Raw genomic sequence first — 48,125 nt, 5'->3', positions numbered from 1 at the left:
GCCGCAGCCGGAGCCTCGGCCGCAGCGGGAGCCTCGGCCGCAGACGGGCTCGGCACGGCGGCAGGGGCGGCGGGCGACGCCGTGGCGGGCGTCCCGGCTGCCGGCACCTCGCCGGGAGCCATCTGCGGGGCCGGGTGCTGGGGAGGGGACGCCGGGGCGGTCGCAGGAGCCGACTCCCGAGGCGTCTCCGGGCGGGTCGGCTCCGGGCGGGTCGGCTCCGGGCGGGTCGCCGTCGGCCGGGGGGCCACGGCACGGGCCGGGGCGGCACCGGCGGCGGGAGCACTCACCGCACCGGACACGTCGAGGCGCCGCTCGAGGCGGTCGAGGCGCGCCATCACGCCGTCGCTGGTGTGGTCGGCACCGGGCAGCAGGACCCGGGCGCAGATGAGCTCGAGGAGCAGCCGCGGCGCCGTGGCGCCCCGCATCTCGGTGAGCCCGGCGGCGACGATGTCGGCGGCGCGGCTCAGCTCGAGCGCGCCGAAGTGGGCCGCCTGGGCCACCAGCCGCTCCCCCGCGTCCTCCGCGACGTCGATCAGCCCGCTCGCCGGCGCCTCGGGCACCGCGGCCACGATGACCAGGTCGCGCAGCCGGCGGAGCAGGTCCTCGGTGAAGCGGCGCGGGTCCTGGCCGGTCTCGACGACCTTGTCGACGACCCCGAACACCGCCGCCCCGTCGCCGGCCGCGAACGCGTCCACGACCTCGTCGAGCAGCGAGTCGGGGGTGAAGCCGAGCAGCGCCGTCGCCAGGGCGTGGGTGACGCCGGTCGGGCCGGCACCGCCGAGGAGCTGGTCGAGGACCGAGAGCGTGTCGCGGGCCGAGCCGCCGCCGGCGCGCACCACGAGGGGCAGCGCGGCCGGCTCGATGGCCACGCCCTCCTCGGTGCACAGCCGGGAGAGGTAGTCCGAGAGCAGCCGCGGCGGGATCAGCCGGAAGGGGTAGTGGTGGGTGCGCGACCGGATCGTCGGGAGGACCTTCTCCGGCTCGGTGGTCGCGAAGATGAAGCGCAGGTGGGGTGGCGGCTCCTCGACCAGCTTGAGGAGCGCGTTGAAGCCCTGCGGCGAGACCATGTGGGCCTCGTCGATGATGTAGATCTTGTAGCGGTCGCGGACCGGGGAGAAGAACGCCTTCTCGCGCAGGTCCCGGGCGTCGTCGACGCCACCGTGCGAGGCGGCGTCGATCTCGATGACGTCGATGGAGCCGGATCCGCCGCGAGCCAGCTCACGGCAGGAGTCGCACTCGCCGCACGGGTCGGCGATCGGCGCCCGGGCGCAGTTGAGGGAGCGGGCCAGGATGCGGGCCGACGTCGTCTTGCCGCAGCCGCGCGGGCCTGAGAAGAGATAGGCGTGGTTGACCCGGTCGTTGGCGAGCGCGACGCGCAGCGGCTCGGTGACGTGGTCCTGGCCGATGACCTCGGCGAACGTCTCGGGCCGGTAGCGGCGATAGAGGGCGAGCGGTGACTCCACGTCTGAACCCTAACCACCGGGTCCGACAGCGACCACCGAGCGCTGCGCGCTGGGGCCCCCACCGGACGAAAGGGCCCCCCACGCACCCGACAGAGCTTGCTTGCCCTTGCTGCCTTCCGGCCCTGGGGGAGTTGGGCTAGATGTCGCCACGTGGGGGGTTGTCGCAGAGTCTAGGCGAGGGTCCGCGCACCGCCCAATGCGACCCCGACGGAGGCGATTTCACGCCCGGTCGGACGACCGGTACGCTCCTGCGCGGAGGATTCGCCTAGTGGCCTATGGCGCTCGCTTGGAAAGCGGGTTGGGTGTGAAAGCCCTCAGGGGTTCGAATCCCCTATCCTCCGCCACTGACAGGTCTGTGACCTGCGAGAACGCCGACCTTGTTCCGCTGTGGCCAAGGTCGGCGTTCTTTGGGCTCTGGGCCTCGTAATCTTAGTTGCGTCTCGGGCCCGGTGCCGCTTTCCGCTCACGCCGCAGATCCGTGCCCGGTGGTCAAGCGAACGCTCCCGAGTCCGTCGCCGCGGCGGCCAGCGCCGGGGCGAGTGGGCCAGCCTTCGGGGCAGGTCCGGTCCGGTTGGTCGGTGGCGAACTGTTGTTCGGCGTCCTCATCGATGAGTCCCTGGTCGCATAGCCACTCGACGGCGCGGCGCTGGGCTCGACGATCGCGAAGGGCATCCCACGCCGGGATGAGTTCTGGGTGGCGTCATAGATCCGGGCCTTGAAGCGCCGGAACGCTCCTCGCACATGGAGAGCCGCAGGCAGGTACTCCACCCTCTTGAACTGCGCTCGGAGAACGGACCGCCGTCGCTGTCGGGGAGCGCGCATGCGAGCCGGTCACGCCGAGATCGGCCAAGCGCGGAGACGGTTCGCCGCTTGGCCGTTGGTTCGGCTGACGCTCTGAGGAGCGTTCTCCCAAATCTCGCGGAAGTGATTGCCGCGCACGGCGAGGATGAGGACACTGGAAGGCACACCCCGCTAGCTGCATGGGCGGAGGAGGTTGTGATGGCCGAGCCGGAGGCGCCGACGCCCTCAGGAGCCGTCGACGCGCAGGAGCACGCGCGCCTCCTGAGGAACTACGCCGTCCTGACCGACCAGTTCGCCGCGGCAAACGAGGTCCTGTCCGCGCTGGGCCGCGCCGCCGGTGACCCCGACGCCGTACTGACCACGGTCGTTGAGAGTGCGCGCCGGCTCTGCCGGTCGGACGCAGCTCACCTGTACGTCCTGAAAGAGGGCGTCTACCGGCTGATCAAGTCGGTCGGCATCTCCGAGGAGTCGGTCGAGGTGATCGCCGAGCACCCGATGCCAGTCGACCGCAAGACGCTGATCGGCCGGGTCGGTCTGGACCGGAGGGCCCAGCAGATCGCCGACGTGCTCGCGGACGCGGAGTACGGCCGCCACGACCTCCAGCGGGTGGCCGGGTTCCGGACCACCATGGGCGCGCCGATGATCCTCGACCAGGAGGTCGTGGGCGCACTCGCGGTCTGGCGCAACGACGTCTGCCCGTTCGACGAGCGGGAGATGGCCATCGTGTCGGCCTTCGCCGCTCAGGCGGCCATGGCCGTCAACGGCGTCACGCTCGTGCAGGAGCTCGAGGCCCGCGGGGCGGAGCTGGCGAAGAAGGTCGATGCCCTCGAGGCACTGCAACAGGTCAGCGAGGCCGTCAACTCCAGCCTCGAGATCGACAACGTGCTTTCGACGATCGCCATGCACGCCGTCGAGCTGTCGGAGACCGACGGCGGCTCGATCATGGAGTACTCCGAGCCCGACCGCTGCTTCATGGTGCGCAGCGTCTACCGCACGGCCCCCGGCGTCGTCGAGCGGCTCCGCGCGGTTCGCATCGACGTCGACCAGACCCTCGTCGGGCGTGCCGCGAAGGGGCGCCGGCCGATCGCGGTGCCCGACCTGGCGGCCGTGCCCCTGGATCCGCACCTCCAGATCCTTTACGACGACGGCTGGCGATCGCTGCTCGCCGCGCCCATGCTCCACGAAAGCAAGATCGTCGGCTCGCTCATCGTTCGGCGCAAGCGGACCGGAGACTTCTCGGAGGAGACGATCGATCTCATCGAGACCCTCGCGAGCCAGTCCGCCCTGGCCCTGCAGAACGCCCGGCTCTACCGCGAGCTCAAGGAGCAGAGCCTGGAGCTGGAGCTGGCCAGCCGGCACAAGTCGGAGTTCCTGGCCAGCATGTCCCACGAGCTGCGAACTCCGCTCAACGCAGTGCTCGGGTTCTCGGAGGTGCTGCTGGAACGGATGTTCGGTGACATCAACGAGCGGCAGGAGGAGTACCTCCGTGACATCCACGGGTCCGGGMAGCACCTGCTGGAGCTCCTCAACGAGATCCTCGACCTGTCGAAGATCGAGGCCGGGCGGATGGAGCTGGAGTACTCGTCGATCGAGCTGCGGTCGCTGCTGGAAGACGCCACCTCGATGCTGCGGCAACGTGCCGCCGACGGCGGCGTCGAGCTCAGCGTCGACATCGCGGACGACGGCGACGTCGTCCATTCAGACGTGCTGCGGCTCAAGCAGATCGTCATCAACCTGATGACGAACGCCGTCAAGTTCACGGGCGCCGGCGGCTCGGTGGTCGTCCGCACGCGCCGACGCGGGGCCGACCTCGAGATTACGGTGACGGACAGCGGCATCGGCGTACCCGAGGCGGACCAGCAACGGATCTTCGAGTCGTTCCAGCAGGGCGGTCGGGGCAGCTCGCACGAGGAGGGCACCGGGCTCGGTCTCACCCTCTCCAAGCGACTGGTCGAGCTGCTCGGCGGCAAGATGTGGCTGGACAGCGAGGTCGGTGTCGGCAGCACCTTCGGTTTCTCGCTCCCCGGCCGGGAGCCGGAGAGCCTGGATCAGGGCGACCCCCACGAGCCGCACCTGGTGGGCGAGGTCGTCGTCATCGAGGACGACCGGCCGTCGCTGGAGCTGCTCACGGTCTACCTGACCGGGTTGGCCGCGGGGGTCACTGTGGCTCGGGACGGACCGTCCGGCCTCGAGGCGGTGAGGAGGGTGCACCCCGCGGTCGTGCTCCTGGACATCCGGCTACCGGGCATTGACGGCTGGGCGGTGCTTGAGGCGCTCAAGGGCGACTCGGACACGCGCGACATACCGGTCGTCGTGGCCTCGATCGTGGACGAGCGTTCACGAGGCGTGGCGCTCGGGGCGGCGGCGTACCTCGTCAAGCCGGTCAGCCGAGACGACCTGCGCTTGGCTCTGACCACGGTGGCGGGCACATGAGCGCGCACACGATCCTCGTCATCGAGGACAACCCCAAGAACCTGAAGCTGGTCAGAGCGGTCCTCGAGTTCTCCGGCTACGAGGTCATCGAGGCGACGTCGGGCGAGGAGGGAGTACGTCTCGCGCACGAGACCTCCCCCGACCTGGTCCTGATGGACCTCCAACTGCCGGGCATCGACGGCGCCGAGGCGTTGCGCCAGATCCGCTCGGACACGGACGGGCCCGGCGTGCCGATCGTCGCGGTGACGGCGTTCGCGATGTCCGACGACCGGGACCGAGCCTTCGCGTCGGGGTTCGACGGCTATGTGGAGAAGCCGATCAGTGCCCGCGCCCTCCCGCAACAGGTCCGTGACTTCATCGAGCTCGGAGGTACGACGTGAACGACCCGACCCCAGCGAAGGCCACCGTCCTGGTCGTCGACGACCAGCCGGCAAACATCAGGCTGCTCGACGCGATCCTGACCTCCCGCGGCTACGACGTGCTCTCCGCAGGGTCCGGGGAGGATGCTATGAAGGCGGTCGCCGAGTCCGAGGTCGACCTTGTCCTCCTGGACATCGTGATGCCCGGTATGGACGGCTACGAGGTGTGCCGGCGGATCCGCGAACAGGTTGACACGGCGTACCTGCCGGTCGTGATGGTGACCGCGAGCGGCGACGAACAGAAGCTGCGGGCCCTGGAGGYAGGCGCGGACGATTTCCTGACCAAGCCGATCAACCAGAGCGAGCTGCTCGCCCGGGTCGCCTCCCTCGCGCGGATCAAGCGCTACCAGGACACCATCAAGAGCCAGGCAGACGAGCTCGCGGCCTGGAACCGAGAGCTGGAGAACCGCGTCGAGACCCAGGTCGACCAGCTCAACCGGATGGGTCGACTGCGGCGCTTCCTGTCCCCCCAGCTGGCTGAGCTGATCGTCGACTCGGGTGACGAGTCGTTCCTCGAGAGCCACCGCCGCGAGATCGTGGTCGTCTTCTGCGACATGCGCGGCTTCACGGCGTTCGCCGAGTCGGCCGAGCCCGAGGAGGTGATCGGGGTCCTCAACGAGTACCACGAGGCGCTCGGGGACCTGATCTTCCGGTTTGAGGGCACCTTGGAACGGTTCACCGGCGACGGCCTGATGGTCTTCTTCAACGACCCCGTCCGATGCGACGACGGGGCCCTGCGGGCGATCCGGATGGGACTAGCGATGCGCACCCGCGTGCGTGGACTGGCCGAGTCCTGGGCCCTGCAGGGTCACGACCTGGCGATGAGCGTCGCCATCTCGCAGGGCTACGCGACCCTCGGCAAGATCGGCTTCGACGGGCGGTTCGACTACGCCGCGATCGGGAGCGTCACCAACGTGGCCGCCCGACTGTGCGACATCGCCGACCCGTGGCAGATCCTCGTCACCGAGCGGGTGTTCTCCGCCGCCGGGCCGGTCGTGGTCGGTGAGGACATGAGCACGCGCGAGCTGAAGGGGCTCAGCCGCGGCGTCCGCACGATCAGCGTCAGAGGCGTCGACAACTCGCGGACCGCATCATGACCGACGACCTGTGGACGGCGCCGTACGCCGGCCCCGACGTGCTCTCCTCCCTGTCCGAGGACGACCGGTACCAACGGTTCGACGCCCTGCAGGCACGGATGGCCGGCGTGTGGGAGGACATGCGCCTCAACCACGATGACGAGTCGGTCGTGGTCATCCCCTCGATCAGCCTCGACCGGGACGTGGGCTCCAGCGGCAGCATGACCCAGGCGATGGAGGAGCGCTTCCTGTTCCTGCTGATGCTCCTGCGCCAGCCCCGGCTGCGGATGGTTTACGTGACGTCGATGCCCATCGCGCCGGAGATCATCGAGTACTACCTGGCCTTGCTGCCCGGCGTGATCCCGAGCCACGCCCGCAGCCGGCTGTCACTGGTGGCGGTGCACGACTCGTCGGGTCGGTCCCTGAGCGAGAAGCTCCTCGCCCGTCCTCGTCTGCTGGCCCGGATCGCCGCTATGGTGCCCAACACCGCCCGCTCACACCTGATCCCGTACAACACGACCGAGCTGGAGCGCGACGTCGCCCTCTCGCTCGGGATCCCGATGTACGGCGCCGACCCGCGGCTCGCCCCGCTCGGCTCGAAGACCGGTTGCCGCCGGATGTTCGCAGAGGTCGGCGTGCCTCACCCGCTCGGCGTGGAGGACCTGCGCACGCTCGATGACCTGGCCGACGCCGTCATGTTCATGCGCGCCCAGCGACCGACGATGGACAGCGTCATCGTGAAGCTCAACGAGGGTGTGTCCGGTGCCGGGAATGCCGTGGTGCGGCTCTCCGGTCTGCCCGCGCCGGGGGCCGCCGACGAGCGTCCCCAGGTGATGCAGCGAATCCGGGAGATGGAGCTGGAGTCGAAGGAAACACCCTTCGAGGCGTACGTCGCAAAGTTCGYCGAGGGCGCCGGCATCGTGGAGGAGCGGATCACCGGGACCTACCTCGAGAGCCCCAGCGTGCAGCTGCGGGTGCAGCCCGGTGGCAAGGTCGAGCTGCTGTCGACCCACGACCAGCTGCTCGGCGGCGCCAGCGGCCAGAGCTACCTCGGCTGCGTGTTCCCGGCCGCGCCCGAGTACGCCCGGCTGATCACCCGCGACGCTGAGCTGATCGGGCAGCAGCTGGCCCGCGACGGCGCGCTCGGGAGGTTCGCGGTCGACTTCGTCGTTGTGCGTGGCGCGGACGGCGAGTGGTCGTCGTACGCGATCGAGCTGAACCTGCGCAAGGGCGGCACGACCCACCCGTTCCTCACGCTGCAGTTCCTCACCGACGGCCGGTACGACCCAGCGACCGCATTGTTCCTCACGCCACGCGGACACGAGAAGCACCTGGTGGCCACCGACCACCTCGAGGCCGAGGAGCTGCGCGGGCTGATGCCCAGCGACCTGTTCGACATCGTGGCCCGGCACGGTCTGCACTTCGACCAGTCCCGTCAGGTCGGGATCGTCTTCCACATGATCAGCTGCCTCACCGAGCACGGCCGGATCGGCCTGACCGCCGTCGGCGACAGCGCCAAGGAGGCGGACCGGAGGTATCGGGACGCGCAGCGGATCGTGCTGGAGGAGGCCCGCAGTTCGGTGGAGGAACAACCACTGCCGGGTTGATGCACGTCGTCATCACGAGACYCCGTCGCAGGCGTTCAGTGCACCCCAACCACCAGCTTCTTGGGCCACCGGGCGAGCGCCGTCCGACACATTGGCCGGGGTGACCGTGTCGAAGGAGCCGCGTTCGGCCGGAGCGCACAACTGCACGCCGACACCGCCCTTGTCGGCGCGCAGAATGATGTCCCGTCGTGGGACTCCGCCGAACGATCGACCATTCCGCACGGTGGGCTAGAGCCAGGTTGACGACGACCGGTGCTCTGCAGCCTGGTCGCCAGCAATGAGAGATAACAGTCCGGCCCGATTCCAAGTCGGAGCGACACCGCGGGCATGCAACAGGTAGTCCACCTGCGCCTCGGGGTCGACGTCGACGCCGTCCGCGAGGCCGGCCAAGATCGTGGTGAGGTACGCCGCGGACGGCGCGACGGGTGGGCCGGTCGAGCCCGGTCGTGCGGTCATCGTCATGACCGGCACGCCGTCGTGCGGCGCGAGCTCGAGTATCGTGTCGTAGACGCTGGAAAGCGCCACGAGCCGACCGTCGTCGTCCCGTACCAGGTCGGCGCCGCCCTCCAAGCGGGCCTCCTGGGCGACCACGTCGCTGAACTGGCCGAAGCTGACGAGGTAGGCGCGAGTGAGGACCACCCCCTCTGCGGATGGGTCGTAGAACGCCATGCCTCCGCCCCAGACCGTCGAGGTTCCTGCGAACCAAAGTGCTCCGGGCCGCCGCATTGCCAGCGAGTCGCGCGGCGGCGTCGCGTCTCGGCATCCCGTGTACTCGCGGCGGGAGCCGTCGGGACGTCCGCCCTCGAGGTAAGTCCGATACCGGCGCCGCGACAGGTTCGAGGCGTAGGCGAGGTACCAGACCGGATCTCCGGTCGCCAGGTCCGCGGTGTCGCCGATGGCGGTCACGCGAGCCGGCCACATTGCATCACCCACAAGAGCATACGAAATCACTGCGTCCATATGCGGGCACCAGCGCGCGACAGGGTCGAAAGCATCGGTCAAGAACCAGCATCAGACGGATGGACGCACCCAGATTGACCGATGGGCAACACCCTTGTCCGTGCCTGAAGCCCTCAGGGGTTCGAATCCCCTATCCTCCTCCGCTGAGCAGGCGTTCTGCGTCTGGCGCGCAGCGTGTGGAGCCAGTGCTTCGACTGACCGCCCCCTCCGCAGGGTGCGACCTGGATCGAAGCGCAAACGCCACTCGGCGTCGAACCCCATCGACATACCCTCCGACCGGTTCGTCTCCCTCGACGGCGTCCGCTTGCACTACCTTGACTGGGGCGGCGACCGAGAGCCCCTGCTGCTGTTGGCGGGGCTGGGGTGTACTGCCGCCCACATCTTCGCGGAGCTGGCCCCGCACCTGAGCGACCGGTTCCGGGTGCTCGCCCTGACCAGGCGCCCTGGGCATCCAGCGAGCCCACGTGGCGGGGCACTCGATGGGAGGGGGAGAGGTCTCTGCCCTCGCCGCTCGGTCATCCCGCACGCCTCGATCGGGTCGTCTACCTGGATGGCGCCTACGACTGGGCCGAGCGCCCACACCCGCGGGGTCGGAGGAGGCCGCGAGCCCGGACCGGTTCGCCACCTACGAGGACTACGTCAACTTCATCAACTCCCTGGTCCCCGACAACATCTGGGGCCCGCTCTCGACGCGATGCTGCATACCAGCGGACGTCCAGGCGGACGGGTCGGTGGTGGACAAGCTCTCCGAGGAGGCCTTCGCGCCGTTCGTCCAGGCGTTGAAAGCGTTCCGACACCCCTACTCCGACATCACCGCACCCGCGTTGACCATCTACGCCGTGGGGGGTCCGTGGGATCCGGACGAGGCGGCATGGCGACTCGCCTGCCGTGACCGCTTCGCGGCGGAGACAGCGCACGGTCGTGTCATCGAGGTGCCCGCCGGCGACTACCTGTTCCTCGACCACCGTGACGACGTCCTCGCGGCCATGCGGGAGGGTCGGGCCACGACCACGAGGGTCAGCGGCGGGTGAGCGGCCGCAGGATGAAGGCCAGCGCCATGAGCGCGCCCGCCAGCAGTCCCGCCCACAGAAGCAGCGTCCGCGAGGAGCCGAAGAGGTCGATCCGCTGCGGCGCCGGCGGGGCCGTCGCGTCCTCGCTGACCTCCGCGACGGTGCGCTCGACCTTGCCGCCGCGACCGAGCGTCAGGGCCCGGGTGAGTGCGTCGTGCGCCTGGACGACCCCGGCACCGGTCCACGGGTTGGCGACCTCGTCGGAGCCCTCGGCAGTCGCCTCGAGCCGTCCCACGATCTGCTTGGCGTTGTCGTCCGGGAACGCCGCGCGCAGCAGGGCGACCACTCCGGTGACCTCGGCCGCCGCCCAGGACGTGGCGACCTCGGTCACCAGGCACTTCTGACCGGTGACGTTGTAGGAGAGACCGCCGTAGGTCGGCGCCGCGACGTCGGTGTCCTTGTTGGGGGCGACGTACTGGCGCAGGTCGTCGTTGTCGGGCGCGACGGCGCTGACGGCGAGCACGCCGGGATAGTCGGCCGGGTAGACGGGGGCGTCGCTCCTCGGAGTCCCCTTGAACGACTCGGGGGCGTCCGCGTCGGCATTGCCTGCCGAGGCCACGACCACGACGTCACGGGCCAGGAGCTCCTTGATCGCCGCCCTCAGGTTGGGGTCGTCCCGGCCGACGGAGAGCGAGATGTTGACGACCGTGAACCTCTGGGTGCGGTGGAGCGCGACGAGCTGGCGGATCCCGGTGGTCAGGCCCTGGGAGGTGACGCCCTTCTGGCCCTGCGAGTAGTCGGGCACCTCGGTGTCCAGCACCCGCATGTCGATGACCGTCGCCCCCGGCGCCACGCCCTCCTTGCCGGCGATCAGCCCGGCGACGATGGTGCCGTGGCCGGACAGCAGCGGTCCCGACACGTCCGGGATGCTCAGGGCGGGGCCGGTCCTGATCGGCAGCCCGGGCTGGATGCCGGAGTCCACCACGGCCACGGCGACGCCGCTGCCGTCCGTGACGCCGTGGGCCTCGGGGACGTGCATCCGGGTCATCGGCGCGCTGGTGCGCACCTTGGTGTCGGCCAGCGTCTCGGACTCGAGCACGGTGGAGACGTCGCACTCCTCGCCGTCGGCGGCGTGGGCCGGCGTGATCGGCCCGAGGCACAGCGTCCCCAGGGCGAGCGCCGCGGCGATGCCGCCACGCGCGCGGACGCCACCCGTCGTACGCCGGGTCATGACGCGTCGGTGTCCCCGGTCGCGGGGGCGTCCTCGGGCACCCGGCGCGCGCCGTTGACCGACAGCGAGGTGCCCTCCTCGAAGAACTCCAGCCACGTGTTGGGCACCACCGGCGCCGCGCTGTCGCCGTACCCGATGTAGAGCGCCACGTCGGGGCCGACGAGCGCGTACTTCTGGGCCTTGGTGTCGATGACGTACGGCGTCCCGTCGGTGGCCGCCTCGTCGGCGCCGGACCGGACGTAGGCACCCCCCGAGGGGGAGACGTCGACCTCGTGGTTGTCGGGCCGGATCCCGGTGGCTGCGACCTCGCCCCGCGGGGTGCCGGCGAGCTTGATCTCGGCGGCCTCGCCGTCGGTGCCGGGGTGCAGCACCGCACACATGTCGGGCCCCTCGTCGGAGACCGGGGTGTCGGTGGGCCACTGGTCGGGGTAGGTGGTGTCCGCCGGGGCGACCCGCAGGTCCTCGTCGAGGTCCTGGGTGTCGGAGCCCACGGAGTCGTAGACCACCGCGGCGAACTCGCTCAGCGGGATGGGCCCGTCGGGGCCCAACAGGTAGGAGCGGCTCGGCGTGCGCACCAGGTCGCCCACCCTGAAGCGGGACAGGTCGGTCTCGGCGCCCGGGTAGTCGGCCGGGGCGCCGATGTCGGCCGCGGGGATGCCGAAGGACGCCACGTCCAGCGACGGGCCCGCCGGGAACAGGTTGAGCCACTCCTGCGGCACGACCGGGGCCTGGGAGGTGGCGCCGAAGCCGAGGCGGTCGGCGATGACGCCGGCGCCGGTGGGGTCGGCCGGCAGCTGGAGACGGTAGCCGCTGCCCCCGGGGCTGGGAGCGATGAGCCACAGTCCCCCACCGCTGCTGACCAGGAACGCCGACTGGCGCAGCTCGGCGATGTCCGGGTCCTCGGTGATGGTGAGCTTGATGCCGGTGTCGGCGGCCGTGCACGCCGTCCAGCCGTCGTCGATGAGGTCTCCGGCGGCGGGGAGCGTCGGCGCGCCGTCGATGCCGAGGTCGGAGCCGAGGGCCACCTCGCGGATGTACTTGTCGGACACCCGGTTCGCGCTCAGCTCCGGCTCCCCGAGGAGGAGCTGGGCGGAGAGGTAGTTGGGGACGCGCTGCAGACGGGGGTCCTCGCCGCCGAGCAGGACGACGTACCGCTCGCCGGTCTCCTTGGAGATGACGAAGCTGCCCTCCTCGAGCCACGCCGAGTTGGGACGTCCGATGAGGAAGCCCGCGATGGCGGCGCCGGCGAGGAGCAGCACGGAGAGCGCGATGCCGCCGATGAGCACCCGGCCCGGGCGCACGGGCTCGACCTCACGACCGCCGGGGGCGCCGCTGACGAAGGCGGTGATGAGTCGGCGCTTGCTGAAGGCGTGCGCCTCGACGAGGTCCTTCTTGGTGGCCACCGGATCAGCCCTTGACCATGTCGAAGAAGCCGGCCGCCACCACCATCAGCGGGAGCAGCGAGATCAGCGTTGCGGTCTCCACCACGTCGCCGATCCGGCCGCGACGCACCGATCCGGAGGACGGCACCAGGGTCGTGACGAGCAGGACCGCGCCCACGGCCGCGAGGGCGATGGCCGCCTCGGCCCGCCAGGCGTCGTGGATGAGGACCATCGCCAGCGCGATGGACACCAGACCGGCGATGCCGGACACCAGCCCGGCCAGGACCTCCGAGCCGGCGCGGTACTGGCGGGTGCGGAACATGACGGCCAGGCAGCAGACCGCCGCCAGGATCGTGCCGAACACCCCGCGCCCCACCGCGAAGGGGGCGAAGAGGACGAGGAGGGTGCCGACGGTCGCGGAGACGGCCAGCAGGATCTCGTGCGCCACCCGCGCGTCCGCACCCACCTGGGCGGGGTCGATCTCGTCGGGGTCGGCGGTGATGTCGTGCAGCGAGTAGATCTGGTCGACCTTGGTGCCGGTGACCCCGAGCGCCAGCCACGGGAAGATGCTCCCGGCCAGCACGACCAGGGTCATGACGACCGTGAAGACGACACTCGCCTCCCACCCGGTCACCTGGAGCAGGAGGCCGCAGGCGCCGAGGACCGCGCCGACGACCACGCCGGGGATGACCAGGGCGCGACCGTCCTGGAGGCCGACGACGGCGACCACGCCGGTGACCAGCATCGCGCCGCCCGCACAGGCCAGCGGGAGCTCGAAGAACTCGGCGGGCAGCGGCCACGACCAGCGGGGCAGCTCGCCGGGGGCGAGCAGCAGGCCGGCGACGGCGGCGTACAGGACGGCGATGAGGGACACCGCGACGCCGGCCTCGGGCTCCTCCTGGCTGTGGGCGAGCACGATGCCGCCGACGACGAGGAGTCCGGCCAGCACCGCGGCGGCCAGGCCGCCGAGCAGGCTCTCCCCCTGCAGGAGCAGGGCGAAGGCGCCGAGGCCGAGCAGCAGGGCGCTGGCGCTGAGGGCCGTACGCCGACCGGCCGCGGGCTCCCACGGGCTGAGCTCGTGCTCGACCACGTCGGCCATGGCCTCGACGATGTCGTCGTAGATGCGCGGGGCCTCGTCGTCGATGCCGGCGGTGACGGTGAGCAGGCCACCGTCCTCCACGCCCTGGATCGTGAGCCCGGCGTCGCCGGCGAGCTGGCGTCCGTCCTGGGCGATGAGGCGGTATCCGCCGTAGACCGTGGACGCATCGAGGATGCCGACGCTGCGCGCCAGCTCGGGGACGAGCTCGGCCACGGGGACGGCACCGGGGAGGACGAGGTCGACCCGTCGTGATCCCGAGGCCACAGTCACCCGGACCAGTCCGGATGCGACAGACGCCGCCTGGCTCATGCTGAGGTACCCCCGTGGTCCGTGCAGGTCACCGACGGCACGCAGCCACGGTCCCATGCGTCACTTCCGAGTCGTGCGCTCCCCGGTCGGGGAGCAGCCTACATAGCCGGATGGCCGTCCGGAGCCGACTGAGGCCGGTCGCCCCGACAGGGACGACCGGCCTCGAGTGCAGGTGTGATCGCGGACGATCAGAAGCGGTTGGCGCCGCGCGAGTCGGCCGCCTTGTACTCCTGGTTGGAGGTCGACACGTTGGCGCTGGCCTGCTGGAGCAGCACGATCATGTCGGCGATCGCCTGGTCCCACTTGGCCTTGGCCTCGTCGTAGGCCTGCTTGGCCGCACCGGTCCAGTCCGAGGCGAGCGGCTTGAGGTCGCCCTCGAGCTGGTCGAGGCGGGTCTGGATGTCCTTGGCCGCCGTCATGACGTCCTGGGACCCAGCGTCGAGCTTGCCGTGCTGGACATTGATTCCATCGAAACCGGTCATTGCAGTTCTCTCCTGAAGTCTGTGGTGGGTGGCGGTCAGCCGAGGCGGTTCTGAAGGTTCATGTGAGTCTGCGACTGCGACTCGTCGGTCTTCATGTTGTCCTTCTCGGTCTCCTGCATCGACATGGAGAGCTGGTCGAGAGCCTTGAGGATCGTCTCCTGCTTCTCCTGCCACGCGAGCATGAGGTTGCTGAACGCGGAGGCACCCTGGCCACCCCAGCCGCCCATCATCTCCGAGACCCGGTCGCTCAGGATGTTGCACTTGCCCTTGACGTCGCCGCGAGCGGTGTTGACGTACTCCGCACCCTGGGAGAGCGCCTTCTCTGTCTGGCTGAGGTTGGTCATGTCAATCCTTCCCCCTCGGTGGCTTGACCCCCGAGTTCACTGGTTGATGGTGCTCCGCAGCTGGGAGTCACCGGTGTGATGAAGCAGTGTGGTGATGAAGCTGTGTGCTGATGAAGCTGTGGCTGGTTCGGGGAGACGTCCCGGCCCCCCGTGCCGACATCGATGTACCCGGGCGTTCAGGGCCTAAACATCAGGACGTGATTTCCCACAGGCTGCGGAAGAACCCGGACGCGACGACCGTCGCGGCGAGGGCGAACGACCCGCACAGGCCCTCGGCAAGCTCGGCGCGGCGCGACCACCACACCGAGCGCCAGCCGCGACCGGTCGCCACCGCGGCCGCGAGGCTGACGGCACCGAGCAGCAGGACCGCCACCAGCCCGACGAGGACGCCGGTCGGCGAGACGTCGCCGACCAGGAAGGCGACCAGCCACAACCAGCAGGCCAGCCCCCCCACCCGCAGCAGGCGTCGCGCCGTCCTGTGGCGGTAGGAGCGGGCCGCGAGCAGGAGGCTGGCCCCCGCGAAGAACGCGAGGGCGCGGGCGCCGACACGGTCCAGGTCGATGGTCGCGGTCGCGAGCAGCAGCGGCGTGGCCACGATCGCCGTGACCATGATGGCCGCGCAGGCGGCGGTGACGGTGCGGGTGGCGCCGGCAACCAGCTGGCGCATCGCGGCGGCCGAGACGACGATGCGTCCGCGGCCGGTGCGGCCGACGTCGCGGGCCGACCAGGCCGTGACGGCGAGCCGGTCGAGGTCGATGAGCGTCTCGTCGGGCACGTCGATGGCGAGAGAGGGCACGAAGCGGGCGGCGAGCATCGCGAGCAGCACCAGGACGGCCCAGGCCACCCGCCCGTCCCACTCCAGCAGCGGCGGGACGCCGCACACGACGAAGGCGACCAGCCCGGCGACGATCCAGACCTCGAGGGCCTCGTCACGCTCGGGTCCCAGGGCCCGGGCGACGGCGGCGATCACGCCGGCCGAGACCGCGCTCACCGCCACGACGGCGGGCAGCAGGTGGACCCCGGGCTCGTAGACCGCGGCGAAGGCGGCGGCGGCGCCGAAGGCCGGCGCGGCGCCCGCACGCTGGACGGCGTGGCGACCCATCGGCAGGGTCGAGGCCAGCGCGCACAGCATCAGCACGCCGACCGTCGCGGTGCGCAGCACGTCGTCGGCGGCCTGCGCGGCGTACCAGGCTGCGAGCCAGCCGGCAGCGGCCGCGAGCCCCATCACGACCGCGGCGACCGCGGGGCTGTCGGGCTGGGCGTGCAGCCCGGCCCGGTCGTCGTCGCGTGGCCGGGAGCGGTGGACACCGCTGATGGCCACGAGCACCGACCCGGACTCGACCCCGGCGCTCGCCAGGGTGCGGTCGGCCGTCAGCAGCTCGCCGAGCGGGGTCTGGAGCAGCGGGATGCCGGCCATGCCGGTCTGGGCGGCGTACTCCCTGGCCACGTCGACGGAGGTCGCACCCTCGGGCACCACCAGGTCGAGCACCCCGGCCGGGCCGTGCACGCTGACCGCGATGGTCGAGGCGAGCACAGGGTTCGGCTGCGCGTCCGTCACGACTTCCCCCATGATCTTCATCCGAGCCGGACATCGACCGGCGTCGTGCAGGCTAGTCGGTGCCGTGCGGCCCACCTATCATCAACGCGACCATTCGGGTATGGCTAGGGGGAACCAGTGAGCACGACACTGCGTGGAGGGCACCGGCTCGACGAGCCGGAGATGCCCGGGGGCCAGATCGTCCTCCAGCCGCCGCCCGAGATCCAGGAGAGCGAGGGCGCCAGCGGCGTCCTGATGAACGCGATCCCGATGCTCGGCAGCCTGGGCTCGATCGTGCTCGTGGCGACCATGGGCGGCGGTGCCAACAAGACCCGCAGCTTCCTCGCGGCCGGCATGTTCCTCTTCGCAACGCTCGGCTTCATCATCGTCCAGATCGACYGGCAGCGTAAGCAGCGGGCCCAGCAGGTCACCGGGTCCCGCACGGAGTACCTCCGCTACCTCGCCAACATCCGCAAGGTCGCGCGCAACGCCGCCGAGCAGCAGCGTCGGGCCCTCAACTGGCACCACCCCGAGCCGTCGGCCCTCCCGGCCCTGGCCGAGGAGCGGACCCGGCTGTGGGAGCACGGTCCGGGCGACGCCAACTACATGCACGTGCGCTACGGCCTGTGCTCCCAGCCGCTCTCCACCGAGCTGGTCCCGCCGGAGAGCGCCCCCGTCGACCAGGTCGACCCCGCCGCCGCGTCCGCGCTGCACCGGCTGCTCGTCGTGCACCGGGTGCAGCCCAATCTGCCGGCCTCCATCGACCTGCGCGCCTTCGACCGGGTCGAGATCTGCGGCCCCGAGGACGAGTCGCGCGCCGCGGCGCGGGCGATGATCCTGTCCGCCACGGCCTTCCACAACCCCGACCAGCTCGTCGTCGCGGTGCTCAGCTCCGAGCAGAACCTCACCCACTGGGACTGGATCAAGTGGCTGCCGCACGCCCAGAGCGCGCGTGAGGTCGACGCGGTCGGCCCGATGCGGCTGGTCACCACGTCCATCGAGGACCTCGGTCACCTGCTGCCGCCCGACCTGAGCGACCGGCCACGCTTCGGTGCCGACGAGCGGCCGCCGACCCCGCACATCCTGCTGGTCATCGACGGCGGCCACCTGCCGCCCGGCAACCACATCGTGCCGCCCGACGGGCTGCACGGCGTCACGCTCCTCGACCTGCCCGCGCGCTGGGACGAGCTCGAGGACGCCACCCGCCTCCGCCTCCAGCTCGCCGACGACCGCCCCCAGCTGGGCAAGATGCCGATCCTGGCGATCCGGGTCCGCGAGGAGCCGATCAAGGCGCTCATCGACCAGTGCGACATCGCGACCGCCGAGGCCTTCGCCCGCCGGCTCGCCCCCCTCAAGACCATCAGCGCCGACGCCTCCAGCGGCGCGGCCGTGGACATCACCTCGTCGACGCCCGACCACATGGAGCTGCTCGGGCTCGGCGACATCCACACCTACGACACCGCCACCGCGTGGCGTCCGCGCCCCGCTCGCGACCGGCTCCGGGTCCCGATCGGCATCGGCGACAGCGGCGGCCTCGTGCACCTCGACATCAAGGAGTCGGCCCAGCAGGGCATGGGCCCGCACGGCCTGGTCATCGGCGCCACCGGCTCCGGCAAGTCGGAGTTCCTGCGCACCCTGGTGCTCGGCCTGACCATGACCCACTCCTCCGAGCAGCTCAACCTCGTGCTCGTCGACTTCAAGGGTGGTGCGACCTTCGCGGGCATGGCTGACATGCCGCACGTGTCCGCCGTGATCACCAACCTGGCCAACGAGCTCACCCTCGTCGACCGCATGCAGGACGCCCTGTCCGGCGAGATGACCCGCCGTCAGGAGCTGCTGCGCGACGCCGGCAACTACGCCTCCATCCGCGACTACGAGAAGGCCCGCGCCAACGGCGAGGACCTCGCCCCGATGCCGTCGCTGTTCATCGTGGTGGACGAGTTCTCCGAGATGCTCTCGGCCAAGCCGGAGTTCATCGACCTCTTCGTCGCCATCGGGCGTCTCGGCCGGTCTCTGGGCCTGCACCTGCTGCTGGCCTCGCAGCGCCTCGAGGAGGGCCGCCTGCGCGGCCTGGAGTCGCACCTGTCCTACCGCGTCGGCCTGCGCACCTTCTCGGCCGGCGAGTCGCGGGCCGTGCTCGGCGTGCCTGACGCCTACGAGCTCCCCGCCGTGCCGGGGCTGGGCTACCTCAAGCCCGACCAGTCGACGCTGCTGCGCTTCAAGGCGGCGTACGTCTCGGGTCCGCCGTCGGGTCGTTCGCGCGTACGCCGCGACGAGGGCGGCCACGTGCGCGGCATCCTCCCCTACACGATCTCCGAGGTGCAGGCCCTCGAGCCGCTGGAGACCGACGTCGAGGAGACGCCCGCCGCGAGCCAGAACCAGGGCGAGCAGCCCTCGCTGCTCGACGTCGCCGTGCAGCGGATGATCGGGCAGGGCATGCCTGCCCACCAGGTCTGGCTGCCGCCGCTCGACGTGCCTGACACGCTCGACGAGCTCATGCCCGACCTCGTCGAGGACCCGGGCCTGGGGCTCGTGTCGCCGCGCTGGCGCAACGTCCCGGGCCTCGTGGTGCCGCTCGGCACCGTCGACCGCCCGCGCGAGCAGCGCCGCGACACGATGACCCTCAACCTCACCGGCGCCAGCGGCCACGTGGCCGTCATCGGTGGTCCACGATCGGGCAAGAGCACGCTGCTGCGCACCATCGTGACCAGCATGAGCCTCGTCTCGACGCCGCGGGAGTCGCAGTTCTTCGTGCTCGACTTCGGTGGCGGCACGTTCGCCCCGCTGTCCCGCTTCCCGCACGTCGCCGGCGTGGCCACCCGCTCCGAGCCGGACGTCGTACGCCGCGTCATCGCGGAGGTGCAGGGCGTCGTCGACCGCCGCGAGGCCTACTTCCGCCAGAACGGGATCGACTCCATCGAGACCTACCGCAGCCGCCGGGCCCAGGGCCGGGCCGACGACGGCTGGGGCGACGTGTTCCTCGTCGTCGACGGCTGGAGCACGCTGCGCGCGGAGTTCGACGACATCGAGATGGAGCTCCAGCAGCTCGCCGGTCGCGGCCTGACGTTCGGCATCCACATCATCGCCGCCTCCGGCCGGTGGGCCGACTTCCGGGCCGCGATGCGCGACGTCTTCGGCTCGAAGCTCGAGCTGCGCCTGGGCGACCCGCTCGACTCCGAGGTCGACCGCAAGGTCGCGGCCCTCGTCCCGACCGGCCGGCCCGGTCGCGGTCTCGTCCCGAGCAAGCTGCACTTCCTGGCCGCCCTGCCGCGCATCGACGGGGACTCCGACGCGGGGACCCTCGGTGACGGTGTCGACGACCTCATCGACCGGGCGTCGGTCGCCTGGAAGGGCGACCCCGGCCCCAAGCTGCGGCTGCTGCCGGAGATGGTCGCGCTGGACAAGATCCGCGAGGACGCGCTGCGGCGCCAGCTGCCGGAGAAGAAGCTGCTCATCGGCATCAACGAGCGTGAGCTCGCCCCGGTCGGCATCGACGCCTCGGCCGAGCCGCACATGCTGGTCTTCGGCGACGGGCAGTCCGGCAAGAGTGCCCTGCTGCGCAACTACCTCCAGGAGGTCATGCGCACGCGGACCCCCAAGGAGGCGCAGATCGTGGTGGTCGACTACCGCCGCTCGCTGCTGGGCGAGGTTCCTGACGAGTACCTGCTCAACTACCTCACCTCCGCCACCCAGGCGACCCCGACCCTCAAGGACATCGCCAGCTACCTCGAGAGCCGCATCCCGGGTCCGGACGTCACCCCGGACCAGCTGCGCAACCGCTCGTGGTGGACCGGTGCCGAGGTGTTCGTGGTCGTCGACGACTACGACCTGGTGGCCACCCAGCAGTCGTCGCCGGTGCAGGCGCTCCAGCCGCTCATGGCCCAGGCCCGCGACACCGGGCTGCACGTGGTGGTGGCCCGCCGCGTGGGCGGTGCGTCCCGTGCCCTCTACGACCCGGTCATCCAGTCGATGCGCGACCTGGCCATGCCCGGCGTGCTGCTCTCCGGGCCGCGCGACGAGGGCGTCCTCATCGGCAACCTGCGACCGCAGCCCGCGCCGCCCGGACGGGCGCGCGTGGTGACCCGCGACGGTGGTACGGAGGTCACCCAGCTCGCCTGGACCGAGCCGACGATGTGATCGCGCGCGTCCGTGTCCGCGCCTGCGCGGTGGCTGAGCCACATTCCTAGTCTCCGGAACGTGGCTGGCGCACCGCTCGGGCGCGCGCCGTACGCCGACACACCGGCCGGCGGTGGCTGAGCCACATTCCCCGTCGCCGGAACGTGGCTGACGCACCGCTCGGGCGCGCGCCGTACGCCGACACACCGGCCGGCGGTGACTGAGCCACATTCCCAGTCGCCGGAACGTGGCTGACGCACCGCTCGGGCGCGCGCCGTAAGCCGACACACCGGCCGGCGGTGCCTGAGCCACATTCCCAGTCGCCGGAACGTGGCTGACGCACCGCTCGGGCGCGCGCCGTAAGCCGACACACCGGCGGGCGGTGGCTGAGCCACATTCCCAGTCGCCGGAACGTGGCTGACGCACCGCTCGGGCGCGCACAGGCCGACCGGCCGCGCCCGGGCGCCGGCGCGCGGACCTGCGTCAGCGGCGCCCCGACTTGAACATCCCCCGCGCGATCTCGCGGGCCGCCGTACGCATGAAGTCCTTGAAGACCGGTGAGGTCACGACGTCCATCACGAGTCCGTCGTCGTCCTTGGCGGCCGGGGCGGGCTTCCTGGTCCGCTCGACCTCGGGCTCGCGGGAGCGCTCCTTGGCACGCGCGTCCTCCTCGGCCTTGCGCGCCCCCTCCTCGAGCCGGGTCGCGAGGATCTCGCGCGCCGACTCCCGGTCGACGACCTGGCTGTAYGTCGCCCAGCGGGGCGAGGCCTTCACGGCCGCCTCCATGGCGGCGGGATCGGCCATGCCCATCAGCGACTCCGGGGCCCGCAGCCGGGTCCACGCCACCGGGGTGGGCGCGCCGCGCTCGTTCATCACTGTGACGATCGCCTCGCCGATGCCGAGCGAGGTGATGACCTCGCCGAGGTCGTCGTAGGCGGACTTCGGGTACGTGTTGACGGTCTGCTTGAGCGCCTTGGCGTCGTTGGGCGTGTGGGCGCGCAGCTGGTGCTGGATGCGTGAGCCGAGCTGGGCGAGCACGTCGTCGGGGACGTCGGTCGGGCTCTGGGTCACGAAGAAGACCCCGACGCCCTTGGAGCGGATCAGCCGCACCGTCTGCGCGATCTGGTCGAGGAACGCCTCGCTCGCGTCGTCGAAGAGCAGGTGGGCCTCGTCGAAGAAGAAGACCAGCTTGGGGCGGTCGACGTCGCCGATCTCGGGGAGGTCGTGGAAGAGGTCTGCGAGCAGCCACATCAGGAACGTCGAGAAGACCGCGGGACGGCTCTGGAGGTTGGGCAGCTCGACGAGGCTGATGACACCCCGGCCGTCCTCGGTGGTCTGCAGGAGCTCGCGGGACTCGAACTCCGGCTCACCGAAGAAGGCGTCCGCGCCCTGGTCGGAGAAGGCGATGAGCTCGCGCAGGATAACCCCGGCCGTGGCGCTGGACAGCCCGCCGAGGCCCTTGAGGTCGACCTTGCCCTCGTCGCTGGTGAGGTGCTGCACCACCGCGCGCAGGTCGGCCAGGTCGAGCAGCGGCAGCCCGGCCCTGTCGGCGTAGTGGAAGACCAGTCCCAGGCTCGACTCCTGGGTGTCGTTGAGACCGAGGACCTTGCTGAGCAGCATCGGTCCGAACGACGACATGGTCACCCGCAGCGGCACGCCGGTGCCCTCGCCGCCGAGGGCGTAGAACTCCACCGGGAACCCGGTCGCCTTCCACTGCTGGCCGACCGAGGCCGCCCGCGACTCGATCTTGGGGCCGCCCTCGCCGGGCACGCTGAGGCCGGACAGGTCGCCCTTGATGTCGGCGGCGAAGACCGGGATCCCCTGGGCGCTGAGCTGCTCGGCCAGCAGCTGGAGGGTCTTGGTCTTGCCGGTGCCGGTCGCGCCGGCCACCAGCCCGTGGCGGTTGAGCATCCCGAGCGGGATCCGGACGCGGACGTCGGAGAGCGAGGTCGCGTCGAGCATCAGCCCTCCGAGCTCGAGCGCGGTCCCCTCGAACGCGTAGCCGGGAGCGATGGCGGCCGCGATCGGGTCCTGGGGGGTGGCTGCGGTCGACTCGTCGGGCATGTCCGTCATGGCGCGAGCCTAACCAGCACGCACGGGGGCGGGGAGTGCGTCGATATAGTCACCGCGTGATCTTCAAGCGCGTGGGCGAGGGACGCCCCTACCCGGCTCACGGGTTGAGCTCACGCGACTGGGCCGCCATCCCGCCCCGGCAGGTGCGCCTCGACCAGCTGGTGACCACCAAGGACACCCTCCAGCTCGCCACCCTGCTCGACGAGGACTCGACGTTCTACGGCGACCTCTTCGCCCACGTCGTCTCGTGGCAGGGCGACCTCTACCTCGAGGACGGGCTGCACCGCGCGCTGCGGGCGGCCCTGCACCAGCGCAACGTCCTGCACGCCCGCGTCCACGAGCTGGCCGACTGATGCGCGACGGCGTCCGGTCCGCCCTCACCCTGGGCGGGCTGTGCCTCCTCATGCTCGTCGCCGGCGCCTGGGGCTGGAAGGCGCTCACCCAGCCGCTCCCCGACAACGCACCGGCACCCCTGTGCACCGACACGACCGTGGCGGCCGGCACCGAGGTCTTCCGCGACCAGGTCGCGGTGAGCGTCTTCAACGCCAGCTCGCGCTCCGGCCTCGCCGGAGCAACCCTCGAGCTCCTCGAGGAGCGCGGCTTCGTGGGTGCCGACACCGGCAACGCCCCCGACCCCGTGGCCCGCGTGCAGATCTGGGCGGCGGACCCGAAGAACCCCGCCGTACGACTGGTCAAGCGGCAGTTCCGCCAGGCCCAGGTCGTGCCCGGCACCGAGGTCGACGGCGAGCCACTGGGACGCGGGGTCGTCGTGGTCCTGGGGCAGTCCTACTCGTCGCTGCGCGAGAAGGAGATCGAGTCGGTGAAGGCGCGGACCGACGCGACGTTCTGCAGCCCGCCCGGCTCCTGACCGGGCCGGATCAGCCGTGGTCGCGCCGGCGTCTCGACTCGACGGCCCACTGCGCCAGCCGGCCCCCGTCGGAGACCTGGCGCAACCGCTCCTCGGTGGCGATCCGCGCCCGGCGCGGGGTGACCACGAGCAGGTCGTCGCCGTGTCGCAGGACGGTACGCCGCTCCGGCACCAGCACCTCGCCCTGCCGGATGACCAGCGAGACCGACGCGCCCTGCGGCAGCCGCAGCTCCCCCACCTCGACGCCGTGCATGCGTGAGGCGGGGCTGATCGACACCTGGAGCAGGTCCGCGGCGACCCGCTCGAGGGGCGCGGCCTCGACGTCGAGGCCGCGGGGCTCGGAGCGCCGGGCCACCCGGAGCAGCCGCGCGACGAGGGGCAGCGTCGGGCCGGTGAGGAGGGTGTAGACGACCACCATCACGAAGACGATGTCGAAGAGCCGGTCGGCGTCGTCCACCCCCTCGGCCAGCGCGATGGTGGTGAGCACGATCGGGACCGCGCCCCGCAGGCCGGCCCACGAGATGAAGGCGAGCTCCCGCAGCGGCATCGGCCGCACGAGGGAGCTGACCAGCACCGACAGTGGTCGGGCCACGAAGGTCAGGATCAACCCGGTGGCCAGGGCCAGCCCCACGATCTCCAGGCTGATCCGTTGCGGCGACAGCAGCAGGCCGAGCATCACGAAGAGCCCGATCTGGGCCAGCCACGCCACGCCCTCGGCGAAGGACTTGGTGGCCGTGCGGTGCGGCAGCTCGGAGTTGCCGAGGATCAGCGCGGCCACGTAGATCGCCGCGAAGCCGGACGCGTGCAGGGCGGCCGCGCCGCCGTACGCCGCGAAGGTGAGGCAGAGGATGGCCAGCGGGTAGAGGCCGGAGGAGGGCAGGGCGGCGCGGCGCATGACCCAGGCGCCGGCGACGCCCACGGCGACCCCCACGGCCACGCCGACCGCGAGCTCGAAGACGATGGTGCCGGCGACCCCGAGGAGGCCGCTGCTGGCGGCCGCCCCCGTCGAGACGACCCCGACCAGCACCACGGTGGGCGCGTCGTTGAGGCCGGACTCGGCCTCGAGGGTCCCGGTCAGCCGTTTGGGCAGGGGGACGACGCGCAGCACGGAGAAGACGGCCGCGGCGTCGGTCGGCGAGCAGACCGCCCCCAGCAGCACCGCCAGCTCCCACGGCAGCCCGAGGAGGAAGTGGGCTCCGACGGCGACGACGGTGACCGAGACCGCCACGCCCACGGTGGCCAGCGAGACGCCGAGCGGGATGGAGGGCCGGACCTCGGCCCAGCTGGTCGTCAGACCGCCCTCGGCCAGGATCAGCGCCAGCGCCCCGAAGCCGAGCGCGTGCGCGAGCTGCGCGTCGTCGAACTGGATCCCGACGACCGCCTCGCCGAGCACGACCCCCATCAGGAGGTAGATCAGCAGGCTGGGCAGGCCCGCCCGCGCGGAGACCCGGACGGCCAGGATCGCGGCCAACGTGACGAGGGAGCCGACCAGCAGGAACGAGTCGAGCTGGTGCACATCGAAAGTCACGCCACCTCGTCCCCACCGTCGCCGAGCCCTGATCCTATCGGCGGGACGGGACGGCGCCCGACGTCGTGCCCGCGCGTGACACGATCCAGGACATGGACGATCGGTGGGCTGTGGCCGGGCGGGCGAACGTGCCGCCCTTCCACGTGATGGACCTGCTCGCCGCGTCGGCCGAGCGCCAGCGCACGCACGGGGACCTGGTCAACATGGTCGCCGGCCAGCCCTCGACGGGCGCTCCGCGCCCGGTTGCCGACGAGGCCGTCCGCCTGCTGCGCAGCGGCGACCCCCTCGGCTACACCGTCGCGTCGGGAGTGCCGGAGCTGCGCGACGCGATCGCCGGGCACCACCGCCGCGCGCACGGCATCGACGTCACCGCCGACGACGTGGTGGTGACCACCGGCTCGAGCGGCGGGTTTCTGCTCGCCTTCCTGGCGGCCTTCGAGCCGGGCGACCGGGTGGCGATGGCCCGTCCCGGCTACCCCTGCTACCGCAACGTCCTGACCGCGCTGGGCTGCGAGGTCGTCGAGGTCGCGTGCGGTCCGGACAACCGCTTCCAGCCGACCGTCGAGCAGCTCGAGGCGCTCGGCGACATCAAGGGCCTGGTGGTGGCCAGTCCCGCCAACCCGACCGGCACCATGCTCCTGCCCGAGGAGCTCGCCGCGCTCGCGAGCTGGTGCGAGACCCGCGCCGTACAGCTCATCTCCGACGAGATCTACCACGGGATCGAGTACGCGCCCCTCGACGGCCGCCCGGCCCTGTCCCGCTCCGCGTGGGAGACCTCGCGGGAGGCGATCGTCTTCAGCTCGTTCTCCAAGTACTTCTCGATGACCGGCTGGCGCATCGGCTGGATGCTGGTGCCCGAGAGGCTGCGCCGGGCCGTCGACGTGCTCACCGGCAACTTCACGATCTGCCCGCCGGTCATCGCCCAGTGGGCCRCCGTCGCCGCCTTCACCGATGCGTCGTACTCCGAGCTGGACGCGCACGTGACCCGGTACGCCTCCAACCGGCACCTGCTGCTCGACGGGCTGGCCGCGCTGGGCATCGACCGGCTCGCCCCGGCCGACGGCGCGTTCTACGCCTACGCCGACATCGGGCACCTCACCGACGACTCGATGGCCTGGACGCGACGCCTGCTCGCCGAGACCGGGGTCGCCCTGGCGCCGGGCATCGACTTCGACACCGCGGTGGGCCAGCAGCACGTGCGGCTCAGCTTCGCCGGCCCCGAGCGTGACGTGCGGACCGGGCTGGAGCGCCTGGCGGACTGGCTGCCCCGGACGTGACGTGCGCCTCCTCCACCGGGAGGATGGTGCGATGTTTGACCACCCGGCCAGCAGGGAAGGCGGCCTGAGCACCCGCGAGGCGCGTGGTGCGTCCACGCACGGGGTCGACGAGAGGACGTGATCCGATGTACGGCGACACCGCCGCATCGCGCAGACGAGTCGCCCAGCTGCGTGAGCAGGGGGGTGACATCCGGGCGATGGCCGACCGACTCGTCGCCCAGGCGGAGAGCGTGCCGTGGACCGGCCGGGCCGCCGAGTCGATGCGCAACCGCATCAAGGAGCGCGCCTCCCACCTGCGCCTCGCCGCCGGGCACCACGACACCGCCGCCGACTCCCTCGCCCGGCACGCCGGCGAGGTCGACGCCCTCAAGGACGCGATCGAGACGACCTCGCACAAGGCCGACGCGCTGGTCGGCGACGCCCGGACGCGCGCGGCCGAGTCGGACCCGGCCGGCGAGCCCAGCCGCGAGGACGCGACCCTGCTGGCCTTCACTCCCCCTCCGGCCGGTCACAAGGACTGGCTGACCGTCGAGCTCCCGGGACTCTGATCATGGTGACCATCGACCTCACGACGCCGCCGGTGGAGCCGGCCAGCTTCCTGGACGGGATTCCCCGCCGGATCGCCGTCACGCTCCCCGAGCTGCGGCTGGCCGCCAAGGCCGCCGGCAACGCCCCGCTCCCCTTCGATCTCTCCGAGGCCGCGGGCCCCGGCGCCCTCGAGGGACGCCTGGGCGAGTCACGCGGCACCGCCGACGAGACGGCGTACGCCGCCGCCCTGGGCTCGCTGCACGACGCCGAGGACACGCTGCGCCGTCGCGGGCTGCTCACCGACGCCGGCCTCGACGCCGGGCTGGCCGGCGCGATCGGCCTGCTCGCCACCCCGAGGCTCGCCCTCGACATCGACGTGGCCGCCGCCGGCAGCCAGGTCAAGGCCTGGCACCGGCAGGCCGACGGCGCGGTCGCCACCCTGGCGACGTGCGACGGCATCGTCTTCGAGCTCGCATGGTTCCGCGCCGACCAGTGGCCCGGCGAGCTCGCCCGCGTCGCCGCCATCCCCGACGACGTGGAGCTGCGCCAGTCCGACGTGCCGGACACCATGGAGGTGCCCTTCCAGCTCGTCGACGCCATCGGCGAGGCGCTGCGCTCGGGTCGCTCCGACCTCGTGCCGGTGCTGATGGAGCACCACGGCGAGGGCGTGCTCGACGCCGACGCCACTCCCATCGCCGACACCGACGCCGCCACCGCCGTGGCCGCCGTGCACACCGAGGGACGCGGCCGGCTGCGCGTGCTCGCCGCCCAGGTGACCGACGCGGCCACCACCAGCGTGGGCGTCGCCTCGTGGGTGCTGCTCGCCGACGGCTGGCACAGCCTCACCCCCCACCAGGAGGACTCCGGACCGCGGGTGACCGTGCGTCGGGTGGACCCCGACGACCTGGCGACCGAGCTCGCCCCCGTCCTTGCGCAGGTGATCGCATGAGTGAGCAGGACCTGATCCGCGCGGCGCGTGCCGCCACGTCCACCGCCGCGTCCACCGCCGCGTCCACCGGCTCGACCGAGGCCACGGCCAACGCCGACAAGTACCACGAGATGCTGGCGCTGGCCGACCTCTTCGACAAGGCCGGGGCCGACATGCGCACCCGCGCGGGCCTCGGCGCCGAGATCCTCGCCGACGACGACGTCGCGGACTCGGCCGAGCTGTCCCCGGCCACGTTCGCCCAGGCGGAGGAGGACATCCGCGCCGCGACCACCGGCAAGCAGGGTCTGCTCACCCGGTCGGTCGAGCTCGACGCCGACGCCCTGGTGGTGCGCGCCACGGTGCTGACCTACCGCTGGATCGACGAGCTCCAGGACGCCGCCTACAAGACGCTCGGCTCCATCGCGGGCCGCGCGATCGGCTACCTGGCTCCCGAGGTCGCCCTCGGCGGCGCCATCGTGTCGGCGGGTCTCATCGAGACCGACGCCCTCGACCGGGCCGGCGTCACGTCGTACCTCAACGAGCTCGCCGAGAGCAATCCCGAGCTGATGGACCACATGGCCGGGGCCGGGGGGCTGCTCGACGGCCTCCAGATGCGCTCGCTGCTGACGGCCGGCGTGATGTCGACCGAGCGGGGCGCGGCCGCGGCCCGCGGTGGCCTCCGGGCCATCGGCGTCCAGCCGTTCTCCAGCGACGCCGTCTCCGCGCTGCGCGACTCGGCCGCCGGGTTCGCCGAGGAGGCGGAGGTCGCGGAGCCGGTCGACGCCACCACCGGCGACGCGGGCGACGCCCCGCGCACCATCGAGGACCTGATGGCCAACCTGGCCGCCGCCGACCGCCGCATCAGCGTGCAGCGCATCGGGGCGGGCCGCTACATCGCCTACCTCCCCGGCCGCCGGGCCGAGGAGGCAGGTCGGCTGCGGCTGGTCGGCGGCGACAACGCGTCGTACGTCCGTCAGGTCGTGCGGGCCATCGAGAACGCCGTCCAGGGCGAGAGCGGGGCACGGGTCATGCTCGTCGGCTCCTCGCAGGGCGGCACCGCCGCCGCCGAGATCGCCGCGGCCGCATCCTCGGACGCCTTCGTCGTCGACCAGGTCGTCACCACGGGCGCCCCCTCGGCGCAGGTGCCGACCATCCCCGAGCAGACCCGGGTGCTCTCGCTGGAGGACCGGTCCGACCCGGTTGCGCTCCTCGGGTCGCTCATCAACACGAGCGTCGGCAACCGGCTGACCGTGGTCTACGACGGCACCGACAGCGACGCCGCGTCGCCCTACGTCACCGGCGGACGCGCGGCCGACGCCGCCCAGCACCCGGAGGTCCGGGCCGAGATCGCCCGCATCACCGAGCTCGGCTTCCTGGCCGGCTGATCCGCCGGGCCCGCCCGGCGGCTCGGTCGGCGTCAGAGGATGTCGTGCACGAACTCGCCCAGCTGGGCGAGGTTGCGGCACTCGACCATCGGCACGATCTCGCCGTAGGCGCGGGCGGCACTGTCGCCCGTGCCCCAGTGCCGGGTGTGCTCGGGGTTGAGCCACCAGGCGTGCCGGGCCGAGCCGGCCAGCTCGCGCAGGGTGTCCAGGGCCAGGTCGCTGTGGTTGGAGCGAGCGTCGCCCAGGACCAGCAGCGAGGTCCGGGGACCCAGTGCGTCCGCGTGCTCCTCGGCGAAGGTCGTGAGCGCGCGGCCGTAGTTCGTGCGCCCCCACCGCGCCGCGTGGGCGGTGCTGGCCGCGAGGTTCTCCATCACCTCCACGACGTCGCCACCGGGAGTGAAGTGGTGGGTGACCTCGTGGACCTGGTCGACGAAGGTGAAGGCGCGCACCTTGTGGAACTGCTCGCGCAGGGCGTAGACGAGCAGCAGCGTGAACTGCGCGAAGCTGGCCACCGAGCCGCTGACGTCGCACAGGACCACGAGCTCGGTGCGGTGCGGTCGCTTGGGGCGGTGGTGGGTCCTGAGGGGCACGCCGCCGGTGGCCAGCGACGCCCGCACGGTGCGCCGGAAGTCCAGGGCACCCCGCCGACGCGCGTGCTGCTCCTTGGTGAGCCGTACGGCGAGCCGCCGGGCCAGCGGGTAGATCTCGCGACGCATCTCCTCCAGGTCCGAGCGCCGCGCCGCGGTGAAGTCGAGGCGGTCGATGGTGGGGCGCAGCACGACGTCGGCCACGTGCCGCGCACCCTTCTCCTCGGCCAGGCGCCGGCGGGCGTCGGCCTCGACGAGCCGGGTGAAGGCACCGACCCGCGCGCCCGCGACCCGCTCGGCGTCGGAGGCGTCCCGACCCGCGCCCAGCAGGCCGGCGACCAGCTGCTGCACGAGGTCCTGGGGCGTCACCCGCTGCAGCGCCGTGTACGCCGACCAGCTCGACAGGCCCGGACCCCGTCCGGGCATCGCGCCGAAGCGCGCCATCGCCTCGACGGCCAGGTCCTGCACACGCTCGTCGTCGCCGGCCTCGAGGGCCGCCGTCAGCTCCTCGCGGAACCTCGTGAGGGCCGCGGCGTTGTCGCGCACTCCCCCCGTCGCGGCGTCCGCCCCGTCGGGACCGGGGTCGCGGGCGGCGCCCTCCCCCACCAGCCGCGGGTAGTAGAGGTCGAAGACGGCGTCGAAGGTGACCCGCTGCGACTGCTTCTTGACCACCGTCGCGGCGTACGCCGTCCGCACCACCTCGCGGTCGTGCCAGCCGATCCGCTCCAGGGCGGCGATCGCGTCCAGGCCCTCGGCGAGCGAGACCGCCAGTCCCGCGGAACGGAGGGCCTCGACGAAGCCGAGGTGGGTGTCGAGCAGGGTCATCGTCGGGTCGGGGTCATCGTCGGGTCGGGGTCATCGTCGGGTCGGGGTCATCGTCGGGTCGGGGTCATCGTCGGGTCGGGGTCATCGTCGGGTCGGGGTCATCGTCGGGTCGGGGTCATCGTCGGGTCGGGGTCATCGGGAGGCGGCGAGCCGGAGCTCCCTGGTGGCCCGGTCGTGGTCGGAGGAGTGCTTGAGGACCACGCCGAGCGTGCGGCGTACGGCCTCCTCGTCCAGGTCGTCGATCTCGAGCGCGATCAGGGTGCGCGCCCAGTCCACCGACTCGGCGATGGAGGGGGCCTTCTTGAGCTCGAGCCCGCGCAGCCGGGCGACCACCTCGACGAGCTGGGTGGCGACCTTGTCGGGGAGACCGGGAACCTGGGAGACCACGATCTCCCGCTCCCTCTCCGAGTCCGGGTAGTCGAGGTGCAGGAACAGGCAACGCCGCTTGACCGCCTCGGAGAGCTCCCGGGTCGCGTTGGAGGTGAGCACCACGAACGGGCGACGCGTCGCGGTCACCGTGCCGAGCTCGGGGATGGTCACCTGGAAGTCCGAGAGCACCTCCAGCAGCAGCCCCTCGACCTCGACGTCGGTCTTGTCGACCTCGTCGACCAGCAGCACCGTCGGCTCCTCGCGACGGATCGCGGTCAGCAGCGGGCGGGTCAGCAGGAACTCGTCGGTGAAGATGTCGTCGTGGGTCTCGTCCCACCCCTGGTCGCCGGCCGCCTGGATGCGCAACAGCTGCTTCTTGTAGTTCCACTCGTAGAGCGCACGGGCCTCGTCCAGGCCCTCGTAGCACTGCAGCCGCACCAGCTCGGCGCCGCAGGCCCGGGCCACCGCCTTGGCCAGCTCGGTCTTGCCGACGCCCGCGGGACCCTCGACCAGGAGCGGCTTCTCCAGCGCCCCGGCGAGGTACGCCGTGGTGGCCGTCGCCGCGTCGGCCAGGTAGCCGGTCGCGTGCAGGCGGGCGGAGGCATCGGCGGGGCTTGCGAACCAGGGGGACACGCACGCGAGCCTACGGGTGGCCCGCCGGGTGTCGCTGGGTGTCGCTGGAGAGCGGTGGCCCAGCCACCTTCCGGTGGCGAGGAATGTGGCTGCCCGACCGCCCATGGGCGCGGCGTGCGTCGGCATGCCAGGGAGCGGTGGCCCAGCCACCTACCGGTGGCGAGGAATGTGGCTGCCCGACCGCCCACGGCTCGCTCCGCCCACCGCCCACGGCGCTCACCTTGGTTGGCAGAGGGGGCGGGATTCGAACCCGCGGTAGGTCTCCCTACGACCGCTTTCAAGGCGGTTCCGATCGGCCGCTCCGGCACCCCTCCTCGMGCCGTCCGGAGACGGCACGGTGAGCATTCTAGGAGGCGTGGCGCGACGCGCTACTCGGAGCCGCCGAACTCCATCTCCACGTCGTCGTACGCAAGGTCGCGGAGCTTCTGGAAGTGCCGGTCGATGTCGGCGAGCAGGCGCAGCAGCGCCTCGCGGACCTGGGTCACGTCAGGGCTCTCGAGCACCTGGGGTCCGATCTCGCCCATCCGGGCGATCAGCGAGGTGCGCTCGCGCAGGGCCGCGGTGCCGCGGGCGGCCAGCCAGGCGTCGTCGGGGTGCTCGGACTCACGGATCAGCACCTCGCGCACGTCGGCCAGGCGTTGGCGGATCGTCCAGCGCCAGTTGCCCAGCGCGATGCCGGGCTCGGGCGGGGCGTCGAGGGCGCGGTGCAGGGCGCTCATCGCCGTCGCAGCACTGGACATGGCACCCTTCCCGACCCGTCGGACCCACTCGAGTGTGGACCCGGGCAGACGCACCGTACAAGGGCCAACTGGCGATCCGGGCGCCGGATGAGGTGCAATCGTCCCGTGCCGTCCGACTATCGACTCGCCCCCGCCGTCACTGCCCGCGTGATGGGGGTCGTGCTGGTCCTCATCGCCCTGATGGTCTTTGCGGCCACCGCAGCCGTGGCGTTCCTCGACCTGCACACGGCGGTGCTGCTGGTCCCGGCGGTGCTGGCCATCGTCGTGCTCGTCGCGGCGACCTTCGCGATCGGTGGCCGGGGCTGGGTCGTGCGCCTCGGGGACGAGGGCTACCAGGTGCAGTGGGTCCGTGGCGTGGGCGTGGCCGCGGCCCGGTGGAAGGACGTCGAGGACGCGGTGACCACCACCCGGGCCGGCTCGCCGTGCGTCGTCCTGCGCCTGCGCAACGGGGGTACGACGACCATCCCGGTGGACGTGCTGGCCGGCGACCGCGAGGCGTTCGTCCGCGACCTGCAGCGCCACCTCACCGACGGACAGGGCCTGCGTCCGCTGTGATCCGATGCCGGACCGGACCTGATTCGGCAGATCCCGTCGGGTCCTTGTAGCCTGTGCGGGCTCGTCTCGGCGAGCGTGGAGGCGTCGCCTAGTCCGGTCTATGGCGCCCGCCTGCTAAGCGGGTTTGGGGCTACAACCCCATCGAGGGTTCAAATCCCTCCGCCTCCGCCATCCTCTCTGGCCTCCCTCAGCGGGGGCCAGAGTGCATTTCGGGGCCGCATGGCCGTGGTGGAGCGAGAATTGCACAAGTCTGCAATGCACACACTTGCACCTCCGACCATGGTGACGCTCGGGCACGGATCCGGGAGAATGATCGTTCGTGGTCCCCCCGGACCCACAGACAAGAGGGTGAATGACCATGACTGCACGACGCATCGCTGCGGCACTTCTGACCGCTGCCCTGACCATCGGGGTCGGCGCCATCGGCACCACCAGCGCCTCTGCGCTGCAGGACACCACCTGGCCCTCCGGGTCGCGCCCCCTTCCCTGATCGACTCCCTCCCCCCCGGGCGAAGCGGACCGTGACTCAGTCGCGGTCCGTTTCGGCGTGTGGCTCCGTATCGTTGCCGGTGACGCCGAGCCGGCCCATCTCGTAGCCCAGCTGGAACCGCGTGTCGACCTGGAACTCGTGCTTCAGGTCGGAGACGTACGCCGCGTAGGTGCGCGGGCTGACCCCCAACCGCTTGGCGCCGACGGGATCCGCGTGCCCGCCGACGAGCATCCGGATCGTCATCGCCCGCTGCTCGGCCGCGATGTCGCGCACCAGCGGGGTGTCACGGTTGGTGAACGGCCGGCCCCGCTCCCACGACCGCTCGAAGATGTCGGCGAGGTAGTGCACCAGCGACGGCTCGCGGACGGCGAGCGCCGTGCGCTCCTCGGAGCCCGGCACGATGGCCAGCCGGCGGTCCACCACGATCAGCCGGTTGAAGAACTCGTCGAGGGTCCGCACCTGGGCGCCCTCGGCGGTGACGGCCGCGACGTACTTGTGCGTGGCCGAGCTGCGCCGTGCGGCGTGCTGGTAGAGCGTGCGCATGGTGACGCCGCGTCGCAGCGCACCCACCTCGCGCTCGATGGCCTGGGGCAGCTGCTCCATCGCCCGGCCCGTCTGCGGCTGAGCCGTGAGCAGCTCGCGGGTGGCGTCCGCGACCGCTGAGGTGATGTACGGCGCGATGGCCTCACCGCGCAGCTCGATGAAGGGGCCCTTGACCGACCCCGGGGACTGCCGCCAGGTCTGGGACAGGCCGCTGAAGGCCTGTGCCCACTGGGCGGACTCAGAGATCAGCTCGGCGCCCTGCTGGCCGAGGGGGGCGACCACGCGGGACTGGACGGTCGCCGGGTCGACGGCGAGCCAGGTCTCGTCGAGCTCGTCGAGGGTGACCAGGCCGAGCTCCACGAGCAGGTCGAAGGCCTGGCGGTCCGGGCCACCGTCGGCGATGCGCGGGTCCGACCTCGACAGGCCGGCCTGGGTCGCGATCTCCTCGTACAGCCCCGTGGCAGCGGACTCGAAGAGCGAGCGCTCCTGCGGGCCGAAACTCATCCTCCACCGCCTCCCTGTGGTCGCGGGCGATCCTTCCACACGCCGCGGACGGGGCAGGCCCCCGGACGGGCCTGCCGTGATGATCGTCGGGGCGGTCAGGCGCCGAGACGCTCCTTGAGCCCGTCGAGCTCGGTCCACAGCACGGCCGGGAGGTCGTCGCCGAACTTCTCGAACCACTCCTGGATCTGCGGGATCTCGGCCTTCCACTCCTCGGCGTCGACGGCCAGCGCGGCCTCGATCGCCTCGGGCGTCATGTCGAGGCCCTCGATGTCGAGGGATCCCGGTGCGGGCACGTGGCCGATCGGGGTCTCGACCGCGGCGGCCTGGCCCTCGAGGCGCTCGATGACCCACTTGAGGACGCGGCTGTTCTCGCCGAACCCGGGCCACAGGAAGCCGCCCTCGTCGTCGCGACGGAACCAGTTGACGTAGAAGATGCGGGGCATCTTCGACGCGTCGTTGTCCTTGCCCATGTTGATCCAGTGGCTGAAGTAGTCCCCGGCGTTGTAGCCGATGAACGGCAGCATGGCCATCGGGTCGCGACGCACCACGCCGACGGCGCCGACGGCGGCCGCCGTGGTCTCCGACGAGAGGGTGGCGCCCATGAAGGTGCCGTGGGTCCAGTCGCGGGCCTCGGTCACCAGCGGGATGGTGGTCTTGCGGCGACCACCGAAGAGGATGGCGTCGATCGGCACGCCGCGCGGGTCGTCGTACTCCGCCGCGAGCATGTCGCACTGCTTGATGGGCGTGCAGTAACGGCTGTTGGGGTGGCTGGAGAGCTCCTCGGACTCGGGGGTCCAGGGCTCGCCCTTCCACGACGTGGCCTTCGCGGGCGTGTTCTCGAGGCCCTCCCACCAGACGTCGCCGTCCTCGGTGAGCGCGACGTTGGTGAACACCGAGTTGCCCTTGTTGATGGTGGCCATCGCGTTGGGGTTGGTGTGCTCGTTGGTGCCGGGGGCGACGCCGAAGAAGCCGAACTCCGGGTTGACCGCCCACAGACGGCCGTCGTCGCCGATGCGCATCCACGCGATGTCGTCGCCGATCGCCTCGACCTTCCAGCCGGGGATGGTCGGCTTGAGCATGGCGAGGTTGGTCTTGCCGCAGGCGCTCGGGAAGGCCGCCGCGACGTACTTGGTGACGCCGTGCGGCGAGGTGAGCTTGAGGATGAGCATGTGCTCGGCCATCCAGCCCTCGTCGCGCGCGATGACGCTGGCGATGCGCAGGGCGTAGCACTTCTTGCCCAGCAGCGCGTTGCCGCCGTACCCGGAGCCGAAGCTCCAGATCATCCGCTCCTCGGGGAACTGGACGATGTACTTGGTGTCGTTGCAGGGCCACGAGACGTCCGCCTGGCCCTCGGCCAGCGGCATGCCCACCGAGTGCAGCGCGGGCACCCACTTGACGTCCGCACCGATCTCCTCGATCTTGCGCAGGACCTCGGTGCCCATCCGGGCCATGACGCGCATCGAGACCGTGACGTACGCCGAGTCGGTGATCTCGACGCCGAACATCGGGTGCTCGGCCTCGAGGTGGCCCATGACGAACGGGATGACGTACATCGTGCGGCCCTTCATGCAGCCGGCGTACAGCCCGCGCATGAGGTCCTTCATCTCGTTCGGGTCCATCCAGTTGTTGGTGGGCCCGCAGTCCTTCTCGTCCACCGAGCAGATGTAGGTGCGGTCCTCGACGCGCGCCACGTCGGTGGGGTCGGAGGCCGCGTGGAACGAGTTGACCTTGATCTCGGGGTTGAGGCGGGTGAACGTGCCGGTGGCCTCGAGGGCCGCGGTCAGCTCGGTCCACTCCTCGTCGGAGCCGGTGCACCAGTGGATGGCGTCGGGCTGCGTCAGCGCAGCCGTCTCGGTGACCCAGTCCAGGATGCCCTGGTGGGTGGTGGGCACCCCGCTGGTGGTGGAGGTGGGGGCGTCGGTGGTGGCGGTCATGCGGTGGATCCCTCTCGCGCATTCGCGGCGTACGCCCCCGTGCTGGTGGGCGTCGCCGGCCGTCGAGCGTATCGACGGAGGTGTCGGTGGTAAGCCCGGCTCCATTGCCCGGCCCCGTGCGGGTGCGGCGAGGCTAACCTCGCGCTCAGCGCGGCTCATATTGGATCGATCCATCGGTGAGAGCCAGGTCACAGGCGCCCGTCGACCCGGGCGCACGGCGACGTGCGGCCGTCAGATCGGGGCGTCGGGGTCGATGCTGCGGGTCTCGCTGCGCCGGTTGCGGGACTCGAGCACGTCGCTCAGGTAGAGCTTGGGGAGCACCTTCGCGACCGCCAGGGTCACGTAGACGATGGTGTTGATCGCCACGAACGCCGCCAGCACGGCGACGACCTCCTGGCGCAGCAGGCTCTCGGGGAGCAGCAGGCCCATGGGGACCAGGTCGACTGTCACGAGGGCCACGTCAGTGCTCCATCCGGGCGCCGGACTCGGTCTGTACGACGTGCTTCCACGTCGCCTGCCGGGCCAGCGAGAGGTCCCAGATGCCCTTGACGTAGACCACGTTGAGGAACATCGCGTAGAAGAGCTCGGGGAAGAGGGACAGCCCCAGGAGTCGGGCCTTCCAGCCGCCGCGCCAGACGGTGACGACGCGCTCGACGGTGAAGACGAGACCGATGCCGATCCAGAACGGGAACCACACCCAGGTGGAGGTGGCCAGCACCATCAGCAGGATGAGCGTGAGGTAGGCGCCGAGGGCGATGACGCCGTAGCCGATGCCGAGCTGCTGCATCCAGTAGCGGAACGTCTGGGGGCGCAGCCCGTAGGCGCCGAGGTTCTCCAGCGCTCCCCGCTGCCAGCGCAGCCGCTGGGCCCACAGGGCGCTCCACGACGGCATCACCTCGGTCACCACCGTGCAGTCGGCCGGGGAGATCATCAGCGCGCCGAGCGACTTGAGCGCGATCGTGAGCTCGTTGTCCTCGGTCAGGGCGATGGTGTCGTAGACGTCGCCCGGAACCCMGGGGAGGGTGGCGCCGCGCTCGGCGGCGACGGCGCGCAGGGCGCGGGGGCGGAAGACCGACGCGGTGCCGGTGAGGACGAAGACGCGGCCGCGGCGCCGGCGCAGGTCGCGCTGGTAGCGGGTGTACTCGTTGCGCTGGAACTGTCCGATGAGCCCGGCACCGTCCTCGCCGTAGAAGAGGCCCCCCACGGCCATCAGCCCACGGTCGTCGGCGAGCCGGCGCGCGGCCCCCTCGAGGAAGCCCGCGTCCAGGGTGGTGTCGGCATCCATCACCATGACGCAGTCGTTGTCCCCCAGGCCGGGCAGGACCATGCAGAGCGCCTGGTTGAGGCCACCCGCCTTCTTGTGCGCGTTGTCGACCGTCTCGAAGACGTCGACGCCGGCGTCCCACGCGAGCCGGACCGTGGCGTCGGTGCAGTTGTCGGCCACCACCACGACCCGGGCCGGGGGCAGCGACTGGGAGAGCAGCGAGGCGAGGGTCTCGGAGATGCACGACTCCTCGTTGTGGGCCGGGATGAGGACCGTGATGGTGACCGGGCCGGCGTACTCGCCGCGCGTCTCGGCCATCACCAGGCGGGGGGCCAGCGGCATCCGGTCGGGGTCCTCGCTGCGACGCGCCCGGGTCAGGAGCCGACGCTCGAGGGCGGCGACCCCGGCGGCCAGCATCAGCGCCACGCCCACCGCGGCCAGCAGGACTCGCGGCGCCGGCATCTCGGTGTCGTAGAAGACGCGCCAGATGCCGAACAGGAGGCCCTCGCTGGGCCGCTCCCCACGCGAGGGGTCACCGGCGGCGACCGCCGCCCACAGGGCGGCAGCCCCCAGGGCCGCGGTACCGATGATCGCCAGCCCGACCGAGCGCTGCAACCACTGCATCGGTCCCGAGTCTCCTGTCAGTGTGGTGGGTGGTCAGAGTGGTGGATGGTCCGCGGGGACGTGCACGACCGCGATCACTCCTGCGGGGCCGTGGCGAGGACGGACGGCATGAACTGGGCGACGAAGTCGTCGTAGGGCACCGGCTTGCCGATGAGGTAGCCCTGCGCGAAGTCCACGCCCTCCTCCCGGCACACCTCGAGGATGGCCGGCTCGGAGACGAACTCCGCCACCGTCCGCTTGCCGAGGTCGCGGGCGATGCCGACGATCGAGCGCATGATCGTGCGGTCCACCTGCGAGTGGTGCACCTGGGCGACGAACTCCCCGTCGATCTTCACGTAGTCGAAGAGCAGGTGCTTGAGGTAGTAGAAGGAGCCGAAGCCGGCACCGAAGTCGTCCAGGGCGAACGCGCAGCCGAGCTCGGTCATCCGCTCGGCGAAGGCCCGGGCCAGGGCCACGTCGGCGACGGCCGCCGTCTCGGTGATCTCCAGGATCAGCGCGGCCGGGTCCACGTCGTGGCGTGCGAGCGACTCCCGGATGGCCTGCTCGATGTCCGGGTGCCCGATGGAGTGACCGGAGAGGTTCACCTCGAGCTCGAACTCCGGATCGATGAGGCGCAGCTTGGCCAGCATGGCCATGCTGTGCTCGACCACCCAGGCATCGACCTGCGGCATCAGCCCGGTGCGCTCGGCGATGTAGACGAAGCGCGACGGCGGCACCAGCTCGTCCTCGTCGCGCAGCCGCAGCAGCACCTCGGCCGAGCTGATCCGGTCGTTGGCGAGGTTCATGATCGGCTGGAGGTGCAGCTCGAAGCGGTCCTTCTCCAGGGCCTCCTCGATGCGGCTCTGCCACTGGAGGCGGGCGGAGAACTTCGGCGGCCGCGTCTCGCCCTCGGGGAGGATCGCGACCTGGTTGCGGCCGGCCTCCTTGGCGTCGTACATCGTCATGTCGGCCAGGGCCAGGATGTCGGTGGCGTGCTCGCTGGCGGACCTGAAGGTGACCGCACCGACGCTGGCGGTGACCCGGCGGCGTACGCCGTCGAGGGTGGCGGCGTGCTCGCGGATGCGCTCGACGACGTCGCGACCGACCCGCTCCGCGGCGCTCTGGTCGCCGTCGGTCAGCAGCAGCGCGAACTCGTCGCCGCCGAGGCGGGCGACGACGTCGGTGTCGCGCACCGACCGGCGCAGGAGGCCGCCGATGGTGACCAGCAGCTGGTCGCCGGCGTTGTGGCCCAGGCTGTCGTTGACCTGCTTGAAGTTGTCGAGGTCGAGCAGCAGGACCGCGCCGCTCGAGCCGTAGCGCCGGCAGCGCTCGAGGTGGCGCTGGAGCTCGGTGTCGAAGCGGCGCCGGTTGGCCAGCCCGGTCAGCACGTCGTGGTCGACGAGGTGTGCGAGCCGGTCCTGGTAGCGACGGCGCTCGGAGACGTCGACGACGTTGACCAGCACGATGTCGGGCTCGTCGGAGCCGGGGCGGCGCAGCAGGCGGCTGCTCAGCCCCACGTGGATGTCCTGACCGCGGTAGTCGCGCAGCACGCAGTCGGAGGCGCTGGAGCGGGAGACGTCCTCGAAGATGCGGGCCAGGTGGTCGGCGACCGAGGAGTCGTCCGGCGGGGCCAGCTCGGTGAGCCACACGCCCTCGAGCTCGTCGGGAGGCAGGCCGACGATCCCGCACAGGGCCGCGTTGACGAACTGGATCCGGCCGGTGGTGTCGAGCACCGCGACCCCGTGCGGGGCGTCGAGGAACAGGCGCTCGCTCTGCTCGGTGGCCGTCCGGGCGGCGCGCGTCTCCCGCTCCATGCGCAGCACGATGCGCTGCACGACGCGGCCGAGCACCACCGCGATGGCGACCAGGAGGAGGGCGCGGCGCCAGTCCTCGATCGGGTAGCGGGGGGCGCCGATCAGCAGCACGGGCCCCAGGATCGTGGCTCCGGCGAGGAAGCTCGCGACGTACAGCTCGCGCTTGGAGCCGGTGATCGCCAGCCACAGGACCGGCACCAGGACCAGGACGGCCATCCCGGATGCCTGTCCCCCGCCCGCCTCACGGACGAGGAGGACGAAGACGAAGGTGAGGTAGGCGGCCGTGGGATCGACCCAGGTGCGCGGCTCGCGCCGGCTGCTCTCGATGAGCATGCCCATGATGACGAAGTAGACGACCGTCGCGCAGGCCAGCACGACCCAGGACACGTCGTACGGCGGCAGCAGCACCGCGAGCAGGCCGAGCCCGCAGACGACGCCGAAGGGGCGCATGAGTCGCAGGGAGGGGCGACGCCGGTCGAACCGGCTGTCGCTCACGTCCTTCGCTGTCCCGAGACCTGCCATGGTGTGACGACCCTAGCCGCTGACGGGTCGCCCACCGCGTCGACGGCCCCGGTCGTGGACCGGGGCCGTCGGCACTCGTCGCGTACGCCGCTCAGGCGCCGTCGTCCGCCAGCGCCTTGGCCACGCGGCGGTGGGCCTCCCAGATCGCCTCCGGCATCCGGTCGAACTGCTCGAGGTGCTCCTCGCGGTGGTCCATCTCCTCCTGCCAGCGGGCGTTGTCGATGGACAGGATGGTCGTGAGGTCCTCCGGCGTGATGTCGACGCCCTCGAGATTGAGCTCGTCCGCGGTCGGCACGATCCCCACAGGGGTCTGGCGACCGGTGACCTCGCCGTTGCGGAGCTGGAGCAGCCACAGCAGCGGGCGGAGGTTGTCGCGGTAGCCGGGCCACAGGAAGTGGCCGTCCTCAGGGTTGCGCTGGAACCAGTTGACGTGAGCGAAGATCGGCTGGTCGGTGGCGGCACCGACCACGTCGAGGTAGTGCTGCGCGTAGTCGCCCTCCCCGTAGGCCATGAACGGGCGGTTGGACATCGGGTCGTAGCGGAGCACGCCCTCCTTGCCCTCGGCCGCGGCGGTCGCCTCGGCGCCCAGGGTCAGGCCGTCGTAGACCCCCTCGGCCAGGTCGTGGATGGCCCGGATCAGCGGCTCGCGGTCGCGGGTGCGGCCCCCGAAGATGATCGCGTCGATCGGGACCCCGGAGGCGGCGTCGTAGTCGGTGGCGATGTTGGGGACGTTGTCGAGGGTCGTGGTGAAGCGGCTGTTGGGGTGCGCCCACGGGGAGGAGTCGCTGTCCTTGCGGTCGGCCAGCGGGGAGCCGGTCCAGTCGAGCCACCCGTGCACCTCCGGCGGCGGGGACGGGGTGCGGCCCTCCCACCAGACCTCGCCGGTCGTCGGGTTGTAGGCGACGTTGGTGAAGATGGCGTGCGTGCCCGGGTCGACGGAGTGCAGCGCGGTCGGGTTGGTGCGCTCGTTGGTGTCCTTGGCGACGCCGAAGACGCCGTACTCGGGGTTCATCCCCATCAGCCGGCCGGTCTCCTCGTGGACCCACAGCCACGCGATGTCGTCGCCGTAGAAGGACACGTGGTAGCGCTCGCCGAGCACGTCGGGGGCCAGCATCATCGCCAGGTTGGTCTTGCCCGAGGCACTCGGGAAGCCGCCGCAGATGTGGTAGTCCTTGCCGGTCTCGTTGTCGTGGATGCCGATGAGCATGTACTGCTCGGCGAGGAACTTCTTGCTGGCCCACCCGTCGTACGCACCCTGGCGCAGGCCGTGGGCGATCTTGCCGAGCAGCGCGTTGCCGCCGTACGACGACCCGAAGTGCAGGATCGTGCGCTCGTCGGCGACGGTGACGAAGTAGCGCTGGTCGTCGTCCGTGCCCTGGCCGAGGTTCTCCAGGTCGCCGGTCACGTGGACGGCGCGCACGAAGTGGTCGGGGTCCTCGAGGTCGTCGAGGAAGCGCGCGGCCACCCGCGACATCCGGATCATGTGCAGCACGACCGGTCGGGAGTCGGTGAGCTCGACGCCGGCGGCCCACGGGGCGAGCTCGTTGCCGGGGGGCGACATCAGGTAGGGGATGACGTACATCGTCTTGCCGGCGCTGGCACCGCGCATGCGGTCGTGCAGCATCGGCTTCATCTCCGAGGCCGGACGCCAGTTGTTGTAGACGCCCTTGTCCTTCTCGTCGTTCGTCGCGACGATCGTGCGCTCCTCGGAGCGGGCGGTGTCCTTGTAGTAGCTGCGCGAGTAGTAGCGGCCCTCTCCCGCGGGCTTGAGCTCGCCGGCCTCGAGCGCCTCCTGGATCAGGCGGGCGTCGTCGGCCGCGGTGACGACCTCGATCCGCTCGGCTCCGGTGAGCGCGGCGTACTCCGCCACGAACTCGCGGACCTTCGGGTTCTCGAGCCCCGCGGCGTCCAGGGCTGCCTCGACATCTGCCATCTGATCTGTGCCTCTCGTGAGGTGGACCGCGGGCGTCTCGACCGCCCCGGTCGCGCAACGTGCCGCCACCCTAACGATGGTCGCCGGATTGGAACGCTCCACTCCCGGACGGGTTCTGGGATCCACGTCACGTCGACCCGCAGGGGTGTGATTTCGGGTTGTCGGCCGTGGTCCGCTACTCTCATCCGGTCGCACTGTTCGCAGCCGACGGGCGCCTGTAGCTCAACGGATAGAGCATCTGACTACGGATCAGAAGGTTTGGGGTTCGAATCCCTACAGGCGCGCAGAACGAGAAACCGCAGGTCAGCCCGCTGACCTGCGGTTTTGTCGTTTCGCGACCCGCCAGCGGGTGAGAGCCCCCGCCGCCAGAGGTCGTCCTGGTGCAGGACCGGTGCAACAACGTCTCGGGGGCGTCGTGATCTTCGGGCGGCAGGCTGAAGTCATGTCCCAGCACCCCCATTTCGTCGGCGGCCGCAGCCTCGACATATCTGGCACAGGGCTGGTCATGCGAACACCACCGATCCTCCTGACCAAGCGCGAGACCGCGGCCACCCTGCGAGTCAGCGTCTCCACCATCGAGCGCATGCTCCGGCGCGGGGATCTCCCCCACGTGAAGATGAACTATGCGACCCGGATCCTGCGCAGGGACGTCGACGACTACATCGAGTCCCACCGCATCGACACCCGCCGCAGCGAGACCCCCGACACCTCCGGGGAGGGCGCAGCATGAGTCGCCCCCGCCAGGACCCGGCCCAGGCGACACCGACGCCGTACCAGGGCAAGGACGGCCTCTGGCACGTCTACGTCCCGATGGGGTGGCACCCCGACGGCCGCCCCGACCGCAAGCACTTGCGGCGCAAGACCCGCCGAGAGGTCGTCCGCGCGCAGCGCCGACTCGAGGCGCAGCGCGACCGAGGCGAGTACATCCACTCGAGCCAGGACACGACCCTCGGCTGGTGGGCGACCCACTGGCTCGACGACATCCTCCCGCTGGCCGGGCGCAAGGCCAAGACCATCGACGGCTACCGGTCCACGCTCCGGGTTCACGTCCTGCCCCATCTCGCCGGGATGAAGTTGAGCGCGCTGACCGCGGAGGTCATCCGCAGTCGCCTCATCGAGATGAAGCGCGCGGGCGCCAGCGCGCACACCGTCGCCGCCACCCACCGCGTCCTGCGATCCTGCCTGTCGGCCGCCGTGGACTCCGGCCGCCTGGCGGTGAACCCGGCGAAGAAGGTCAAGGTCGAGAAGCCCCCAGAGGTCGAGGTGGTGCCTCTCACCGTCGACGACGCGACGCGCATCCTCCGGACCGCCGCCGACCGACGCAACGGCGCCCGCTGGAGCGTCGCCCTGTCCCTGGGGCTCCGGCAGGGCGAAGCGCTTGGGCTGAAGTGGGCCGACCTGGACTTCGAGGCCGAGACCGTGGTCGTACGTCGCGCCTTGCGCCGCGAGACCGGCCGCCACGGCTGTGAGCCCGACGATGCAGGCCAGCCCACGTGTTGGACCAAGCAGGGAGGCCGTTGTCCCGAGCGGACCCAGGGCGGCCTCGTGGCCCGCACCCCGAAGAACAACAGGTCACGCACCATTCCGCTGCCGCCCGGCCTGGCTTCCCTCCTCCGCGCCCACAAGGCGGCTCAAGCCGCCGAACGCCTCCAGGCGGGCTTCCTGTGGAGCGACGAGGACTGGATCTTCGCCACCGAGTTCGGCGCGCCCATCGATCCCCGACGCGACTGGGCTGAGTGGAAGGAGGTGCTGCGTCTCGCCGGCGTTCGTGACGCTCGCGTCCACGACGCCCGCCACACTGCCGCGACCTTGCTCCTCGCCAACGGTGTCGACACCCGGACGCTCATGGACCTCATGGGATGGACCGAGCACCGGACCGCCCAGCGCTACGCCCACGTCATCGACCCGATGCGCCGGGAAGCCATGGCGCGGATGGGTGGGGTGCTGTTCGGACGGGCAGAGACCTGACTCAGCGCTGATGTACTTCTAAGACTTGGATGCCGTTGAGAACACGCTCCGCTGCCACCTGCAGCCGAGTGGCGTAGCTACGCTCCGACTCGTCACCGTTCAACGCAAGCGGGAGCTCGAACCAACAGTTGCGGATGCCATCTTTGGGCACAGGCCTGCGCCAGCCGGTCGAAACGAGCTTCTCGGCGAGTGCCGCGTCAAACGATTCGTCGTACCCCTGTCCATCGCCCGCCTCGACGTACAGGCCCCTCTCGCGATCGCCCTGCCACTGGATGTACCCGCCATTCACGTCGAATCCGCCCGTGCCACTCGACTGGATTGCATCGGCCAGCATCGCTGCAATCTCCACGACTCCGAGGTCGCCGTCGGAATCAGTGGGATCGTCCGAAGGGGGCGCGGCCGCCGCAATCTCGCTGGACGCCGGCTGCTCCTGAGCGGTCGCCACGACATCCTCGATCGGGAGCGAGTCATGTACCGCTTCGAGTCGAGCGCGAACGTTGGCCCCTAGTCTGGTGATTCCAAACAGCTCCGCAGTCGCGCGAAGCAAGTCGTCAACCAGGTTCAAGTCGTACTCATCGAGCACCGCGAGCATCGCGTTGGCGATCTCCTCCGGGGCAATCTCATCGAGGGATCGCGCACCGTCCTGTCCGGCGATGCGGAAACCGGCCCAGGCCTCGGGGTCGAGGTGTGTCGGCCAAGCAAAATCGCCGAGTCTTCGGTTCTTGCGTACCTGCCCCCGTGGGACCAGCTTGATGATGCTGTCGGCACGTGCCGAGCGGACCGCGTTGAGACCAAAGCGTCGCGCAACGATGCGAGCAAGTCGCCCCAGCTCGACGGGTCCTTCGGTCTCGATGACGTCGCGTACCTGATCGCGCACAGTCGCCGCGGCCGTGCGATCAGGCAGGCGGTCGAGGGTCTCCTTCGAGCCGACCACACTGGTGTGAGCGGGCTGGAACTCGGCTATGGCATCGGTGTCCGTCTGCGCTGCGTGAGTACCAGACGGAGTGACGGGGACGGGCGTCGACGGCGCGGGAGGCATCGAAGYCGCAGGGGTTTCAAACTGTTCCTGCGACAGGAAGGGCACCGCGGACTCGGGGTCCAGAGGTTCCGGAGGGGTCCGCGATGCCGCGATGTCCAAGTTCGACTCGCCGTCACCCTCGGCGTTCGTGCGCATTGATTCTGAAGGGAGATCCCACTCGGTCTCCGAGGCGAGGCTCTGGACAGGCTCAGCAATCATCCCCGGCAAGGGATTCGAGGCAGACACCGTTCCCGCGGTGCTGCCGTCGAGGTGGGCCTCGGCTCGATCCACTTCCGCAACGACGTGGGCAATGACCTCGTCCCGATTCTGGAGCCACATCGGCCACCAGACGCGAGCAACGGTCGGCCAACCCATCAGGTTCTCAAGAACCTCAACAGGTAAGACGTCCCGATCGGACACCGTGCTGCGCTTCTTCCAACTCTCGCCATCGAGCAGGACCGGGAGGATCGGGCGATCTGGATATTCCGGTCGTGCGAGCACGAGGTCGAGCCGGAAATTGGACAGCCCGACGTCGGACATCACGTGCAGACCAGCGTCTTGCAGGGCCACAGCGATTTCATCACGGTGCCGATCCCGGATGGCAATACGGTGGGCGGTTTCTGCCTCATCGCTCTGAGAGCCGGCGGCCTGCGCGTCCATCAGGAACTGTTTGAGGTCCTTCGGTCCCTGGTACGTCGATCCGGAGACGTCGAGCTCGTTGGAGGCCGGGTTGAAGGAGCAGAACACCACGTTCTTTCGCCGCGCTCGGGTTACGGCGACGTTGAGCCGTCGCTCCCCACCAGCGTTGGAGAGTGGCCCGAAGTTGGTCGGGACCTTGCCGTTGGCCTGCTTGGAGAAGGCGACCGAGAAGACGACGACGTCCCGCTCATCGCCTTGGACCTGTTCGAGGGCCTTGACGAATAGGGCCTCGCCCCGACCCATCTTGGACTCGTCCAGGAGGTCGGCGATCTTGGTGTCGCCGCTTGCGTGCAACAGGTCCTCGATGAGCTGGCGCTGCTGCTCGTTGAAGGTCACGATGCCGACGGAGGGGAGCCGCTCGCTGGCATGGACGAGCTCGTGAATGTACTTCACGATCTCGACTGCCTCGAACGGGTTGGTGTTGGATCCCGCGGTGATCCCGTTTCCGAGGTCCACCTTCGCGGCGCCCGCTCGTAGGTACATGCCCTTGTCGCCGTTCTCAGGCCAATGCACCGGCCGGAACTCCAGACCTGTCTCGGAAGAGAGCAGGGTGGGAGTCGGGAAACTGCTCAGGTCACCCCGGTAGTACGTGCGATTGCTGAACGCGATCAGTGCCTCGTCCTGACTGCGGTAGTGCCAGCTAAGGCTGAGGGTAGGTACGCGGGCGAGCTCGCACTCGCTGAGGATTGACTCTTGATCCTCGACGATCTCCTCGGCATCGGGGTCGTCGATCTCGTCGTCGTCGAATGCACCACCCCCAACCTTGCGGGTGGGCGGCATCTGCTTGCTGTCACCAACGACGATGGCGGCACGGGCGCGGCCAAGCGCGCCGACCGCTTCGGGGACTGTGATCTGGGAAGCTTCGTCGAAGATGACGAGATCGAACTCCATGACGCCCGGTTCGATGAGGTCGACGACGGACGACGGACTGCACAACACGAGGGGCGTGAGTTCCTGGACGGCCTCGCCGTACTTCCGCAGGATCGGGCGGGTCCCGAGTTTCCGGGTGGTCTTTTCCAACTCCCGCGCAAGGCCGCCAGTGCGAGAGCCAAGGCCTCCAGCGCCCCTTCGCGCCATGATGCGCGCAGGGCCGTCCGTGACCCACTGTTTGCGGACCTCGGCTTGAGAATCGGAGTATGACGACACGCGCTGGTCGTGCGCGACGGCGTCGAAGCGATCGAGCCCCTCGGTGCTGATCCGCTCAGCGAGCGAGGCCTTTGCGACGCCTCGTGCGAGCGCATCCTCGGCGGTGTAGGCGGGAAGAGTGCCTTCGAGAAGCTCGACCCGTGCTTGGTCGAGCCCGGCGGAACGCATCGGCTCGAGCTTGCGTACGAGGGTGCACCAACGTTGAAGCGGGACGAGCCGCTCATATTCAACGTCGCGACGCCAGACGTCTTCGACCCGGCTCACCGCGGTCGTCAGTGTCGCACCGCTTCGCCATGCCTCGAAGTCCGCGTCCTGGATGACGATCTCATCGCAAAGGTTGCTCCATGATTCCGCGTAAGCACCGAGAGCCTCGGCCTGTCCAGCGAGATGGCCGGCGCGGGCAAGGTCATTGACGAGGTGAGTCCATTCACCTCCATCGCGGAGGCTCGCAGTTGCTTGAGTGAGTTCCTCGACCCGCGTGCGAGCGGCCGCGAGCGCACCGGGCACGAGCGCATTTTTCGGAACGGTCCTCGACAGACCTGGCGTGGCGGCGATCGACATCCGGACTTGTTCGTCTGCGTCTTGGACGTCAACGAGGTCGGACAGGATCGCCCCGACGTTCGAAGGGTGCAGGTCCAGCCCTGGTGGCGCCACTGCTGCTATCGGAGCGATCGCTGCCATCTGACGACCCTTGCGTCCCATGAAGCCGGACGCTGTGGCGGCGCCGAACTGCTTCGCGACTCCGCGAAGATCGAGTCCGAGCACGTCTGGTGCAAACCCGTGGAGCTTGGGGGTGCAGCCCTCAACCGCGCGCTCGCAGCCAGCGACCGTTTCGCCGGCGCGCGCTGGCCAACTCGATTGCAGCACGCCGGCCAGCTCGTCCCCGGAGGGGAAGGCGGGGTTCGCTGCCGCCGCGAGGGTGTTGAGTTGCGCGGGCCGGGTGACGGAGTCGAGCGCCAGGCGGAGCGCGCCGCCGAGCGAGTCCGACCACGCGAACCCCGCGAGGATGCCGCGCACTGCGCCACTCACCCGCTCGATGTCGAACGGGTCCCCGTTCCCCACACCGGCGAGCCGCCACGGGTGGCCAGGACGGACACCCGCTGCGGCTGTCCACCTTTGGAG

At 70.9% G+C, this 48,125-nt stretch carries 36 protein-coding genes, 4 tRNA genes and 1 other RNA gene; 19 read left to right on the top strand and 22 right to left on the bottom strand.

Annotated elements, in window-relative coordinates:
• Both AC1DQF_RS13480 and ffs read right to left on the bottom strand, forming a co-directional pair.
• A partial coding sequence (locus AC1DQF_RS13480) for a DNA polymerase III subunit gamma and tau (protein WP_477525729.1) occupies positions 1-1,463 on the bottom strand: 1,463 nt, incomplete at its 3' end.
• Between the two features lie 69 nt (positions 1,464-1,532).
• An RNA gene (ffs, locus tag AC1DQF_RS13475) (signal recognition particle sRNA small type) lies at positions 1,533-1,623 on the bottom strand.
• 94 nt (positions 1,624-1,717) lie between these two features.
• On the opposite strand from ffs, the gene AC1DQF_RS13470 reads away from it, so the two are divergent.
• The 5 genes from AC1DQF_RS13470 (at position 1,718) to AC1DQF_RS13450 (ending at position 7,799) form a co-directional block, all read left to right on the top strand.
• Positions 1,718-1,807: transfer RNA gene (locus tag AC1DQF_RS13470), tRNA-Ser, on the top strand.
• Positions 1,808-2,462: 655 nt separating this feature from the next.
• The gene (locus tag AC1DQF_RS13465; RefSeq protein ID WP_477525728.1) at positions 2,463-4,697 is read left to right on the top strand and encodes a hybrid sensor histidine kinase/response regulator; all 2,235 of its coding nucleotides are present in this window, start codon (positions 2,463-2,465) and stop codon (positions 4,695-4,697) included.
• Positions 4,694-5,077, top strand: coding sequence for a response regulator (locus AC1DQF_RS13460; RefSeq protein ID WP_477525727.1), 384 nt, complete (start codon positions 4,694-4,696; stop codon positions 5,075-5,077). Before AC1DQF_RS13465 ends, AC1DQF_RS13460 begins: the two co-directional genes overlap by 4 nt.
• The gene (locus AC1DQF_RS13455; RefSeq protein ID WP_477525726.1) at positions 5,074-6,213 is read left to right on the top strand and encodes an adenylate/guanylate cyclase domain-containing protein; all 1,140 of its coding nucleotides are present in this window, start codon (positions 5,074-5,076) and stop codon (positions 6,211-6,213) included. The genes AC1DQF_RS13460 and AC1DQF_RS13455 overlap by 4 nt, the downstream gene beginning before the upstream one ends.
• On the top strand, positions 6,210-7,799 hold the full coding sequence (locus AC1DQF_RS13450; RefSeq protein ID WP_477525725.1) for a peptide ligase PGM1-related protein: 1,590 nt from the start codon (positions 6,210-6,212) through the stop codon (positions 7,797-7,799). Before AC1DQF_RS13455 ends, AC1DQF_RS13450 begins: the two co-directional genes overlap by 4 nt.
• Before the next feature lie 228 nt (positions 7,800-8,027).
• Here AC1DQF_RS13450 and AC1DQF_RS13445 read toward each other — a convergent pair whose 3' ends face one another.
• On the bottom strand, positions 8,028-8,705 hold the full coding sequence (locus AC1DQF_RS13445; protein WP_477525724.1) for a histone deacetylase: 678 nt from the start codon (positions 8,703-8,705) through the stop codon (positions 8,028-8,030).
• 533 nt (positions 8,706-9,238) lie between these two features.
• On the opposite strand from AC1DQF_RS13445, the gene AC1DQF_RS13440 reads away from it, so the two are divergent.
• A complete protein-coding gene (locus AC1DQF_RS13440; protein WP_477525723.1) occupies positions 9,239-9,790 on the top strand; it encodes a hypothetical protein in 552 nt (183 codons plus the stop codon).
• Here AC1DQF_RS13440 and AC1DQF_RS13435 read toward each other — a convergent pair.
• The 6 genes from AC1DQF_RS13435 to AC1DQF_RS13410 all read right to left on the bottom strand — a co-directional run bounded on the left by AC1DQF_RS13435 (position 9,777) and on the right by AC1DQF_RS13410 (position 16,186).
• On the bottom strand, positions 9,777-11,000 hold the full coding sequence (locus AC1DQF_RS13435) for a S8 family serine peptidase (RefSeq protein WP_477525722.1): 1,224 nt from the start codon (positions 10,998-11,000) through the stop codon (positions 9,777-9,779). The genes AC1DQF_RS13440 and AC1DQF_RS13435 overlap by 14 nt on opposite strands.
• On the bottom strand, positions 10,997-12,403 hold the full coding sequence (locus tag AC1DQF_RS13430; protein WP_477525721.1) for a type VII secretion protein EccB: 1,407 nt from the start codon (positions 12,401-12,403) through the stop codon (positions 10,997-10,999). The genes AC1DQF_RS13435 and AC1DQF_RS13430 overlap by 4 nt, the downstream gene beginning before the upstream one ends.
• 4 nt (positions 12,404-12,407) lie before the next feature.
• Entirely contained in the window at positions 12,408-13,847 is a 1,440-nt protein-coding gene (gene eccD, locus AC1DQF_RS13425; RefSeq protein ID WP_477525720.1) for a type VII secretion integral membrane protein EccD, read from the bottom strand.
• 131 nt (positions 13,848-13,978) lie between these two features.
• A complete protein-coding gene (locus AC1DQF_RS13420) occupies positions 13,979-14,272 on the bottom strand; it encodes a WXG100 family type VII secretion target (RefSeq protein WP_477525719.1) in 294 nt (97 codons plus the stop codon).
• A gap of 35 nt (positions 14,273-14,307) precedes the next feature.
• The gene (locus AC1DQF_RS13415; RefSeq protein ID WP_056925820.1) at positions 14,308-14,616 is read right to left on the bottom strand and encodes a WXG100 family type VII secretion target; all 309 of its coding nucleotides are present in this window, start codon (positions 14,614-14,616) and stop codon (positions 14,308-14,310) included.
• Between the two features lie 190 nt (positions 14,617-14,806).
• Positions 14,807-16,186 carry a proline dehydrogenase family protein gene (locus tag AC1DQF_RS13410; protein WP_477525718.1) on the bottom strand — a complete coding sequence of 460 codons (1,380 nt, stop codon included), beginning with the start codon at positions 16,184-16,186 and terminating at the stop codon, positions 14,807-14,809.
• Between the two features lie 105 nt (positions 16,187-16,291).
• Here AC1DQF_RS13410 and eccCa point away from each other — a divergent pair, with 105 nt between their 5' ends.
• Positions 16,292-20,290 (top strand): type VII secretion protein EccCa, encoded by a 3,999-nt coding sequence (gene eccCa / locus AC1DQF_RS13405; protein ID WP_477525717.1) that lies wholly within the window; start codon positions 16,292-16,294, stop codon positions 20,288-20,290.
• Positions 20,291-20,752: 462 nt separating this feature from the next.
• On the opposite strand, the gene AC1DQF_RS13400 is transcribed toward eccCa, so the two are convergent.
• Positions 20,753-22,342: a helicase HerA-like domain-containing protein gene (locus AC1DQF_RS13400; protein ID WP_477525716.1), complete on the bottom strand. Its 1,590-nt coding sequence runs from the start codon at positions 22,340-22,342 to the stop codon at positions 20,753-20,755.
• A 56-nt stretch (positions 22,343-22,398) separates the two neighbouring features.
• Between AC1DQF_RS13400 and AC1DQF_RS13395 the strand changes: the two genes are divergently transcribed.
• On the top strand, positions 22,399-22,695 hold the full coding sequence (locus AC1DQF_RS13395) for a type II toxin-antitoxin system VapB family antitoxin (RefSeq protein WP_477525715.1): 297 nt from the start codon (positions 22,399-22,401) through the stop codon (positions 22,693-22,695).
• The gene (locus tag AC1DQF_RS13390; protein ID WP_477525714.1) at positions 22,695-23,210 is read left to right on the top strand and encodes a LytR C-terminal domain-containing protein; all 516 of its coding nucleotides are present in this window, start codon (positions 22,695-22,697) and stop codon (positions 23,208-23,210) included. Before AC1DQF_RS13395 ends, AC1DQF_RS13390 begins: the two co-directional genes overlap by 1 nt.
• A 10-nt stretch (positions 23,211-23,220) precedes the next feature.
• On the opposite strand, the gene AC1DQF_RS13385 is transcribed toward AC1DQF_RS13390, so the two are convergent.
• Entirely contained in the window at positions 23,221-24,738 is a 1,518-nt protein-coding gene (locus tag AC1DQF_RS13385) for a potassium/proton antiporter (protein ID WP_477525713.1), read from the bottom strand.
• A gap of 92 nt (positions 24,739-24,830) precedes the next feature.
• On the opposite strand from AC1DQF_RS13385, the gene AC1DQF_RS13380 reads away from it, so the two are divergent.
• The 4 genes from AC1DQF_RS13380 to AC1DQF_RS13365 all read left to right on the top strand — a co-directional run bounded on the left by AC1DQF_RS13380 (position 24,831) and on the right by AC1DQF_RS13365 (position 28,856).
• The gene (locus AC1DQF_RS13380; protein WP_477525712.1) at positions 24,831-26,015 is read left to right on the top strand and encodes a pyridoxal phosphate-dependent aminotransferase; all 1,185 of its coding nucleotides are present in this window, start codon (positions 24,831-24,833) and stop codon (positions 26,013-26,015) included.
• Between the two features lie 125 nt (positions 26,016-26,140).
• Positions 26,141-26,563, top strand: a complete 423-nt coding sequence (locus tag AC1DQF_RS13375) for a hypothetical protein (RefSeq protein ID WP_477525711.1) — start codon at positions 26,141-26,143, stop codon at positions 26,561-26,563.
• A gap of 2 nt (positions 26,564-26,565) precedes the next feature.
• Positions 26,566-27,492 carry a hypothetical protein gene (locus AC1DQF_RS13370; RefSeq protein ID WP_477525710.1) on the top strand — a complete coding sequence of 309 codons (927 nt, stop codon included), beginning with the start codon at positions 26,566-26,568 and terminating at the stop codon, positions 27,490-27,492.
• Entirely contained in the window at positions 27,489-28,856 is a 1,368-nt protein-coding gene (locus AC1DQF_RS13365; RefSeq protein WP_477525709.1) for a hypothetical protein, read from the top strand. The genes AC1DQF_RS13370 and AC1DQF_RS13365 overlap by 4 nt, the downstream gene beginning before the upstream one ends.
• 32 nt (positions 28,857-28,888) lie before the next feature.
• On the opposite strand, the gene AC1DQF_RS13360 is transcribed toward AC1DQF_RS13365, so the two are convergent.
• The 4 genes from AC1DQF_RS13360 to AC1DQF_RS13345 form a co-directional block, all read right to left on the bottom strand.
• A complete protein-coding gene (locus AC1DQF_RS13360; RefSeq protein WP_477525708.1) occupies positions 28,889-30,268 on the bottom strand; it encodes a vWA domain-containing protein in 1,380 nt (459 codons plus the stop codon).
• A gap of 132 nt (positions 30,269-30,400) precedes the next feature.
• Positions 30,401-31,270, bottom strand: coding sequence for an AAA family ATPase (locus tag AC1DQF_RS13355; RefSeq protein ID WP_477525707.1), 870 nt, complete (start codon positions 31,268-31,270; stop codon positions 30,401-30,403).
• Positions 31,271-31,496: 226 nt separating this feature from the next.
• A tRNA-Ser gene (locus AC1DQF_RS13350) sits at positions 31,497-31,584 on the bottom strand.
• Between the two features lie 54 nt (positions 31,585-31,638).
• Positions 31,639-32,010: a hypothetical protein gene (locus tag AC1DQF_RS13345; RefSeq protein WP_477525706.1), complete on the bottom strand. Its 372-nt coding sequence runs from the start codon at positions 32,008-32,010 to the stop codon at positions 31,639-31,641.
• Positions 32,011-32,115: 105 nt separating this feature from the next.
• Between AC1DQF_RS13345 and AC1DQF_RS13340 the strand changes: the two genes are divergently transcribed.
• The 3 genes from AC1DQF_RS13340 (at position 32,116) to AC1DQF_RS13330 (ending at position 33,055) form a co-directional block, all read left to right on the top strand.
• Positions 32,116-32,565, top strand: coding sequence for a hypothetical protein (locus tag AC1DQF_RS13340; RefSeq protein WP_477525705.1), 450 nt, complete (start codon positions 32,116-32,118; stop codon positions 32,563-32,565).
• A 77-nt stretch (positions 32,566-32,642) separates the two neighbouring features.
• Positions 32,643-32,736, top strand: a tRNA-Ser gene (locus AC1DQF_RS13335).
• A gap of 187 nt (positions 32,737-32,923) precedes the next feature.
• Entirely contained in the window at positions 32,924-33,055 is a 132-nt protein-coding gene (locus AC1DQF_RS13330; RefSeq protein WP_477525704.1) for a hypothetical protein, read from the top strand.
• 36 nt (positions 33,056-33,091) lie between these two features.
• On the opposite strand, the gene AC1DQF_RS13325 is transcribed toward AC1DQF_RS13330, so the two are convergent.
• The 6 genes from AC1DQF_RS13325 to AC1DQF_RS13300 all read right to left on the bottom strand — a co-directional run bounded on the left by AC1DQF_RS13325 (position 33,092) and on the right by AC1DQF_RS13300 (position 42,172).
• Positions 33,092-34,102, bottom strand: coding sequence for a TrmB family transcriptional regulator (locus tag AC1DQF_RS13325; protein WP_477525703.1), 1,011 nt, complete (start codon positions 34,100-34,102; stop codon positions 33,092-33,094).
• Between the two features lie 95 nt (positions 34,103-34,197).
• Positions 34,198-36,036 (bottom strand): phosphoenolpyruvate carboxykinase (GTP), encoded by a 1,839-nt coding sequence (locus AC1DQF_RS13320; protein ID WP_477525702.1) that lies wholly within the window; start codon positions 36,034-36,036, stop codon positions 34,198-34,200.
• A 231-nt stretch (positions 36,037-36,267) separates the two neighbouring features.
• Positions 36,268-36,495 carry a hypothetical protein gene (locus AC1DQF_RS13315; protein WP_477525701.1) on the bottom strand — a complete coding sequence of 76 codons (228 nt, stop codon included), beginning with the start codon at positions 36,493-36,495 and terminating at the stop codon, positions 36,268-36,270.
• A 1-nt stretch (position 36,496) separates the two neighbouring features.
• Positions 36,497-37,924 (bottom strand): glycosyltransferase family 2 protein, encoded by a 1,428-nt coding sequence (locus tag AC1DQF_RS13310; protein ID WP_477525700.1) that lies wholly within the window; start codon positions 37,922-37,924, stop codon positions 36,497-36,499.
• Positions 37,925-37,998: 74 nt separating this feature from the next.
• Positions 37,999-40,212, bottom strand: a complete 2,214-nt coding sequence (locus tag AC1DQF_RS13305) for a putative bifunctional diguanylate cyclase/phosphodiesterase (protein WP_477525699.1) — start codon at positions 40,210-40,212, stop codon at positions 37,999-38,001.
• A gap of 118 nt (positions 40,213-40,330) precedes the next feature.
• Positions 40,331-42,172, bottom strand: coding sequence for a phosphoenolpyruvate carboxykinase (GTP) (locus AC1DQF_RS13300; RefSeq protein WP_477525698.1), 1,842 nt, complete (start codon positions 42,170-42,172; stop codon positions 40,331-40,333).
• Between the two features lie 211 nt (positions 42,173-42,383).
• On the opposite strand from AC1DQF_RS13300, the gene AC1DQF_RS13295 reads away from it, so the two are divergent.
• From AC1DQF_RS13295 to AC1DQF_RS13285, 3 genes are all read left to right on the top strand, one after another.
• Positions 42,384-42,456: transfer RNA gene (locus AC1DQF_RS13295), tRNA-Arg, on the top strand.
• Positions 42,457-42,677: 221 nt separating this feature from the next.
• Positions 42,678-42,902 carry a helix-turn-helix domain-containing protein gene (locus AC1DQF_RS13290; protein WP_477525697.1) on the top strand — a complete coding sequence of 75 codons (225 nt, stop codon included), beginning with the start codon at positions 42,678-42,680 and terminating at the stop codon, positions 42,900-42,902.
• Positions 42,899-44,140, top strand: a complete 1,242-nt coding sequence (locus tag AC1DQF_RS13285; RefSeq protein WP_477525696.1) for a tyrosine-type recombinase/integrase — start codon at positions 42,899-42,901, stop codon at positions 44,138-44,140. The genes AC1DQF_RS13290 and AC1DQF_RS13285 overlap by 4 nt, the downstream gene beginning before the upstream one ends.
• A 1-nt stretch (position 44,141) precedes the next feature.
• On the opposite strand, the gene AC1DQF_RS13280 is transcribed toward AC1DQF_RS13285, so the two are convergent.
• Complete coding sequence (locus tag AC1DQF_RS13280) at positions 44,142-48,020, bottom strand: AAA domain-containing protein (RefSeq protein ID WP_477525695.1); 3,879 nt, start codon at positions 48,018-48,020, stop codon at positions 44,142-44,144.
• Positions 48,021-48,125 lie beyond the last annotated feature (105 nt).

The organism is Nocardioides sp. P4_G4 (genome assembly GCF_056401085.1).
This window is presented reverse-complemented; position numbering and strand designations above follow the sequence as displayed.

What these genes read in the sequence shown, in the direction of transcription:
- AC1DQF_RS13460 (WP_477525727.1), top strand. Translation starts at nt 4,694, where the DNA reads ATGAGCGCGCACACGATCCTCGTCATCGAGGACAACCCCAAGAACCTG.
- AC1DQF_RS13440 (WP_477525723.1), top strand. Translation starts at nt 9,239, where the DNA reads ATGGGAGGGGGAGAGGTCTCTGCCCTCGCCGCTCGGTCATCCCGCACG.
- AC1DQF_RS13435 (WP_477525722.1), bottom strand. Translation starts at nt 11,000, where the DNA reads ATGACCCGGCGTACGACGGGTGGCGTCCGCGCGCGTGGCGGCATCGCC.
- eccD (WP_477525720.1), bottom strand. Translation starts at nt 13,847, where the DNA reads ATGGGACCGTGGCTGCGTGCCGTCGGTGACCTGCACGGACCACGGGGG.
- AC1DQF_RS13420 (WP_477525719.1), bottom strand. Translation starts at nt 14,272, where the DNA reads ATGACCGGTTTCGATGGAATCAATGTCCAGCACGGCAAGCTCGACGCT.
- AC1DQF_RS13415 (WP_056925820.1), bottom strand. Translation starts at nt 14,616, where the DNA reads ATGACCAACCTCAGCCAGACAGAGAAGGCGCTCTCCCAGGGTGCGGAG.
- AC1DQF_RS13410 (WP_477525718.1), bottom strand. Translation starts at nt 16,186, where the DNA reads ATGGGGGAAGTCGTGACGGACGCGCAGCCGAACCCTGTGCTCGCCTCG.
- AC1DQF_RS13390 (WP_477525714.1), top strand. Translation starts at nt 22,695, where the DNA reads ATGCGCGACGGCGTCCGGTCCGCCCTCACCCTGGGCGGGCTGTGCCTC.
- AC1DQF_RS13375 (WP_477525711.1), top strand. Translation starts at nt 26,141, where the DNA reads ATGTACGGCGACACCGCCGCATCGCGCAGACGAGTCGCCCAGCTGCGT.
- AC1DQF_RS13370 (WP_477525710.1), top strand. Translation starts at nt 26,566, where the DNA reads ATGGTGACCATCGACCTCACGACGCCGCCGGTGGAGCCGGCCAGCTTC.
- AC1DQF_RS13365 (WP_477525709.1), top strand. Translation starts at nt 27,489, where the DNA reads ATGAGTGAGCAGGACCTGATCCGCGCGGCGCGTGCCGCCACGTCCACC.
- AC1DQF_RS13360 (WP_477525708.1), bottom strand. Translation starts at nt 30,268, where the DNA reads ATGACCCTGCTCGACACCCACCTCGGCTTCGTCGAGGCCCTCCGTTCC.
- AC1DQF_RS13345 (WP_477525706.1), bottom strand. Translation starts at nt 32,010, where the DNA reads ATGTCCAGTGCTGCGACGGCGATGAGCGCCCTGCACCGCGCCCTCGAC.
- AC1DQF_RS13330 (WP_477525704.1), top strand. Translation starts at nt 32,924, where the DNA reads ATGACTGCACGACGCATCGCTGCGGCACTTCTGACCGCTGCCCTGACC.
- AC1DQF_RS13325 (WP_477525703.1), bottom strand. Translation starts at nt 34,102, where the DNA reads ATGAGTTTCGGCCCGCAGGAGCGCTCGCTCTTCGAGTCCGCTGCCACG.
- AC1DQF_RS13320 (WP_477525702.1), bottom strand. Translation starts at nt 36,036, where the DNA reads ATGACCGCCACCACCGACGCCCCCACCTCCACCACCAGCGGGGTGCCC.
- AC1DQF_RS13300 (WP_477525698.1), bottom strand. Translation starts at nt 42,172, where the DNA reads ATGGCAGATGTCGAGGCAGCCCTGGACGCCGCGGGGCTCGAGAACCCG.
- AC1DQF_RS13290 (WP_477525697.1), top strand. Translation starts at nt 42,678, where the DNA reads ATGCGAACACCACCGATCCTCCTGACCAAGCGCGAGACCGCGGCCACC.
- AC1DQF_RS13285 (WP_477525696.1), top strand. Translation starts at nt 42,899, where the DNA reads ATGAGTCGCCCCCGCCAGGACCCGGCCCAGGCGACACCGACGCCGTAC.